The following is a 41,236-nucleotide window of genomic DNA, read 5'->3' as shown; positions in this document are numbered from 1 at the left end:
CGATCTTCGGTGGCGGGCCGCTCTTGTCGGGGTTCTCCAGGTGATGAGTGTGTTCGTGGCTCATGTCAGCTAGACCGGACACCCGGCTGATTTGTGACACGCAGGTGCTCGCGTGCCTCCAGCTCCTGGTCCGAGACCGGGGTGAGCACCGGCTGGTCCGGCTCGCGTTCGTGGGACACGGGACACCCCTGCGACCCGGCCCACCAACGGCCCTGCGCTGTGTGCTGTACCGCAGACTTTGAAGCCTGGCCCTGGGGCGGGGTTTCTGACGCCGGCGTCAGACACGGCGCCGCAGGCAGGGCGACGTGGCGGCGTTGTTAGTACATCGCAGCTGCACCTGAAGCGGCTGGGGGCTGGGACATCACTGCCCAGCCCTCTGCCTGGGTACGCGGCGCTTCGTCCTGCGAACTCGGCCGGGCAACCATCCCTTTCGGACTGTCCACAGCGGTGTCGCGCACGGCGTCGCTCCGTGAGATCCGTGCCGTGACGCCCCGGACGGGGAAGGCATAACTGATCAATCTATCGTCGGCCCATCAGGGCGAGGGCAAATGAGTCATACTAATACGGCCAAGTCGGCCAACGGTGGGTCATCCGTTGGCCGCTACGGCGCGGTCGGCGGCACGTCGTGGAAGCGGTCGAGAAGCTCGTCGCAGTCTCGGCAAGACGTTCGAAGGCAACCGTCGCGGTAAAGCATCCGATGTTCGGCTGATTGGACCTTGTCCTTGTTGCTAGGGGACTAGTCCAACTCATCCAAGCTTCATGTACTACCTATTGACCGTGTTTGCGGCTGGTCCTACCGTAGGAGTGTCGTACTAATCGGGTTCTGGCGGGTCAACCAGGCAATCAGGTCGGTCGTGCGTGTCGGCGCGCTTCCCGCGTTCGATTCAAGGAGTACCTGTGACAACGCTGTCTCATACTCTCTTCAGACCATCGTGTTCGACGCGGTGGCGCTCGCGTCCTCCAGGCACACCGGGTCCGAGAACCAATGGGAGTGAGGATCGGGTATGGCGCGAGTGCTGATGCTGGCGGGGGACGCCGCGGAGGAGCTCGACTCGATGTACCCGTTGTTCCGGCTGAGGGAGGACGACCACGAGGTGGTCGTGGCCGCGCCCACGACACGTCCGGTGCAGCTGGTGGTGCACGACTTCGAACCGGGGTGTGACGCCTACACGGAGAAGCCAGGTCGTCGGTTGCCCGTGGACCTGGCGTTCGCGGATGTGCGTCCGGAGGAGTACGACGCGCTGGTGATTCCGGGTGGCCGGGCACCGGAGTACATCCGCACGGACCCGGACGTTGCCCGCATCGTCGCGCACTTCTTCGCGAACGAACTTCCGGTCGGCACGATCTGCCACGGCCCGCAGGTCCCGGCCGCACTGGGGCTCCTGCGCGGTCGTACAACGGCCGCGTACCCGCCGCTGAAGGTCGACGTGGAGCAGGCCGGTGCCACCTTCACCGACGGGCCGGACGTCGTGGACGGCGCGATGGTGTCCTGCCGCGGCTGGCCCGACCTGCCCCAGTGGTCGCGTGCGTTCCTCCGAGTGCTGGCGAAGTCGGGTGTCCCGACCGGCTGATCATCCACAATGGATGGTCGCCGACACCCGTCGCGAGGTGCTGCGTCGACCACTGGTCAAGGGAAACATTGGCCGATATGTGACACCGTCTCGACCTTGACCGTGCGAAAAGCGGCTCATTGGTCTGACCGGGCGGAAAGCCGAATTCTCTGCTCTCGCAGCAATTCTCGGGGCTCGGAGGACTCAATGGTGAGCTCGCCCAGGCGTGACCGCGCCCTGGTTCGCCCGTGGACGGGAGTGATCGGATGACGGTCGCGTCGACTCCACTGCTGGCAGTCAGAGGGTTGGTGAAACGCCTCCCCGGCGTGATGGCGTTGCCGGGCCTGGACTTCGAGGTTCGCGCGGGTGAGGTGCGCTGTCCGCTCGGCCAGAACGGGGCGGGCAAGGCGACGCTGATCAAGGTGCTGTCCGGGGCACACCGGCCTGACGAAGGTGAGATCCGCTGGCAGGGTGAGATCGCGGAGTTCGGCACTCCGACCGCCGCGATGCGCAGTGGTGTGGCCGTCATGTACCAGGAACGGGATCTCGTGGCGGGCCTGTCGGTGGCCGACAACGTGTTCCGCGGTCACGAACTGTCCACAACGGGCTTCGCCCGGCGGTCAGAGGCGCGGCGCAGGACCCGTGCGCTGCTCGACCGGCTGGGGCACCCGGACATTCCGCCGGATCGCGATGTGGGCCGGTTTTCCGTGGCTCACCAGCAGGTGGTCGGCATGGCGCGGGCGCTGTCGCCGGACGGGCAGCTGCTGATCATGGACGAGCCGTCGGCCGTGCTGGACGCGGACGAGGTGCGAGCCCTGTTCGGTGTCATCCGGGAGCTGACCGCCCAGGGCGTCGCCGTGGTCTACATCTCGCACCGGATGGCGGAGATCCGCGAGATCGGTGACCGGGTGCCCGGGCGTGCGCTGGAGAACGTGTTCCCACCGCGGGTACCGGAGGCGCCGGAGGTGCTGGTGGTGCGCGGACTGGCCGAAGGCGACCGCTTCAGCGGCGTGAACCTCACCGTCCGCCGGGGTGAGGTGATCGGGCTCGCAGGGCTCGCCGGGGCGGGCCGCTCGGAGATCCTCGAGACCGTGCACGGCGCGCGCAAACCGACGGACGGCACCGTCGAGATCGACAGCGAGCAGTTGCGACGGAGGAGTGTCGGGACGCTTTTGACGCGCTGTCGGCCTCGTTCGACGCGGCGTTCAGTTCTGGTGGCTGATGGACCGGCCAGGGTCGGCTGACGAGAGGAGATGGTCGTGACCGAACGAGTCGGCTTGTGGTTGAACGGGGCCAGGGGATCGGTGGCGACCACCGCCGTGAGCGGGCTGCTCGCGTTGCGCGCGGGTTTCGTGCCGCCTGTCGGCTGCGTCACCGAGCTGCTGGACGCGCGTCTGGCGCCATGGGACGCGTTCGTGGTCGGCGGGCACGACATCGTGACCACGCCGCTGGCGAAGCGGGTCGAGTCGCTGCTGCGCGACGGCGTGCTGCCGTACGACGTGACGGGGTGCATCGCGAGCGGCCTGGACGCCGCGGACGCGGAGATCCGGCCCGGTTACGACCCCGCGGCGTCGTCCGGAAGTCAGGCCGACGCCGCCCGGCGGCTGGCCGAGGACATCGCCGACTTCCGCGCCCGGCACGACCTGGCCCGCGTCGTGGTGGTGAACGTGGCGTCGACCGAGCCACCAGTGCGGGTCGAGCACGACTCGCTCGCCGCGCTGGAGGAGGCGCTCGCCGTGCCGGGAAACGCCGTGCTGCCGCCGAGCTCTCTCGTCGCTTACGCCGCTTTCCAGGCGGGGTGCGCCTTCGTGGACTTCACGCCGTCCACCGGGGTCGCGGTGCCCGCACTGGACGAGCTGGCGGTGTGGAAGGGACTGCCCTACGCGGGAAGGGACGGCAAGACGGGGGAGACGCTAGTGCGGGCGGCGCTCGCACCGATGTTCACCTCGCGGGCGCTGCGCGTGCTGTCCTGGACGGGCACGAACCTGCTCGGCGGTGGTGACGGGGCCACGCTGGAGGACCCGGCGCACGCGGACAGCAAGCTGGCGTCCAAGGCCAGGGGGCTGGCGGCGTTGCTCGGCGAGGACGTGACCGCGCCCCTGCACATCGACCACGTACCCGATCTCGGCGAACGCAAGACCGCGTGGGATCACGTGTCGTTCGAAGGGTTTCTCGGCGCGCGGATGTCACTGCAACTGACCTGGAGCGGCCTGGACTCGTCCCTGGCCGCCCCGCTGGTGCTCGACCTCGCCCGCCTGATGGCCGCCGCCCACGCGGCCGGCCGGACCGGTGCCCAGGGTGCGCTCGCGTTCTTCTTCAAGGACCCGTTGGGCAGCGACGAGCACCGGCTCGCGGAACAGGCCCGCGAACTCCACGACTGGGCCCGAAGCCTCGGCACCCGCTGACCGATCTTTTCGACCCGGTTGGACTCCGCTGCGCAACCCTTTCCCTGCAAAGGAGCAGGCGTGAACACCACCACGAGGAAACGGCGCGGCCGCAGCCGAGCGGTCCTGCCGCTGCTCACGGCCCTGTTGTCCGTCATCGCCTTCGCCGTGCCGGCGCGGGCGGCGGACGAGTCCATCGCCGTCGACTTCTCCACGGGCGCCGGTGCTCCGACCTACCGCGCGTCGGGCTGGATCTACGGCATGACCGAGAACGCGTCCGGGCCCGCGGACAACTTCTACCGCGACGTGAAGTTCCGGTACATGCGCGCGGGCGGCGCCCAGCTGGACAGTCCTGGCGGCTGGGTGTCCGGGAAGTACGACCGCCGCTGGAACTCGACCCGTGCCCAGCTGCTGCGGACCCGTGCGCTGGGTGGCGAGTTCGTGTTGCTGCCGCACGACCTGTGGGGTGCCGACGGGTTCGGGATCTCCCGTTTTCCGGGTGACAACGGCAACTGGACCGACTACGACAACTTCCTCACCCGCCTGATCAGCGGCGCGGACGGCCTGCGCGCCAACTGGGCCAGCGGCGGTAACCTGCACAACGACCTCGGCAACCTGCTCGTCCACAACTCGGCGGGACAGCACCAGCCGAAGGGGGAGTGGTGGGTCTACCGCTTCTACGGCTCGCAGACCGGCCAGACAGCCACGGTCACGCCGAGCCAGAACTACGACGGGTTCGCGACGAAAGCACCGGGTGAAGCCAAGATCCTGGTCGGCGGCGGCCGCACGACGGGCAACATCGCGGTCAACCTGCGACGCCTGGACACCACCGAGGGCGTGGTGAGGAACAACCAGGTGCGGGTGCTCGCCGAGCGCATCCCGTACAACAACGGCGGAGCCGTCTCGGGCCCGGTGACCGCCATGGACACCGTCGTGACGCTGAACAACAACGGCACCACGGTGAACCTGCCGCACTCGAACGCCGACGAGTCCTTCACCATCACGGTCCTGCCGCCCTCGGGCACTCCTGGCGGGGCCTTCCAGTCCACCGCGGTCGCCCAGCACTCGCAGCACTGCCTGACCAACCCGGGCCGCAGCACCGCCGACGGCACCCGGCAGCAGCAGGTCACCTGCGGCACCGCTGACGAGCAGCGGTGGAACTTCCGCCCGGTGACCGGCATGGCCGACACCTTCACGGTCACCAACCAGCAGTCGGGCAAGTGCCTGGACGTCAACGGAGTGTCCACAGCGGACGGTGCCGCGGTCATCCAGTGGAACTGCAACGGCGGAGCCAACCAGCAGTTCACCCTGCGCAAGGTCAGCTACGCGGGCAGCGCTCCCACCGACTTCCAGCTCGTCGCCCGGCACAGCGGCAAGTGCGTCGCGGTCGTGGGCGCCTCCACCGCGTCGGGTGCCCTGCTCGACCAGCGGACCTGCAACCCCGTGAACCAGGGCAGCCCGCTCAACCAGACCTGGCGCCTGCCCGGCCGCCAGAGCACCTAGCACCAACTCGGCCCGCGTTCCCGGCAACGGGAGGCGGGCCGAATTCCGGCCCCTTCTGGGAGCGCTCCCGGAAAGGGTCTGGATCGGCAGAGACCTTCAACGAAGAAGGACGATCATGGCCTCGTACCTGCATCCCCCGGCGCCACCGCAGGGTTTTCGCGCGTTCCGCGGTCTTCTGGCTCGTCTCGGCCGACGCCGTGACGCTCGCACCGAGCCTGCCGCTGACGGGTCCGCTCACCAGGACCGGCTCGACGCCCAGGCCGTCCACAGCGAACCCGCACCAGCGCGCCAACGAGACCGAAGGTATGACCTGCCATGAGAAAACGACTCACCGCGGTGCTCTCCGCCGCGCTCCTGACCGTGGCCACCGCCGTGGCCGTCTCCGCCGTCACCGCACCGCCCGCCGCCGCGCACGTGGTCAACCCCGCCGACTTCCAGCAGGTCGAACTGGCCAAGGGCGTCGCCGAGATGGGCGAGCCGATGTCGATGGCGGTGCTGCCGGACCGCTCGGTGCTGCACACGTCCCGCAACGGCACGCTGCGCCGCACCACGGCGGCCGGTGCCACGAGCGTGATCGCCAACATCCCCGTCTACACCCATGACGAGGAGGGTCTGCAGGGCATCGCAGTGGATCCCGGCTTCGCGACCAACCGGCACATCTATCTCTACTACTCGCCGCCGTTGTCGACACCTGCCGGTGACGCGCCGTCCAGCGGGACGAACTTCTCCCAGTGGAACGGCGTGAACCGCCTGTCCCGGTTCACCCTCAACGCCGACTTCACGCTCAACACGGCGAGCCAGGTGACCATGCTGGACGTGCCGACGAGCCGGGGGATCTGCTGCCACGTCGGCGGTGACATCGACTTCGACGCGGCGGGCAACCTGTACCTGTCAACCGGCGACGACACCAACCCGTTCGACTCCGGCGGTTACACGCCGATCGACGAGCGCTCGGGACGCAACCCCGCGTATGACGCGCAACGCAGCGCGGGCAACACCAACGACCTGCGCGGCAAGGTGTTGCGGATCAAGGTGAACGCCGACGGGACCTACACGATCCCGGCGGGCAACCTGTTCCCGCCCGGCACGGCCAGGACGCGGCCGGAGATCTACGCGATGGGCCTGCGCAACCCGTTCCGGTTCAACGTGGACCCGGCCACCGGCACGATCTACCTCGGTGACTACGGACCGGACGCCGGCTCGACCACCTCCAGCCGCGGACCGGCCGGGCAGGTGGAGTTCAACCGGATCACCTCGGCGGGCAACTACGGCTGGCCGTACTGCACGGGCACGAACACCACCGATGAGAACTACGTGGACTACACGTTCCCGTCGGGACCGTCGGGCAGCCGGTTCAACTGCGCCGCACCGGTCAACAACTCGCCGAACAACACCGGCCTGACGAACCTGCCCGCCGCGCGACCGGCGTGGATCAAGTACGACAACTGCTCCTTCGCCGCGTTCGGCTGCGGGTCGGAGTCCCCGATGAGTGCGCCCGTGTACCGCTACGACGCGAACAACCCGTCGACGGTCAAGTTCCCCGCCTCGCTGGACGGGCACGTGTTCGCCACCGAGTTCGGCCGGCGCTGGATCAAGACCATCGACGTCAACCCCGACGGCTCCGCCGGGCAGGTCGGTGACTTCCCCTGGCGCGGCACCCAGGTCATGGACGCGAGCTTCGGTCCGGACGGCGCTCTCTACGTGCTGGACTACGGCACCGGCTGGGGCAGCGGTGACGCGAGCTCCGCGCTCTACCGCATCGAGTACATCGGTCCGGCGGGCAACCGCGCGCCGGTGGCACGCGCGTCCGCCAACCGCCTGTCCGGCACCGCGCCGCTGACCGTGGACTTCTCGTCGGCCGGATCCTCCGACCCGGAGAACGGCGCGCTGACCTACGCGTGGAACTTCGGCGACGGCAGCACGTCCACGGCGGCCAACCCCAGCCACACCTTCACCGCCAACGGCCAGTACACCGTCACGCTCACGGTGAAGGACCCGGCCGGGCTCACCGGCAGCACCAACGTGATCATCACCGTCGGCAACACCGCACCCGTGGTCACGTTGAACACCCCGGTCAACGGAAGCCTGTTCAGCTTCGGCGACAGCATCCCTTACACGATCACGGTTTCCGACGTGGAGGACGGGACGATCGACTGCACGCAGGTGACGTTGTCCTACCTCCTCGGCCACGACAGTCACTCCCACAAGATCACCTCGCGCAACGGCTGTTCGGGCACCATCGAGATCCCGGTGGACGGTGAGCACGACACGGGGGCGAACATCTACGCCGTCTTCGACGCCGAGTACACCGACAAGGGCGCGAACGGCGTGCCGCCCGCGACCACCCACGCCCAGAACGTGCTCCAGCCCCGGCACCGGCAGGCCGAGCACTACACGACGCAGTCGGGCACCGGCCTGTTCGACAAGACGCCGGCCGAGGGCGGCCGCACCGTCGGCGACATCCACAACGGCGACTGGATCGCGTTCGACAACTACAACCTCACCGGCGCGAACCGGTTCACCGCGCGCGTGTCCTCCGCGGGAGCGGGCGGCACGATCACGGTGCGCAGCGGTTCGCAGACCGGTCCGGCACTGGCCACGCTGACCGTGCCGGTGACCGGCGGGTGGGACACGTTCCGGGAGGTCTCCACCGCGCTGACGAACGTGCCCACGACCACCGGCAGGCTGTACCTGACGTTCGCGGGCAGCGGCACCGGTTACCTGTTCGACGTGGACGCCTTCACGTTCGACACGTCCACCGGCGGCGGACGCACCGGGCCGATCACCGGGGCGGCGTCCGGCAAGTGCGCCGACGTCACCGGTGGCAACAGCGCGGACGGCACGCGGATTCAGCTGTACACCTGCAACGGCGGCGCGAGCCAGCAGTGGACGGTCAACGGGACCACGTTGCGGGCGCTGGGCAAGTGCATGGACGTCGCGAACGGTGGCACCGCCAACGGCGGCGCCGTGCAGCTGGGGACCTGCAACGGTGCCACGAGCCAGAACTGGAGCGCCGGTGCCAACGGATCCGTGGTCAACACGAAGTCCGGCAAGTGCCTCGACGCCAACGGCGCCGGCACCGCCAACGGCACGGTGCTGATCATCTGGACCTGCCACGGCGGCACCAACCAGCGCTGGACGCTGCCATGACGACTCCGCCGCGTGCTTCGACACCAAGGAGGATGAGATGACCTACCAGGCTTGGCGACGGGTGCTCGGTGTTGCCACCGCGGCACTCGTCGTGGGCGGGGTCGCTTCCGCACCACCGGCGGCGGCCGCTGACACACCTTACGACGTGCTGGTGTTCTCCAAGACCGCGGGCTTCCGGCACGACTCGATCCCCACCGGCATCCAGCTGATCCGCGACCTGGGCGGTGCCAACAGCTTCACGGTGACCGCCACCGAGGACGCGGCGCAGTTCACGAGCGCCAACCTCGCGAAGTACGAGGCCGTGGTGTTCCTCAACACCACGGGGGACGTGCTGAACGCCACCCAGCAGAGCGCCTTCGAGTCCTACGTCCGCGGCGGCGGCGGTTACGTGGGTATCCACTCGGCGGCCGACACCGAGTACGACTGGCCGTTCTACGGCGAGCTGGTGGGTGCGTACTTCGCGTCGCACCCGGCCATCCAGCAGGCGACGATCCGGACGGAGAACCGTGCGCACGCCGCCACCGCGCACCTCTCCCCGGCCTGGGTGCGCACCGACGAGTGGTACAACTACCGCACCAACCCGCGCAGCGGCGCCCGTGTTCTGTCTACTTTGGACGAGTCGACCTACTCCGGCGGGTCGATGGGTGCCGACCACCCGATCACGTGGTGCAAGCCCATGGCGAGTGGACGCTCCTTCTACACCGGCACCGGCCACACGAGGGAGAGCTATGCCGATCCGGCTTTCCGCACGATGATCCTCGGCGGCATCCGGTACGCGGCGAACAGGACGAAGGCGGACTGCCGCCCCGAGACCGGCTACACCACCCTCTACAACGGGTCGACGACCGGGTGGACTCAGGCGGGCCCCGGCGGTTTCACCAACAGCGACGCCACGCTCACCTCGTCCGGCGGTATGGGCATGCTGTGGTACAGCGCCAAGGAGTTCCGGTCCTACTCGCTCAAGCTCGACTGGCGGATGCCGGGGGACGACAACTCCGGTGTGGTGCTCGGGTTCCCGGCGGGCAGCACCCCGGACTCGGCTCTCTCCAACGGGTATGAGGTCCAGATCGACGCGACCGACACCGCGGACAAGACCACGGGGGCGATCTACGGGGTCAAGGCCCCCGACACCGCCGCCAGGGACGCCGCGCTGAACCCGCCCGGCGAGTGGAACACCTACGAACTGCTCGTCGAGGGCGAACGCCTCCAGGTGTTCCTGAACGGCGTGAAGATCAACGACTTCACCAACACCGACCCGGCTAGGTCGCTCACCTCTGGCCACATCGCGCTGCAGAACCACGGGTCCGGTGACGACGTGTCGTTCCGCAACGTCCGGATCAAGGAGCTCGGCGGGACCGTGCCGCGCACCGGGCGGATCACCGGCGGCTCCGGCAAGTGCGTCGACGTCGCCGGCGGCAGCAGCGCGGACGGCACGAAGATCCAGCTGTGGACCTGCAACACCAACGCGAGTCAACAGTGGACGGTCAGCGGGAACACGTTGCGCGCCCTCAACAAGTGCATGGGCGTCGCCGGTGGCAGCACCGCCAACGGCGCGCTGGTGCAGCTGATGACGTGCAACGGCAGCGGCTCGCAGAACTGGACGGCCGGGGCGAACGGCTCACTGGTCAACCAGCAGGCGAACAGGTGCCTGGACGCCAACGGCGCCAGTTCGGCGGACGGCACCCAGCTCATCCTCTGGACCTGTCACGGCGGCACGAACCAGCGCTGGACCCTGCCATGAGCGGACAGACCTTCCCAGGAGGTGCGGAATGAGACTCTCAGCAGTCTCTCCGGCGGCGCGGACCCGGATCGCCTTGGCGGTGACCGTGTTGGCCGCGGCCACGTTGACGTGGTCCACACCGGCACCTGCGGCGGCGGCGACCACCGGACCGTGTGACATCTACGCCAGCGGCGGCACGCCCTGCATCGCGGCGCACAGCACGACGCGGGCGCTTTACGGTTCGTACAACGGAAATCTCTACCAAGTCAGGAGGGCGTCGGACAACACCAGCAAGGACATCGGCCTGCTCGCCGCGGGCGGCAACGCCAACGCGGCGACGCAGGACACGTTCTGCGCCGGCACCTCGTGCGTCATCACGGTGGTCTACGACCAGTCCGGTCGCGGGAACGACCTGTGGTACCAGGGATCGAGCGTGGTCCCCGGCTCGCCGCAGAGCCGGCCCGCGAACGCGACCTCCGAGTCGCTGGTGATGGGTGCTGACAAGAGCAAGGCGTACTCGCTCTACATCAACCCCGGCAACAGCTACTGGCGTGACGGCAGCCGGACCGGCGTCCCGACGGGCGCCGCGCCGGAGGGCATGTACATGGTGACCAGCGGTACGCACGTCAACGGCGGCTGCTGCTTCGACTACGGCAACAGCGAGACGACCCGCAAAGCCGACGCGGCCGGAGCGATGGACGCGATCAACTTCAGCACGCAGTGCTGGTTCGGCGGGTGCGTCGGCCGCGGTCCGTGGGTCCAGGCGGATCTCGAATGGGGCCTGTTCCCGGGCGGAAGCCAGCAGTGGAACCCGAACCAGCGGGCTTTCACGGACAAGTTCGTCACGGCGATCCTGAAGAACAACGGGACCACGCGGTTCGCGCTCAAGGGCGGCAACGCCCAGGCGGGTGATCTGACCACGTTGTACGACGGTTCGCTCCCGCCCGGCTACAGCCCGATGAAGAAACAGGGCGCCATCGTCCTGGGCAGTGGTGGTGACTGCTGCAAGCCCGACGGTGGTGCGAACCTCAGCGCGGGCACCTTCTACGAGGGAGCGATGGTCGCGGGCTACCCGTCCGACGCGACCGAGAACGCCGTGCAGGCCAACATCATCGCTGCCGGGTACGGCGGTGGCGGCGGCAATCCGCCCGTGCCCGGCGGCGCTGTGCGTGCGGTGGGCGCGGGCAAGTGCCTGGAGACACCGAACGGCACCGCGGGCACGCAGACCCGGATCTGGGACTGCTCGGGCAGCGCGGGCCAGAAGTGGGCCCGGTCGGCGTCGGGTCAGCTCACCGTGTTCGACGGCACGACCCAGCGGTGTCTCGACGCGTACGGCCAAGGGACCACCGCGGGCACCAGGGTGGCGATCTGGACGTGCAACGGTCAGACCAACCAGCGGTGGAACGTCAACGCCAACGGCACGATCACCGGCGTGCAGTCCGGTCTGTGTCTGGACGTGTCCGGCGCATCCACGGCCAACGGCGCGCTCGTCCAGCTGTGGACGTGCCACGGCCAGTCCAACCAGCAGTGGAGCTTGACCTGATCAGCGGTCGTGCGTGCTGTCCTCCGCTCCGGCGGCGAACAGCACGCACGGCCATTCCCATCACTGACAAAGGAGTCGAGTGATGCGCATGTCAGAGCCGACGATGTACGACACCAGCCCGGCCGCGTGCTGGACGGACGGCTTCCGCACCGCCAACGGCGAATGCGGTGCGGTGCTGTACGGCGAGCCCGCGATGGAGAAAGTGGTCTTCGAGGCCGGCCGGTCCTGCCACCCGGCGTACGAGTTCCGGATCTCCAGTCCCGGCATGGCCGCCGTCGGCGGCTACGGCCGGATCACCGACTCCCGCACCGGCGAGGTCATCTCGACCTGGACCGACGGGCACGGCACCTGGGCCCGCCGGGCCTTCGCGTCCAGAGCCGACCAGGTGATCGCACACGAGCTGCTGCCGGCACCTGGCCGGACGGTCGACACCACGCTGAGCGTCGACACCGCGCTCGACGGGCTGCTCGGCAGCACGCGTTTCACGACGAGAGCCACTGTCAGCAACGGCTCGGGCTACCTCACCTTGCGACGCGTCGGCCTGTCGGGTTGCGGTGCCTTCGGCTACGAGGGCATCACCAGGGTGGTGGCCTTCGGCGGCAGCATCCTCGCCAGCGGGACCACCCTCGTCGTCATCGGGGCGGCCAGGCTGCTCCTGCTCACCAAACTCGACCGGTACGAGCCGTCCTCGACCGGCTGGTTCTTCCCCGCGCTGCGCACGGCACTCGCCGGGCTCGACAACGACTATGCCACCCTGTTCGCGCGGCACGCGGCCGCCACACCCGCTTGACCCGGCCACCGGCATCGAGAGTTCGGGCGACGATCACACGCAAGCGTGACGTTGCGCCGGGTCCTTTCGTTGCCGGTGTGACAATTACCCGATGGAGAGCACCCAGGGCATTGAGTCCGGTTCGCCAGCCGCAGTGCTGCGCATGCTGATGGACGGCAGGCCGCGCACCCGAGCGGAGGTCGTGGCCGCGACCGGCCTCTCCCGCTCCACCGTGCGGGCGAGGCTCGACCTGCTCCTGGCCGCCGGTCTGGTGACCGGCGGCGGTACCGGGGAGTCCACCGGCGGACGGCCGGCGAGCCGGTTCGTGTTCAACCCCGGCGCGCGCCTCGTGCTGGTGGCCGAAGTGGGCGCCACCCATGCGACGGTCGCCGTGACCGACCTCGGGTGCCGGTTGATCGCGGTCGAACAGGTCGGCCTCGATGTCGCGGACGGACCGGAGGTGATCCTCCAGCTCCTGGTCACGACCTGGCGCGAGCTGCTGCGCGACGTGGACCACCCGGAGACCGGGCCGGAGATCGCTGGAGTGGGCATCGGGCTGCCGGGGCCGGTCGAGCACTCCACCGGCCGGCCGAACAACCCGCCGATCATGCCGGGCTGGGACGGGTTCGACGTGCCGGCGGCGATCGCGGCGGAGTTCGGCGTGCCGGTGCTGGTCGACAACGAGGTCAACCTGATGGCGCTGGGCGAGCACACGGCCTCGCACCCGGACGTGCGGCACATGATCGTGGTGAAGGCGGCGACCGGCATCGGCGCCGGGCTGATCAGCAACGGTGTGCTGCACCGCGGCGCGGCGGGCGCGGCGGGGGACCTGGGGCACATCAGGGTGCCCGCCGGCGAGGAGGCGCTGTGCCGCTGCGGCAACACCGGGTGCCTTGAGGCGGTCGCCGGTGGTCCGGCGCTGGCGGCGAAGCTGAGAGAGCTGGGGCTCCCCGCGCACTCGACGGCCGACGTGGTGCACATGGTCCGGTCCGGCAACCTCGAGGCCGGCCGGGTCGTGCGGCAGGCGGGCAGGGACATCGGCGAGGTGCTCGCGGGCGGCGTGAGCATGTTCAACCCGTCGCTCGTGGTCATCGGCGGGCTGCTGGCGGACGCGGGGGAGATGCTGCTGGCGGGCGTGCGCGAGTCGATCTACCGACGCTCGCTCCCGCTGGCCACGGAGGACCTGAGGATCGTCGCGTCGACGGCGGGTGCGACCGCCGGTGTGCTGGGCGCCGCGGCGATGGTCGTGCAGCACGTGCTGTCGCCGGAGGTGCTGGACGCGCGGCTCGGCGCGGTCGTCTCCGCGATCTCCGCCGGGGAGGCCTGAGCTACTTTGGCAGAAAGTAGCCATAACTTAGTCCGGTTCTACCGGACTTTTGCATTGACCTTGCCATATGGTCGGGTTTACGTTCACCTGCATGTGGGACATCGGCGTCAACACATGGGTTTGGACGTCACCGCTCACCGATGACGGATTGGCCGCGCTCGCGCCGAAGGTTCGCGAGTGGGGGTTCGACGTCATCGAACTGCCTGTGGAGCAGCCGGGTGACTGGGACCCGCGCCGCGCCGCCGATCTGCTGGCCGAGTTGAACCTCCGGGCCACCGTCTGTCTCGTCATGCCGTCGGGCCGTGAGCTGGTCGCGGCAGACACGGTCGCGGAGACCCAGGACTACCTGCGGCGGGTCGTGGACGTCGCGGCGATCGTCGGCAGCCCGGTCGCGGCGGGCCCCGCCTACAGCTCGGTCGGCCGCACCTGGCGCATCGACGACCGGCCGCAGGTGTACCGCGAGCTGCGCGCGAACCTCCACCCCGTCGTCGAGTACGCGGCGCAGCGCGGTGTCCGCATCGCCGTGGAGCCGCTGAACCGGTACGAGACGAGCCTGCTGAACACCGTGGACCAGGCGCTCGAGGCGCTGGACGGGCTCCCCGCCGAGGGGTGCGGCCTGGCGCTCGACACCTACCACCTCAACATCGAGGAAGCGGCGCCGGTGAAGGCGATTCTCGCCGCCGGCGCGCGCATCGCGCACGTTCAGGTGTGCGCCAACGACCGCGGTACGCCGGGTCGCGATCACCAGGACTGGCCCGCGTTGCTGGGCGCCTTGGGCGATGCCGGCTACCGCGGTCCGTTGTGCATCGAGTCGTTCACGCCGGACAACGCCGCGATCGCGACCGCTGCCTCGATCTGGCGGCCGCTGGCCGACTCACCGGACGCCCTCGCCGTCGAAGGCCTGGCCTTCCTGCGCGCTGCCGCCGCCGCTCTCACACGTTAGCCGACCGCGTCACCACCCCGGAGGAGTGGCAATGCAACGCAGACTCAAGCGATTACTGTCGGTGTTGGCCGGTGCTCTGGTGGTGATGGGGCTAGTCACGCCGACCACCCCGGCACAGGCTCATGGCCTGCACGTCCTGCTGTTCACCAAGACCGCTTCCGGCGCCTACCGGCACGACTCCATCCCGGCGGGCATCACGATGATGGAGCAGCTGGCCGCCCAGCGCGGCTGGGAGATGACCAAGACCGAGGACGCGTCGGTCTTCAACGACGCCACGCTCGCCACGTACAACGTGATCGTGATGCTGCAGACGTCGGGCATGGTGTGGGACACCGCCGCGCAGCGCACCGCGATGCAGAACTACGTGCGCAGGGGCGGCGGTGTGGTGGCGATCCACAACGCCACCGACATGAACATCGAGCAGCAGTTCCCGTGGTGGGACCAGATGCTCGGCATGACCATGACCCAGCACTCGTCGATCGTGTCCGGCACCGCCAAGGTCGCCGACCGCAAGCACCCGTCCGGGGCGGGTCTTCCGGACCGGTGGACGCGGACCGAGGAGTGGTACAACTTCAACCGCTCCGCGCGCGGCGACGTGCACGTGCTGGTCACCGCGGACGAGTCGACCTACGACGCGGGTCCGTCCAAGATGGGCTTCGACCACCCGATCTCGTGGTGCCGCAACTTCGAGGGCGGCCGGGTGTGGGCGACCGGCATGGGCCACCAGGCCTCGAGCTACTCCGAACCCCTGTTCCGCCAGCACATCACCGGTGGTGTGGAGTCGGCGGGCGGCATCGTGGGCGCGGACTGCGGTCCGACGGTGTGGAGCAGCTTCCAGAAGGTGCAGCTCGACAACTCCGTCATCGCGCCGAGCACGGTCGACGTCGCTCCCGACGGCCGGGTGTTCTTCAACGAGTACAACGGCAACCTGAAGATCTACAAGCCGGACACCAGGACGACGGTCGTCGCGGGCACGCTCAGCGTCTACGGCCAGGGACAGAACTCGGAGGACGGCCTGGTCGGCATGGCGCTCGACCCGGCGTTCGCGACCAACAAATGGGTCTACCTGAACTACTCCCCAGCGGGGACCCAGGAGATCGCCAGGATTTCGCGCTTCACCATGAACGGCGACAGATTGGACATGGCCAGCGAGAAGGTCCTGCTGACCCTGCCCGCGTCACGGCGTGAAGAGCCGGGGCACACCGGCGGCCAGCTGAACTTCGGGCCGAACGGCAACCTCTACATCAGCGTCGGCGACGACATCAACCCCAACGGCAACTCCGGCGGCTACGCGCCGATCGACGAACGCCCCGGCCGCGCGCTGTACGACGCGCAGGGCACCGCGGCCAACACCAACGACCTGCGCGGCAAGATCCTGCGCATCCACCCGGAGCCCGACGGCACCTACACCGTGCCCGCGGGCAACCTGTTCGCGCCCGGCACCGCCAGGACGCGGCCGGAGATCTACGCGATGGGCTTCCGCAACGCGTTCCGGTTCAGCGTGCACCCGACCACCGGCGTGATCTACGCGGCCGACTACGGCCCGGATGCGGGCAGCGACAACCCGAACCGCGGTCCGGCGGGACTCGTGGAGTGGAACGTGATCAAGTCGCCGGGCAACTACGGCTGGCCGTACTGCGTGGCGAACAACATCGCCTACAACGACTGGAACTTCGCCAGCAACACGTCCGGACCGAAGTTCAACTGCGCGTCGCCGGTCAACAACTCGCCCAACAACACCGGTCTGACGACGCTGCCCGCGGCGCGGGGAGCGGACCTCTGGTACGGCAACGGTGCGAACGGCAACGCCTTCCCGGAGATGGGGCCGAGCAGCGGCGGCGAGGCGCCGATGGCGTTCCCCGCCTACCAGTACAACGCGAGCAACCCGTCGACGACGAAGTTCCCCGCCTACTTCGACCAGACGCCGTTCTTCGGAGAGTGGTCCCGCAACCGCATGTGGGAGTTCCGGATGGACTCCTCCGGGAACCTGCTGAAGGTCAACAACTTCCTGTCGAACATGTCGTTCGCCTCCCCGATGGACGCGAAGTTCGGCCCCGACGGATCGATGTACCTGCTGACCTGGGGCACGGGCTGGGACGACAACAAACCGTTGCCCGGCGCCGGATTGTGGCGCATCGACTACACGACCACCGGTGAACGGCTTCCGGTGGCGCAGGCGTCCGGCACTCCGCTGACCGGTCCGTCGCCGCTGACGGTGCGCTTCTCCAGCGCAGGTTCCAACGACCCCGGTGGTCTTCCGCTGACCTACCGGTGGACCTTCGGCGACGGCGCCACGTCCACGGAGCCGAACCCCACGCACACCTACACCACGAGCGGGAAGTTCACCGCCCAGCTCACCGTCACCAACTCGGCCGGCAAGATCGGTACCGCGAACGTGACCATCAGCGTGGGCAACACCGAGCCGGTCGTGCGGTTCACCGGTCCCGTCGACGGCGGCATGATCAACTTCGGTGACCCCGTCCCGTACACGTTGTCCGTGACCGATCAGGAGGACGGCACGATCGACTGCGGCAGGGTGAACGTCCAGTCGAACATGGGCCACGACTCGCACAAGCACCCGATCGGCTCGCCCACGACCGGCTGCTCGGGGGCGCTTCAGACGGGCATCGACTCCGGGCACCAAGGGCTCAACGTGCACGTGATCGGCTCTGCCGAGTACACGGACAAGGGCGCGAACGGAGTGCCGCCTCTGACCGGCAGCGCGCAGGTCGTGCTGCAGCCCAAGCAGAAGCAGGCCGAGTTCTTCAACGGCTCGTCCGGCGTGACCATCGTGTCGCAGGCGGGCGCCGAGTCGGGCGCCAAGGTCGGCGACATCGGCAACAACGACTGGATCTCGTTCAAACCGGTCAACTTCACCGGGATCAACCAGGTGTCGTTCCGGGTGTCCGCGCCTTCCGGTGGCGGGGGCACGATCGAACTGCGCGCCGGTTCGCCGACGGGCCAGCTCATCGCGTCGTCGCCGGTCACCAGCACCGGTAGCGCGGACACCTACGCCAGCACGCCCGCGGTGAACGTGACCGCGCCGTCCGGCACCGTCGAGCTGTTCGCGGTGTTCAAGACGTCGTCGTCGGCCAGTTTCGACCTCGACTCGATCACCTACGTCGGACCGGGCGCCGGCGGGCCCGGTGGTGGCACCGCGAAGGAGATCGTCGGCGCGAGCGGCAAGTGCGTCGACGTCAACGGTGCCAGCTCGACCGACGGCGCGAAGGTGCAGCTGTGGACCTGCAACGGCGGCGCCAACCAGAAGTGGACGCAGAACGGCACCACGCTGCGGTCGCTGGACAAGTGCCTCGACGTCACCGGCAACAGCCAGGCCGACGGCGCGATCGTCCGGTTGTGGTCGTGCAACGGCTCGTCCGGGCAGAACTGGACCGCGCAGTCCGACGGCTCGATCCGCAACGGCACGAAGTGCCTGGACGCGAACGGCGCCAGTTCGGCGGACGGCACCCAGCTCATCATCTGGACCTGCCACGGCGGGACCAACCAGAGGTGGACCTTCCGGTAGTCCAGGAGCCGGTCAGCGGCCTTTTCCGGCCGCTGACCGGTTTCCCCGTCGAGGAGGAACGATGAGCAGGACCGTTCGGTCGCGGGCGACCAAGGCCGCAGCCTGGGCCACCCCGCCGCCCAGGGCGAAAGGACGGGTGTGGGCCGGTTTCCTCACCGCCTTCCTGCTCGGGCTGGCGGTCGCGTTCCTGATCACCTCGGGGAACGGGCCGGACGCGACCCAGCGGCGGATCGCGGAACTGGAGCGAGAGGACGCCGCACGCGACGCCGCGCAGCTCGGCCCGTTGACCGACCAGGCCAAGGGCACCAGAGACAGCCTGGCTCCGGTGCTCGCGGCCATGGCGCAGGCGGCTCCCGTCGACGGGTCGGCACCGAAGTCGCCGCTCACGTCCGACGCGGTGACCGGGTGGCGGGACGTCGTTGCCGCAGCGGAGAAGTCGTACGAGCAGTCGCCGTCCGCGGGCAACGGGATCAACGTGGCGCGCGCTGGCCTGCGCACGGCCGTGCAACAGCTCGCCGCGGCGGTCAGGGGGTTCGAGACGGCACTCGGTGTGGCCGAGCCGGTCAGGAGCACTCTCGTGGCGCTGGCGGGTGAGCAGCGCACGCTGGCACTGCGCACGTGGTCGGTGGCCGCGGTCCAGCTCGACGTGATCAACATCGAGGCGGGGAGGGGGCACGTGCACGTCCAGCTCTCCACAGGCGGCGACGCCGGCGTGATCGCACCCGACGGCGCGCCGGAGGGACGGTGATGGCTGGTCATGGCGTTCGGCCGGCGACCGATGCCGTCCGCCTCCTGGTCGACGCGCGCACAGTGATCGAGCCCGTGCACCGCGCCACGATCGACGAACTCGGTCCGGCGCTGCGTCGCGTCGCCGGCTACCACATCGGGTGGTGGGACGCGGACGGCAGACCCGCACCGTCGGGCGGCAAGGCGCTGCGGCCCGCTCTCACCCTCGCCTGTGCCCGCGCGCTCGCCGACGGGCCTGTGCCGCCGGACGTGATCGCGGCTGCGACGGCGGTGGAGCTGATCCACGACTTCTCGCTCCTGCACGACGACGTCATGGACGGCGACGAAACGCGGCGGCACCGTCCCTCGGCGTGGGCGGCGTTCGGGACCACGGCGGCGATCCTCGCCGGGGACGTCCTGGTGGGACTCGCGCTGCGCCGGGTGCCGCCGTCCCTGACGGGTGTACTCGCCGACGTGCTCGTCGACCTGTGCGAAGGGCAGTCGGCCGACGTGGCGGCCGAGACCGCGACGTCGGTGGACGTCGAGCAGTGCCTCGCCACCGCGGCGAGGAAGACCGGTGCCCTGCTGGGGGCAGCCTGCCGCCTTGGTGCTCTCGCGGCCGGAGCCGACCCTGCCGCCGCTGACCACTACCGGTGGTTCGGGGTGCACCTCGGCGTCGCCTTCCAGCTGGTCGACGACATCCTCGGCATCTGGGGCGACCCGGCGCGGACCGGCAAACCGGCCCACTCCGACATCAGGGCCCGCAGAAGAACCCTGCCGGTCGTGGCGGCACTCGCCTCGGACACGTCGGCGGGGCGCCGGCTCGGACGGATCTACCTCGAGGACCGCGGTGAGGACGAGACCGTGCCGTGCATCGCGGAGCTCGTCGCGGAGGCGGGTGGCCGGGCGTGGGCGGAGGCCGAGGCGGACCGCCGCGTGCGGCTGGCGTTCGACTGCCTGGACCGAGCGGATCCGCGTCCGTCCGCCGCCCTGGATCTGCGCGATCTGGCCCGGCTGGTCACGAGCAGGGACCGCTGAACCCGCTCGCGCCGAACGCGGCCTCAGGGGGACCTTCAGCCCAGTTGCTGGTCCACGACGCTGGGTGACAGGACGTGGTGGACCACCATGGCCGCCGCCCCGAGCACGCCTGCCACCTCGCCCGCACGGGACGGCACGATGCGGAGGTTCTCCGTGGCCAGCGGCAGTGAACGGCAGTAGACCGCCTCCCGCACTCCGGCCAGCAGCATCTCACCCGCTGCGGCGAGGTCGCCGCCGACCACGATCAGCGAGGGGTTGACCATGCTGACACAGGCGGCGAGCACCTCGCCGATGGTGCGGCCCGCATGCCGGATCGCCTGACCGGCTTCGACGTTGCCCGCGCGGACCAGGGCGACGACGTCGGCGCTCGAGTGGGCCTCCACCCCCTTTGCTCGCAACCGGGCCACTATCGCGGAGCCGCTGGCGACGGCCTCCAGGCACCCGGTGTTGCCACAGCCGCAGGGAGCGTCGTCGCTGCCAGGCGCCTGGATGTGGCCGAGATCCCCCGCCGCGCCGACCGCGCCGCGGTGCAGGACGCCGTTGCTGATGAAACCCGAGCCGATCCCGGTCGCCACCTTCACGACGATCATGTGGTCGGTGCCGGGGAAAGAGTGCGCGTGCTCGCCCAGTGCCATCAGGTTGACCTCGTTGTCCACCAGCACCGGCACGCCGAACTCGGCGCGGACGTGCGCCGGCACGTCGAAGCCGTCCCAGGCGGGCATGATCGGCGGGTGGTTGGGCTTGCCCGACGAGTGTTCGACCGGGCCGGGCAGGCCGATGCCGACACCGGCCGGCGAGACGGATACGCCGGCGTCCCTGACCAGTTCCCTCCAGGTCTCGGCCAGGCGCGCCAGCACCGGCTCCGGCCCGTCGGCGATGTCCAGGCTGAGCCGGCGCATGGCCAGCGGGCCGCCGGCGAGGTCGGTCACGGCGACGGTCGCGTGCGTGGCGCCGACGTCGGCGGCGAGGACGGAGCGGGCGGCCGCGTTGAACGCCAGCCGGCCGGCGGGCCTGCCGCCGGTGGACACCCTGATGCCGTGGTCGGTGAGGAACCCCGCGTCCCGCAGTGCGTCGAGCCTGGTTCGGACCGCGGCGCGGGTCAGGCCTGTCTGGCTCGCCAGTTCGGCACGCGTGCGCGGCACTCCGTCGAGCAGCAGCCGCAGCAGCTGCCCCAGGAGAAGCCGCAGGAGCCCAAGGTACGTCCGGCACACGCCCAGTGAACCAGGGAACGCCGAGTAATGGTGGTGTTCATCCGTAAGACGTGTGCACTTTGGCAGTGATGTGCCAACTTATGATTGACAGTCGTCAATAGTGGCCCCTACCTTCGCCTCATGGCTGTGACCCACGGAACATCGGGGGCGGATGACCCCGTTGCCGTCGTACGGCTGGAGGGCATCGAGAAGAGCTTCTTCGGCGTACCGGTGCTGCGCGGCGTCGATCTCCTGCTGCACGCGGGTGAGGTGCATGCGCTGGTGGGGGAGAACGGTGCGGGCAAGTCGACGCTGCTGAAGGTGCTGGCCGGTGTCCACCGGCCCGACTCGGGACGGATCGTGGTGCGGGACGAGGAGGTCTCGTTCGCCGCGCCGCGCGACGCGCAGGTGGCGGGGATCGCGATCATCCACCAGGAGTTCACCCTCCTCGAGCACCGCACGGTGGCCGAGAACGTGTTCCTGGGCCGGGAACCGGTGCGGCGCGGTCAGGTGGACCGGCGCGCGATGGAGACCCAGACCCGGCAGCTGCTCGACTGGCTGGGAGAGGACGGCATCGAGCCCGGCACCGAGGTGGCCCGGTTGTCCGTGGCCCGCAAACAGGTGGTGGAGATCGTCAAGGCGCTGTCGGCGGACGCCAAGGTCCTCGCGATGGACGAGCCCACCGCGGCGTTGGCGGACAACGAGGTCGAGCTGCTGTACGGCCTGGTGCGCAGACTTCGGGATCGTGGGATCGCGATTCTCTACGTGTCGCACCGGATGCGTGAAGTGTTCGACCTCAGCTCACGGATCACGGTGTTGAAGGACGGTGCGTTCGTCACCTGTGTGCCGACCGCCGATCTGGACACCGATCAGGTCGTGCGGCACATGGTCGGCCGTCCGCTGGAAGCGCTGTATCCCGAACGCACGAGCGTCCCCGGTGCGGTGCGGATCGCGTTGCGGGGAGCGGGAAACGAGCGGGTGCGGAACCTGACGTTCGACGTGCGGGCCGGGGAGATCGTGGGCCTCGCCGGGTTGCAGGGCTCCGGTCGTTCCGCGATCGCGCGGGCGATCTGGGGCGTCGAGCCGTTCACGACCGGCACCGTGGAACTCGATGGCGTGCCGACTCGCGTCACCGGTCCGCGGACGGCCGTCCGCAAGGGCATCGGGTACGTCACCGAGGATCGCAAGGGCGAAGGACTGGCGCTGCGGCAGTCGGTGCGGGACAACACCTTGCTGGTCCGTCGCGCGGCGTGCCGCGGTGCGGCGGCTCGTCAGGCCGCGGATCTGACACGGCTGCTCGGCGCGGTCGGTGTCGTCGCGCGCGGGCCGCATCAGGAAGTGCGCTACCTCTCCGGTGGCAACCAGCAGAAAGTGGTGCTGGGAAAGTGGCTCGCCGTGCGGCCACGCGTGCTGATCGTGGACGAGCCGACCCGCGGCGTCGACGTCGGCGCGAAACAGACCCTGTACCGGTTGCTGCGCGACCTGGCGGACGACGGCATGGCGATCCTCATGATCTCGTCGGAGTTGCCGGAGCTGATCGGCATGAGCGACCGGATCCTCGTCATGCACGAGGGCGCGCTGGCAGGTGTTCTGCCCGCCGGTGCCGACGAGGAAGCCGTGATGGGACTGGCCACCGGGCACCAGCCGGGGGCGGTGGCGTGAGCGCCGTGCGCGAGCGGGCCCGCGGGCGCAGCGACGTGCCGCCGCGGACGAGGACGTTCGTGATCACCCCGGTCCTGGTCGTGTACCTCGCGCTGGCGGTGCTGCTGGTGGTCGGCAGTGTGCTGGTGGGCGTCCACGGAGGTGTGCTCCTCGATCACGGCGGCATTCTCAACATCCTGACGCGCGGCACGGTGCTCGGACTGGTCGCGATCGGGCAGACCCTGGTGATCGTCACCGGTTCCCTCGACCTGTCGGTGGCCTACCTGGTCGGCCTGTGCTCGCTGGTGGCCGCCGAGACGATGGCGGGCAGCCCGGCGATGATCGTGCCCGGTGTGCTGGCGGCGCTGGTGGTCGCGGCGGTGGTGGGGCTGGTCAACGGACTGGTGATCACCGTGCTGAAGGCCAACGCGTTCATCGCCACGCTGGGCGTCGCGCTGGTGCTGCGCGGCTACCTGGAGCACAACTACACAGGGCCGGCGGGCAGTGTGCCGCGCGCGTTCCAGCACATCGGCTACGACCGGATCGGACCGGTTCCGGTGGCGGCGCTGCTGATGTTGCTGCTCGCGGCGGCGGCGTGGTGGTACCTGCGGCGCACCCGCACGGGCTACCACATGTACGCAGTCGGCGGGGACGTCGACGTGGCCCGGCTGTCCGGCGTGCGCACCGGACGGACGATCGTCACCGCGCACGTGCTGTGCGCGGTCATGGCCGGGCTCGCCGGGGTGTTCCTGGCCGGTCGGCTGGGTTCGGGCGCCCCGTACGTCGGTACCGACGCCGGGTACGACCTGGAGTCGATCGCCGCCGTCGTGCTCGGCGGCACGGCCCTCGCGGGCGGTCGCGGCGGTGTGGCCGGCACCATCGGCGGCGTGCTGATCCTGTCCACATTGGACACGATCTTCGACGACCTCGGGCTGGACTCCTTCTTCAAGGACGTCGTGCGCGGCGTCGTGCTCATCGTTGCGGTGGCGCTGTACGCCCGGCGCAGGGCTGCCAGGAGATCGACATGAGAGCGCGGCCACGCCTGGCGGACGGCACCGGGCCCGTACTGGTCGTGCTGCTGATCCTGTTGGTGGGACTGGCGTTCGCCGGTCCCGCGTACGCTGAGCCCGGCGGCTACCTCGCGCTGCTCAAACGTGCGGCGCCACTCGTGGTGCTGGCCGTCGGCCAGTACTTCGTGATCGTGTCCGGTGGCTTCGACCTCTCCGTCGGCTCGCTGGTCACCGCCGAGGTGGTCGTCGCCGCCCGGCTGGTCAACGGTGATGACGCGAACACCGGGTGGGTGATCGCGCTGCTGTTGGGCTGCGGAATCCTCGTCGGGCTGGTCAACGGGCTGATCACGACGAAACTGCTGGTGCCGTCGTTCATCGTGACCCTGGGGATGCTGCTGGTGCTCGACGGTGCGGTGTTCCTGTGGTCAGGCGGAGCACCGCGCGGCGCCCTGTCCCCGTCGTTCCGCCTCATCGGCCGGGGCAGTGTTGACGTTCCGGTCCTCGGCCAGCTGCCGTGGTCGGTGATAGTGCTGCTGGTCGTGGTCGCCGCGGCGGTGTGGTTCATGCGCAGCGGAACCGGACGCACGCTGCTTGCCGTGGGGGACAACGAGAACGTGGTCCGGCTCGCGGGCGGCCGGGTGGATCGGCTGCGCCTGCTCGCGTTCGTGCTGTCGGGGCTGCTCGCGTCGGTCGCCGCGATCCTGCTCGCCGGGTTCGCGGGCGTGTCGGCGCAGGTCGGTGAGGGCCTGGAGTTCCGTGCCATCACCGCCGTGGTGCTCGGCGGTGTCCTGCTCGGCGGTGGCCGCGGTTCCGTGGTCGCCGCGGCCGCGGGCGCGCTGTCGCTCGAAGCGCTCTTCTCCCTGTTGAACCTGCTGGGCGTCTCGGGCGCGCTCGAGTCCGCCGTGCAGGGCGTGATCATCATCGCGGCGGTGGCCTACGCCGCCCACGGGGCCGGGCTGTGGCGGGTGCTGCGGCCGCACCGGCCCGTTCCGGACACCGCCTGAACAACCCGCCTGAACCCCGTCGACGAAGCCGAGGAGCAGCACATGAACAGCAGATGGTCCGTCGTGGCCCTGGTGGGCGCGTTCGCGGTGGCCGGGTGTGCCAGCGACCTTCCCGCCACCCCTGGTCCCGGCGGCACGTCCGAGTCCGCCAAGGCGAAGTCGGAGTTCTTCGACCCGGCCGAGTTCGAGCGCCAGCTGCGGTTCCGCACCGCGAAGGCGACCGGGCTGGACTCCCAGGACGGTACCGCCAAGCCCTGGGAGCAGATGCTCGAACCGCAACTGGTCGACACGGCCAAGTACGCCAAGCCCGGCGGCGGCTACCACCTCTGCTTCTCCAACGCCTCGGTGGACAACCCGTGGCGGCAGGTCGGGTTCAAGACCATGAAGGAGGAGGTGAAGCTGCACCCGGAGATCACCAAGTTCACCGTGCTGGACGCGGAGGCCAAGGACGACAAGCAGATCAGCGACATCCAGTCGCTGGCCTCCCAGGGATGTCACGCGCTGATCGTCTCGCCGAACACGACCGCCACGCTCACCCCGGCTGTCGAGGCCGCCTGCGCGACCGGCGTGCCCGTGATCGTCTTCGACCGCGGCGTCAAGACCGGTTGCCCCGTGACGTTCATCCACCCGATCGGCGGGTTCGCGTTCGGCGCGGACGGCGCGGAGTTCCTCAAGGAGAAGGTGCAGCCGGGCGGCAAGGTCCTCGCGTTGCGCATCCTGCCCGGCGTCGACGTCCTGGAACAGCGCTGGGCGGCGGCCAACGAGATCTTCTCCGGCAGCCAGGTGAAGGTCGTGGGCGTCGAGTTCACCAACGGCGACGCGGCCAAGACCAAGAGCATCGTGAACGAGTACATCCAGCGCGAAGGCAAGATCGACGGCGTCTGGATGGACGCGGGCGCCACCGCGGTCGCGGCCGTGGAGGCGTTCCAGGACGCCGGCGCGGCGATCCCGCCGTTCGTGGGGGAGGACCAGCAGGACTTCCTGCGGATGTGGGCCGACGAGAAGATGACCGCGGTCGCCCCGACCTACCCGACCTACCAGTGGCGCACGCCGGTCATCGCCGCCCTGCGCGTCCTCGGCGGCAAGCAGGTGCCGAAGGAATGGGTGCTGCCGCAGCCGAAGGTCACCCAGGACACCCTCAAGGACTTCATCAAGCAGGACATGCCGCCGCTGCACTACGCCATGTGCGGCTGCGAGGGCATGCCCGGCTACCCGGCGCCCTGGAAGTAGCCGGGATGATGAAGGCGTACGTGGACCTGGTGCGGGCACCAGCGGCACTCACGGTGCTGGGTGACACGCTGGTCGGCGCAGGAAAACCGTTGCGGGGCAAGGGCTTGTTGCTACCGCTGGCGTCCGTCTCGTTGTACTGGGCGGGAATGGCGCTCAACGACTGGGCCGACCGCGACCTGGACGCGGTCGAACGACCGGAACGACCGATCCCGTCCGGCCGGATCAGCCCGGACGCGGCCCTGGCCACCGCAGCCGGACTGACCGCGCTCGGCGTCGGTCTCGCCGCGGCTGCCGGTCGCAACGCTCTGCCGCTCGCCGCGGCGGTGTGGGCTTACGACACCGTGCTGAAGGCCACTCCCGCCGGACCGTTCGCCATGGCAGCCTGCCGGGCGTTCGACGTCCTGCTGGGTGGCCGGGCCGTCCTGCCCGCCGGACTGATGGCCGCGCACACCCTTGGTGTGACGGTGTTGTCGCGGGGTGAGGTGCACGGCACGTCACCCCGTACGGCGAAAGCGGTCCTGTCGGGCACAGTGCTGACCGCCGCGCTGGCAGGCGCCTCCACCCGGCGGTTCACCGGATTCGCAGCGGCGCTGGGCTACGCGGTCACGGTAGGGCGTGCGCAGTGGCAGGTGGTCCGGCAGCCGTCGGGCGAGGCCGTCCGCGCCGCGACGAAGGAGGGCATCCACGGCATGGTGCTGCTCCAGTCCGCGCTGACCGAGCACGGCGCCGCGCTGCCGCTCGTGCTGCCGCTGGCCCGAGCGCTGAGCAGGAAGGTGAGCCCGACATGACGTTCCAGCTCGGCTACGGCACCAACGGGTTCGCCAACCACCGGCTCGACGACGCTCTCGCCGTGATCGCTGATCTCGGCTACACGGCGGTGGCGCTCACCCTCGACCACCACCACCTCGACCCGTTCGCCGGCGACGTCGTCAAGCAGACCGATCGGCTTGCCGCACGCCTGCACGATCTGGGGCTGCGCGTCGTCGTGGAGACCGGCGCGCGGTACCTGCTCGACCCGCGCCGCAAGCACCACCCGACCCTGGTCAGCTCGGACCAGGCGGTACGGGTCGACTTCCTGGTGCGCGCCAAGCAGATCGCGCTGGACCTCGGTGCGGACTGCGTGTCGTTCTGGTCCGGAGTGGGATCCGCGGACGACTGGGACCACCTGAGGTCGGGCGTCGCCGCGGTGCTGGAGAGCGGGCCGGGAGTCCCGATGGGACTGGAGCCGGAGCCGGGCATGGTCGTGCAGTGGCTCGACCAGGCACTGCGGCTGCGGACCGAGCTCGGGAACCCGGAGGAGCTGAGGATCACCCTCGACGTCGGGCACTGCGTCGCGGTCGAGCCGCAGGACGCGGCGGCGTGCATCAGGCAGGCGGGCGAGCTGCTCGTCAACGTGCAGCTCGACGACATGCTGCCGGGCGTGCACGAGCACCTGGAGTTCGGTGAGGGACGGCTGGACCTGCCCGCCACGCTCGCCGCGCTGACCGGCATCGGCTACACCGGCGTCGCCGCGGTGGAGCTGCCCCGGCACAGCCACGCCGCACCGGACGTGGCGGCGCGGGCACTGCGAGCGCTGCGCGCAGCGGAGTGGCTGGCCGAGGCGGAACGGGCGGTCCGCGCCGATCCCGGCGCGATCGACACCCTGTTCCCCGCGGCGGGAAGGGCGGTGGGAGCAGGACAGGACGCCGCACGGGTCCGCCTGCTCACCGCGTTCGCCGACGTGTCCGACGATCCGGTCGACGGCCTCACGAGGCTCTACCGGTACGGCACCTCCGCGGAACGGCGAGGTGTGCTGCGCGGGCTGGCCGAGCTGGGGGACCGGGCTCCGGCATCCGGGGTCGCGTTGGTCGAGGACGCCCTGCGCAGCAACGAGACCGACCTGGTCGCGGCGGCGCTCGGCCCATTCGCCACCCGGCACCTCGGCAGGCACGCGTGGCGGCACGGCGTGCTCAAGTGCCTGTTCATGGGCATTCCGCTGACCGTGGTCGACGGTCTCGACCGGCACTCGGACGCGGAGCTGCTGCGCATGGTCGCCGCGTTCGCCGACGAACGCCGCGCGGCCGGCCGTCCGGTGCCCGCCGACGCTCTCGCCCTGCTCGGAAAGGCTTCGTGATGCGCATCTTCGATCCGCACATCCACATGACGTCCCGCACCACCGACGACTACGAGGCCATGCGCGACGCCGGCGTGCGAGCGCTCGTCGAGCCCGCGTTCTGGCTGGGGCAGCCGCGGACGAGCGTCGGGTCGTTCGTCGACTACTTCGACAGCCTGCTCGGGTGGGAACGGTTCCGCGCCGCGCAGTTCGGCATCGCACACCACTGCGCGCTCGCCCTGAACCCCAAGGAGGCCAACGACCCCCGGTGCACCGAGGTGCTGGACGTGCTGCCGCGCTACCTGGCCAAGGACGGTGTGGTCGCGGTCGGCGAGGTCGGGTACGACTCGATGACGCAGGAGGAAGACGACGCGTTCGCACGCCAGCTGGAGCTGGCGCTCAGGCACGACCTGCCGGTCCTCGTGCACACACCGCACCGGGACAAGCAGGCGGGCACGAAGCGAACGCTGGACGTGGTCCGCGAGTCGGGCCTGGCGCCGCACCGCGTCCTGGTCGACCACCTCAACGAGACCACCGTCCGGATGGTGGCGGACGCGGGCTGCTGGATGGGGTTCTCCGTCTACCCGGACACCAAGATGGACGAGGCTCGGATGGTGGCGCTGCTCGCCGAGTACGGCACCGAGCGGATGCTGGTCAACTCCGCCGCCGACTGGGGCCGGTCCGATCCGCTGAAGACCCACAAGACCGGGTTGGCGATGCTGGACGCCGGGTTCGGCGAGTCCGAAGTGGACACGGTGTTGTGGCACAACCCGGTCGAGTTCTACGGCCAGAGCGGCAGGCTGGCGCTCGAACCGGTGGCGGCGGGTGCGGTCGACGCGGCCACCGGCAGCTCGGTGCTGCGGGGTGAACGGTGATCGCCTACTGCACCAACGTCCACCCGGCTCCCGACCTCGCGGGCATCCTGGCTCAGCTCGACCGGCATGCGGTCCGGGTGCGGGAGGCGCTGGAGGCGGACACGCTCCCCTTGGGACTGTGGCTGCCCGCGCCGGTCGCACGAGGACTCGCGGAGGACGGCACCGCACTGCAGCACTTCCGCGCCGAGCTTGCGAGCAGAGGACTGACGGTCTCCACGCTCAACGCGTTCCCGTACGGCGACTTCCACGACGAGGTGGTCAAGCACGCGGTGTACTTCCCGACGTGGACCGATTCGCGCCGCCTGCGGTACACAGTGGACTGTGCGGCCGTGCTGGCTGACCTGTTGCCCGATTCCGCGTCCTACGGCAGCATCTCGACCCTGCCACTGGCCTGGCGCGAGCCGTGGACGGGCCGCGACGACGACCGTGCCGCGGAGGCTCTCGCCGAGCTCACCCTGTCCCTGCGCGCCGAGACCCGCCGGCACGGCAGACCGATCAGGCTGGCCGTCGAGCCGGAGCCGGGTTGTGTGCTGGACACCGTCGCCGACGCGGTCGGCTGGCTGGCCGGCCGGGTCGATCCCGACCACATCGGGATCTGCCTGGACACCTGTCACCTCGCGGTGTCGTTCGCCGATCCGGCCGAGACGGTCGCGTCGATCCGCCGGGCAGGGCTGGAGGTGGTCAAGGTGCAGGCGTCGGCGGCACTGGAGGTGGCGGAACCCGGCACTGCGGCGGGCAGGCGGGCGGTCGCTGAGTACAGCGAACCCCGCTACCTGCACCAGGTCCGGGAGAACACCCCCGGCGGTGTCCTGGCGGCGGACGACCTGCCGGAGGCGTTCGAGACCCTGCCCGCCGAGCACCCGTGGCGCGTGCACTTCCACGTGCCGTTGCACGCTGTTCCGCCCGCACCGCTCACGTCGACCACAGACGTGCTCGTGGCCGCTGTAGCGGCGGTGGACCCCGGCACGCACGTCGAGGTGGAGACCTACACCTGGACCGTGCTGCCGGGTGCGGGCGACCTCGCTGACGGCATCGCGGCGGAACTGCGCTGGGCGGCGCAGCACCTGCGGACGGGAGTGGCGGTGTGAAACCGCTGGTGGTCCTCAACGTCGTCGGCATGACGCCGGCGCTCCTCGAACACATGCCCAATCTCTCGCGGCTGGGCTGGCAGGCCGAACTGGGCACGGTGCTGCCCGCCGTGACGTGCAGCGCGCAGGCCACGCTGCTCACCGGTCTCACCCCGGCGCAGCACGGGATAGTCGGCAACGGCTGGTACTTCCGCGACCTGGGCGAGATTCGCCTGTGGCGTCAGCACAACCGCCTCGTCGGAGGGGAGAAGCTCTGGGAGACCGCGCGTCGCGCTCATCCCGGCTACACCGCCGCCAACATCTGCTGGTGGTACGCGATGGGCGCCTCGACCGACATCACCGTGACCCCTCGGCCGATCTACCACGCGGACGGGCGCAAGTCGCCGGACTGCTACGTCCGCCCACCCGGCCTGCACGACGAACTCGTCGGAGCTCTGGGCGAGTTCCCGCTCTTTCAGTACTGGGGCCCCACGGCGGCACTGGCGTCGAGCGAGTGGATCATCGGCGCCGCGCGGAAAGTCCTCGCCGAAAGGCGGCCTGACCTGTTGCTGGTCTACGTGCCACATCTGGACTACGACCTGCAGCGGTTCGGACCGTCCTCACCGCAGGCGGTCAAGGCGGCGGCGGACGTGGATCGGGCGCTGGCGCCTCTGCTGGCCGACGCGTCGGACGCCACCATCGTGGCGTTGTCGGAGTACGGCATCACCGACGCACGCCGCCCGGTCGACATCAATCGGGCGTTGCGAGCAGCAAACCTGCTCGAGGTCTACTCGCAGTCCGGGATGGAGTACCTGGATCCGTGGACGTCGCGGGCGTTCGCGGTGGCCGACCACCAGATCGCGCACGTGTACGTCGCCGATCCGGCCGATCTCCCGAGGACGAGAGCGGTCCTCGCGGACCTTCCGGGTGTCGACGTGCTGTACGGCCGGGACGCGCAGGCGTCCGTCGGGCTGGATCACGAGCGGTCCGGTGAACTGGTGGCGGTGGCCGAGCCGGACGCATGGTTCACCTACTACTACTGGACCGATGACCACCGCGCACCGGACTTCGCCCGTGGTGTGGACATCCACCGCAAACCCGGCTACGACCCCGCCGAACTGTTCTTCGACCCGGCCGACCCGCTCGTCAAGGCCAGAGCTGGGTTGAACCTGGCCCGCAAGAAGCTCGGGCTGAGATACACGATGAACGTCGTGCCGCTGGACCCGTCGTGCGTGCGCGGCACGCACGGCAGGCTGCCCGACCGGGCGGCGGATGGGCCGGTGCTCTTGTGCTCGGGTCCGGTGGCACCGCGGTCGGTCGAGCGCACCGGCCGGATCACCGCAACCGAAGTCCGCACTCTCCTGCTCGAACTGCAGGGGATTCCCGCGGAGGAGCTCAGCCGATGATCAGCCCCTTGACCGAGGTCACCATGGCGCACCCGAATTGCGATTACTCGGTGGTCGTGGGCAAGGAACCCACGGCGGCAACCCAGCGCCTGCTGAGGCTCATGCAAACGGGCGCGACCGACCGCGCGATCGCCCGCGAACTCAGTGTCAGCCTGCGCACCCTGCACCGGCGCATCGCCCGGCTGCAGTCGTTGCTCGGCGTTCAGTCGCGGTTCCAGCTCGGCGTGCTCGCCGCCGAGCTGGAGTGGCTCCGTCCGGGTGAACGAGACGCGACCGAACGTGTGCCGCTCGAAAGTCGTCACCGCAGTGTGACAGCGCATCTCTTCCAGGCTGGGAGCATGCTCGGATGATCGTGTCTCTGCTGTACAAGGTGACTTGGAAGATGCTGTCCGCCGCGTAGGTGCTGCTCCGCGGTGAAGCGGAGAAGGATGCGGAGCTGCTTGTGCTGCGGCACGAGAACACCGTGCTTCGTCGGCAGTTGGCCTGTGGGGTGCCAGAACTCTGCGCTCGCCCGCTGAGCTGCAGTGATCGGGTTCTGGTGTTCCGGCGGCATGATCGTGGGCGTGGCGCTGCGACTGCTCTATCTCGTCTTTGTTCAGCTAGGTGGTTGGTTGGTTCTGCTCGGCCGGTCGTCGGCGGCGAAGGATGTGGAGTTGCCGGTGCTGCGGCACGAGGTCGCGGTGTTGCGCCGGACTCACGGCCGTCCGCGTCTGAATCGGGCTGATCGTGCGGTGCTGGTCGCATTGGTGCGGCGGTTGCCTGTCTGGTTGAGGGAGCACCGATTGGTGACTTCAGGCACGGTGTTGCGGTGGCATCGGCGCTTCGTCGCAAAGAAGTGGACCTACCCGAACCGGACTGGGCGGCCGCAGGTCGATGAGACCCTCGGCACCACCACCAACCCTGACGGGCGCTGGACCACCCAGTAGGCTCGCAACCTCTTGATAAACCTCGGCGATACGGCCAGTGACTTCCGATTCATGGTTCGTGACAGGGCCGGCCAGTTCACGGCGTCGTTCGATTCCGTTCTCGCTGACGCCGGGATCGACGTCGTGAAGATCCCGCCAGGGTGTCCGCGGCCAACTGCCACGCGGAACGGTTTGTCGGCACCGTCAGACGCGAGCTCACCGACCGACTGCTCATCAACGAGCATCACCTCAAGTCAGTGCTGAACCGCTACGTGTCCCACTACAACCACCGGCGGCCACATGAAGCGCGACACCACACCCCACTGCGACCCGATCGCCCGATCGCAGTGCCCGGCCGTAGGTCCGTACGTCGCCGCCAAGTACTCGGCGGCTTGATCAACGAGTATGAACCTGCGGCAGCCTAATAGACCAGGTCAGACGCACCGGACCGTGTTCTGGTACCCCGCAGGGCTCGGCTGGAACCGCTGATCCCGGTATGCCTGGGCGGTACGACCTGGACACCATCGCCGCCGACAACGCCGTGCGGAGGAACACCGGCAACGTCACCACAGACTCGCTGTGGGGCGCGGTGTCGGCCCCTGGAGGGTTCCGCCTCGACAACAGCCGCTCCGACCGCGACTACATGTACGCGACCTCGGTCGGCGAGGCGAAGCGGAACACCGGATCCCCCGACGGCAGCGCAATATGGGTGTTCGAACGAAAGTAGCCGTTCTCTCGCGACATGAGCGACACTGGCACGCTCGTATTGGTGTACCTGGTCGTTGCCAGGCACCTGGCGCGGAAGCGGCCTAGCTGCCGGCGGGTGGCCGGGCACGCAGTGCGTCCGGCCACCCGAGAACAGGACTCGTCAGCCCTTCATCACGATGCCGGGCATCGCCTTCTCAGCCAACCGGATGTCGGTGAACACGTCCATGCAGTCACCGTCGTTGAAGTTGCCGCCAGCGCTGAGGATGCCCTTCGCGACGATCTTCCCGCCGCTGACCGTGTAGGCCGGGCCGCCGGAGTCGCCACGCGCGGTGCAGGTGCCGCCCTTCTTGCCCAGGGTCACGTTGCGCGCCATCTCGCCGTCGACGTACCGGATGTTGGTCTTGGCGTCCCAGACCTTCCAGCCGCACAACTCGCCCTTGGTGGTTCCGCCCGTGCAGTACTTGTCGCCCTTATTCGGCGCCCTGCTGGCGACTCCCTTGACCTTCCGGTAGGAGCTCGAGTTCGGCCCGCCGACGTACATCTTGCCCGCGGTCTTCCGGCTGCCGTTCATCTTCACCAGCGCGAGGTCACCGCTGTAGTACGACACACCGCTCATCTTGGTCGAGCCGGTGGTGTTGTTCCAGTTGTCCTTGACGACCTTGCCCACCTTCTGCGTGCCGTAGCGCGGCATCCGCACGTCGCTGTTGGCACTCGTGCAGTGCCCGGCGGTGAGGAAGTAGCTCTCGCCCTCGTGCGTCCAGGAGAACCCGACCGTGCAGGTGCCCGCGTTGGTGTTGGTGGTGGAACCGCCGAAGAACGGGTTGGCGTCGTTGTCCCGGCTGACCTGCTTCTGCACGAAGGTGTTCGGAGCGAGGTGCACCGCGACCTTGTCGGCGCCGTACTTGCTCGCCAGCGCCGTACGGGTCTCCTCGGTGAGCGCCGAGGCACGCACCACCACGCGGTTGCGCTCGGCGTCCACGGACGCGGCGTACAGGTTCTGCACACCGGGCACGTCGGACTCCAGCACCGTGTCCTTCACGGCGTCGAGGTCGGCCAGGCTGTACTTGGCCTTCGGCGTGCTCGGGTAGAAGATCTTCGGGATGACGACAGCCTGCGCGGCCTCCGGCTCGGCCGCCGCGGTCTCGGACGCCGGTTCCTCGGTCTTGCCGGTCTCGAGGCCGTCCTGGTTCGCGTCGTCGTTCCCGTTGTCCACAGTGGACGGATCGACGCCGATGCTGCCTGCCGCGTAGGCGGTCTTCGTCGAGTCGGCGCCGGTGCGCACGCCCGCGACGATCCGGCCGGTGGTCCGGTCGACGTAAGGAGGCGCGAGGTCCGCCGGGTCCGCCTCGGCACGCGCCTCCGCCGCCTCCAGGGCCTGCGCCACGTCGTCGGCGAGCTGGTCCGGCAGCGCGGGCGCCGCGGTGAACACCTCGACCGCCGTGGCGGTGGCCGGCCGGTCGCCGGTCACGTCGGTGCTCGCCACAGCCGACTGCCCAGCAGTGAGCACCGCCGCCGCCAGGGAAGCGACGGCGATCACGCGGGTCAGGATTCGACGCTTGTGTCTGTTCAAAGAAAACCCCCATGCAACGAACGACCACGGCGGACGGCCGTGGCCTACAGGGGAGGAAACGCGAACGAGGCGAGACCGGGTTGTCACGTCTGGCCAGCCAGACACTGTGCTGATGATCACAGCCGAGGACGTGGAACAGCTTGCGCGCTGCGGCGCGACCGATAGCCGTCTTGGGTAGGGGCACACCGTCTCCGGCAGCCACAGCCATCAGGGCTTCGTGGAGCCGCTGAAGGGGCTGCCAGCGCCGAACCTGACGTCTGAAGCGGAGGTTCAGGCTGCTGTGGACTCGTTGCCAGATGTGACGGCGGTCATCAAGGAAGGCGATCCGGAGAAGCTGTCGAGGCTCTACGGAGAACTCGGGATCGAGTTGAAGTACGACAAAGCAAAAGAGGCCGTCTATGCGACGACCTCTCCGCGTGTACTTAGCGATTGTGTCCGAGGGGAGATTTGAGTTCCCATACGTAGCAAGCTTGCGCAGTTCGCGCGTTCATGCACTATTGGATAGCTCGAAACCATTATAGAGGGCCAGTCGGCGTATTTCAATCTTTGGTCATTTGCGATGTCGGCTATCTGTGGAACACTGCTGACCAACGAAGGTGACCCTCGGCTTCAGCGCACTCCACCACAGCCCGGTGGCCCGCTCACAGAATCAGGCTGTAGCGTCGCTCATCGTTGGCGAGTAATCGGCGGCTTGATCAACGAGTACGAATCTGCGGCGGCCTGAGGCGCAGGTCAGACCACCAGGCATAGTTTGGCCCCACACGTCCGCATACTCGGGCAACGTCTGGTGACGGGCGCGAACTCGGTGACTTCGGCGATGTACTCACGGCGGAGCTGCCGCGCGTTGGGATCAAGATGTACATACGCGCCTGGGACACTGGCCCCCCGACCACCCGCGAGACCAGGAGTGCACCGTGCAGCAAGGAACCGTCCGCTGGTACGACCTCGAGCGCGGCTTCGGCTTCCTCGCCCCGGATGACGGCAGCGCCGACATCTTCGTGCACGTCTCGCAGGTGCAGGGCGAGGGCGCGGCCCAGGCGCTGTGCGAGGGCCAGACGGTGGAGTTCGAGACCGGTGAGGGACCCCGCGGTCTGCAGGCACTGCACGTCGCCGTCACCGGGGACGCCGCGCCTGACGCGGCCCTGGGCGTGCTCGCCACCGTCTCCTGGTACGAGCCGGCCAAGGGCTACGGGTTCGCCGCGCCGGACGGCGGGGGTGCGGAGGTGTTCGTGCACTCCTCCGCCATCGTCACCGGGGGCGTCCTCGCGGCCGGGCAGCGGGTGGCCTTCGTCGTCACCGCGGGGGAGAAGGGGCCGCAGGCCCAGCACCTGGTGCCGCTGAGCTTCGACGCCGGTGTCCGCCGAGCCCCTCTTGTCGCGCCCGGCGACGGCGCCGACGGCTCCGTCCTGTGGTTCGACGAGGAGAAGTCGTTCGGCTTCGTGGCCGCCGACGACGGGGCGGGTGACGTCTTCCTGCACGTGCGCGCCCTGGCCGACGAGGTGTACCTGCCGGCCGAGGGCGACCGGGTCGCGTTCACCACGGTCACCGTGGACCAGGGGCGTCAGGCGCGCGAGGTGCGGTTCGTGGCCAGCGGCGAGCCGGTGGAGGCCGCCGCGGCCCCCAGCCAGGCCCGTACGGTCACCCGGCCCGCAGCCCGCGCCGGCGACGGCACGGTGGCCCGCTACGACGCCGACCGCGGCTTCGGTTTCATCACCCCCGACGCCGGTGGGCCCGACCTCTTCGTGCACGTCTCGGTGGTCTCCGGCGAGCCCCTGGTGGCCGGCGAGCGGGTGCGCTTCCGCATCCGGCAGAGCGACCGGGGCCCGCAGGCCGACGCCGTCGAGCACGCCTGACCGTCTAGGACGGTCCTACGACGCCTCGAAGCGGGCGACGTAGCGGCGCTGCCACGGCGTCTCGACCGCCCGGTGGTCGTAGCGCGCCCGCGTACGTGACCGCCTCGGCGGCCTGCACCCCGTTCACGACGGCCAGGCACGCCAGCGCGGTGCCGGTGCGACCGTGACCCCACCGCAGGCGAGCTCGACCCGCTCGTCGCGCGCGGCTCCACGCCTCCCACAGCGCGTCCGCGGCGGGTCGGTTCATGAGCCAGTCTGCTGGGGGCTTGCCGGGTGTAGGAGCTGCCGACCTTGTTCCTGGTGGATTCCCAGGCAGTGCCGGTCCAGGTGATGGACGCGGGTCAGCGGCCGGGGCGTCCGCTCCGTGAGGCCTGCTTTCCGGGCCGTGATGGTGGCCAAGCGCTCCTGGCCTAGCATCACGGCCAGATCTGGCATCGTTGCGTCGCCTCAGCGTCGAGCGCGACACCGCGGCGGGACGCCACCACCGTGGCAGCTAGGGCGACCAGTCTGCGCGGGGACTCGAGGAACAGGCTGGAGTCCGGCGCATCGTCCACAACGGACAGTGACTGGCTGGCGTTGTAGCATTCGGGCGATGTTCATCTGAACGGCTGACGTGGCTCCGTGCTCGATGGTAAAGACAGTCGATCATGAGCGCGGGTGAGCTGGAGGAAGCCGTCGTCGACGGGCCGTCGTGGTCCGAGAGAGGACTCGGCCTGAAGTCTGGCCGGTATCCGCTGGCGGTCGAGGCGCCCATCCTGTCGGTGGTCGACGCTGGTGCCCGGTGTATCGACGCTGACCACGTTCGCCCGCTACTACTCCCTGTACTGGTCGATCGCGGCACTGGCCGAGAACAGGGGCTCGGCCGTGACGACTGCAGGCGAGTCGTCCGCAGGGCCGAGGCCGCGATGGCGGTGTTGTCGCTGGCCAACGACGGTGCTCAGTGGCGGGCCCACGGCGGTGACCGGGTGCTCGGGGTGTGCGACCTCAGCGACTTCGAGGAGGTCGTCCAGGAGTACTCGCCACGCTCATGGGGCCTCTGGCCGCAGTACAACGGCCAGAGCATCTCCATCGGAACCACCGCATTCGACGCCGGAACCCTGCGGTCTGGCAGGCGTGCCTGCCCTGCACGGGTGCGCGAGATGTTCGGGCCCTTGCACGACATCGCCGGCAAGGACTCGGTCTCGATCCACGCGGTCGAGGAGTTGAGGCAGCTGGCCATGCACGAGGAGGACACACCGGACGTCGCACCCTTGCGGGAGCTGTTCGCCGCCGCGCCCGCTCTTCGGGATCCGGACGTGCGGACGAGTGACGACCGCACCCGGCGAGCGACCCTGCGGCTCGTCGCCCGAGCGGCCCAACTGCACCCCGACATCAGCCGGCACTCCTACGCCGACGCCTTCCAACAGGCCATCGCCTACGGTGCCGGGATCGAGCAGGATCGGGTGCTCGCCGAGATCGAACAGGCTCCGGCCTGGCGGGGTGTGTTGCTGCGCAACCATTCCGTGGGTGCGTGGCGGCGGTGGTGGGCAGATCTCGTCGCCCACGTCCGGGACCGTCAGCTCGCCACCCGTGAACCTCCCGAGGTTGTTCAGTCAGGCAGCTTGGGCTGCCAGTGGGGTGACCGTGGTGGTGTTCGGTCTCGTACTGACGGTTCAACTCGTTTGGCGCAAAGACGCCCAGTACGCGGGAAACTGGGTCAACGCTATCGCCGCCCTCGGAGCGATACTGAACGTACTGCTGACGCTCTACATTCTTCGTGCCGCGCTCGGACAGCTGGAACACTTGCGCGAAGATCTCCATGCCCGCGAGAAAGCTCATGAGCTACAAGCACAGCAAGCGCGCGTTGACCTTGAGCGCACGATGCGCCAACTGGACACGCAGACTGAAGCTCTAGCGCTCGCGCGATCCGACGCCCAGCAGGCGCAACGTGAAACCGCCATGGCTCGTCTGGATGTGGCTGCTCCACGCTGCTCGCTTCAGCTCTATCCCCACACCGAAGTCACGATCTATGGCGCTGGGGAGCCTGAGGGGCGAACTTTCAACTTCCCGCCCAATGCGCCTTGAAGATCACCAATACATCCTTAAGGTCGAGTTGGCATTCGTCCTCCATAACTGGGGTGACGAGCCGATTTCGTACTCCACTGGATACCCGTTCGAGAAGCCCGTATCCGGCGCCGTCCTCGGCCCCGGTCAAGAAGTGATCTTGCGATGCGATGTGCAAGGGAACCCACACCAGTGGATACGGATTGCTCGGAACGAGACGAGTGTTCCGAGCTATGCGGAACGTGACGCCAACCCTTGGTGGATGCGCGTCGCCGTCGTCGTCGAAAGCATGGGGGGTCGATGTAGTTGACACACTCATCTGGAGCGGGGAAGTACGGCCGGTCGAGGTCAATGGCGACTCGTTGAGGGTCCTCGAAGGCGAGATCATCAACGGACGTCATGCGGCAGTCCGCCATCGCGACTATGTCGCACTACGGAAAGCCGCAGAGGGTGCCGAGCCGACGGAGCAGTAAGCCTCTTGAAGCGTCGTTCGGCGACGTTACGGCCGCGCGGTGACGACATCCCGCTATGGCGGCTGCTGAGTCAAATGATCCACGATGCTGCCCCGCGGCCCTGTTGCCCGTGACTTGTTGGTGAGCGAGCAGTAACGAGTGTTCGTGCGGGCGCGATCAGGTGGCCGTGGTTGACATCAGCGTGGACTTCGGTCTGTACGGCGAGGATAGCGACGGCATCCGCCGAACGAGGCGGTACCGCAAGCGCTACGAGGTCAAGCCTAGGGTGCTCGCCGTGCGTGCGTTGCGCAGCCTTGGGTTCGGCGACGTGTGTGTGAATGAGCCGCACGACTGGATCAACCAAGGGCGGATGGTCAGCGGCGGGCTATGGGTGTCGGCCGTGTTGGGGTTGGGTGTGCTTGCCGTCGCGGAGCTGGGCTTCTCCGTGCTTGCGGCGGTCGGGGCGGTGCTAGCGGTCGTGTTCGCACCGCTCGTGCTGCTCATGCTCAACGTGATCACACCGAGGGCGAACCGCTACATCGTCGTGTGCGCCTGGTGGGTCACTTTGGGGTGGCTGTTGTTCACCAACAGCGCGTTGATCATGCTGACGCATCTGCTCCCATTGGCGTTGGCGGTGTTGGGGCGGTGGGTGCTGCGCGCTGGGTTGCTGGCCCGGCGGATGCCGCTGTTCTTGCCCGCCGCGCTGGTGATCGTGCTGGCGCCGATGTTCACCGAGGATCCGTGGAAGTTCGTTGCGTCGGCGGGCTGGCGGCTCGCGGCGCTTGCAGTGCTCGCGGTCGGGCCGTTGCTCTTCCTGGTGCTGCGCCGGCTGCGGAACGTGCGGTTGGAGCAGGTGATGGAGCAGGCCGGTTCGGCAGTGAGTGGCGATGTCGACAAGTCGGTCCGGATGGGAGCGACGATGCTGCGCAACAGGTGCATCGCTCGTGAGCATTGGCCAAGGCCAAAGGAGCTGAACCGTTTCCTCAAGCTTGCACACCAGAAGCCCGACGTCAGCAGGTTGTGCGAGCTGGCTGCGAGAGAGTTCCCGCGCCGGGTGAGAGTCAGGCTGATCAGCCTGCTCATCGGTACGTCGGCGGCGACCTACGCCGTGATCTACCTGCTGACCGTCGTTGCCATGCCGTCGAGTCTGGCCGAGGCATGGTCGGGCACACCCACAACGTATGTGGATCTTGACGTCGTATGGCGTGGGCTCGACGTGATGTTGCCGGTGTGGCCGTATGCCGGCGTGGCTTCGTTGTTCTCGATCATCGCCGCGGCTGGGCTCCTGGCGGCAGCGCTGACCGACGACGTCTACACCAATGCCGTTGTCGATGTCGTGTACGGCCACCTGGCGCGACTGCTGATCGTGGTGGGGGCGCCATTCCTCGCTGACATCCCCGATCGGAAGTGACCAGTTCGACACCTGTCACATTGAGCCATTTTCATCCTGGTCTGGATGCGTTGGCAGGTAAGGGTTTGCGGTCGTGACAGGTTGGCGCGCTCTCGGCGTGTAGACCCCCAGGCATGGCGAAGCCCCTGGTAGCAGAGCTATCGACCAAGATCGTTCCGCGTCACCCAGGGGCTTCATGTGTTCTTCTATCGTGCCGCGCTGCCGTTGTCACATCGCACCCTGAGGTTCGTGTCCGGCTTGATCCGCACGCACCGCCGGGGAGCTGGGATCGAGGTGGCGCAGGCTCGATGCCGGGCAGCAAGCCCCGCTGGTGCTGGTCCACCTGCGTAATGGAGAGCCGTTCGCCGAGATCGGTGCCGGGTTTGGGGTCTCGGCCACCACCTGCTGGCGGTATGTCAACGAGACCGTCGAGCTCCTCGCCCTGCGTCACCGAAGCTGCGGCAGGCGCTGCGGACAGCGAAACGCCGGGGCTGGAGCCTGTCACGATTTTTGTGTAAGCCAGAGGTGATTTGCTTACATTTGTAGGTTATCAGAAAAGTATGCGACCGGGGAAGAGGTTGATCAGTGTGTTCAATGCCACCTTCCAGCCGTGCGTTCCCG

General features: G+C 69.0%; 34 protein-coding genes and 2 pseudogenes. 32 read left to right on the top strand and 4 right to left on the bottom strand.

Annotated features, from left to right (window positions below):
* Positions 1-1,004 precede the first annotated feature (1,004 nt).
* The 13 genes from ABFX45_RS42365 to ABFX45_RS42305 all read left to right on the top strand — a co-directional run bounded on the left by ABFX45_RS42365 (position 1,005) and on the right by ABFX45_RS42305 (position 20,179).
* A complete protein-coding gene (locus tag ABFX45_RS42365) occupies positions 1,005-1,571 on the top strand; it encodes a DJ-1/PfpI family protein (protein WP_346136661.1) in 567 nt (188 codons plus the stop codon).
* A gap of 245 nt (positions 1,572-1,816) precedes the next feature.
* Positions 1,817-2,794 carry an ATP-binding cassette domain-containing protein gene (locus tag ABFX45_RS42360; protein WP_346136659.1) on the top strand — a complete coding sequence of 326 codons (978 nt, stop codon included), beginning with the start codon at positions 1,817-1,819 and terminating at the stop codon, positions 2,792-2,794.
* Between the two features lie 9 nt (positions 2,795-2,803).
* The gene (locus ABFX45_RS42355; RefSeq protein ID WP_109642735.1) at positions 2,804-3,955 is read left to right on the top strand and encodes an inositol-3-phosphate synthase; all 1,152 of its coding nucleotides are present in this window, start codon (positions 2,804-2,806) and stop codon (positions 3,953-3,955) included.
* Between the two features lie 60 nt (positions 3,956-4,015).
* Complete coding sequence (locus tag ABFX45_RS42350) at positions 4,016-5,437, top strand: RICIN domain-containing protein (protein WP_346136656.1); 1,422 nt, start codon at positions 4,016-4,018, stop codon at positions 5,435-5,437.
* Between the two features lie 315 nt (positions 5,438-5,752).
* Positions 5,753-8,587 carry a PQQ-dependent sugar dehydrogenase gene (locus tag ABFX45_RS42345; protein ID WP_346136654.1) on the top strand — a complete coding sequence of 945 codons (2,835 nt, stop codon included), beginning with the start codon at positions 5,753-5,755 and terminating at the stop codon, positions 8,585-8,587.
* Between the two features lie 37 nt (positions 8,588-8,624).
* Complete coding sequence (locus tag ABFX45_RS42340; RefSeq protein ID WP_109642731.1) at positions 8,625-10,328, top strand: ThuA domain-containing protein; 1,704 nt, start codon at positions 8,625-8,627, stop codon at positions 10,326-10,328.
* Positions 10,329-10,356: 28 nt separating this feature from the next.
* A complete protein-coding gene (locus tag ABFX45_RS42335) occupies positions 10,357-11,850 on the top strand; it encodes an arabinofuranosidase catalytic domain-containing protein (RefSeq protein ID WP_112227620.1) in 1,494 nt (497 codons plus the stop codon).
* Positions 11,851-11,932: 82 nt separating this feature from the next.
* Positions 11,933-12,640, top strand: coding sequence for a glycoside hydrolase N-terminal domain-containing protein (locus ABFX45_RS42330; protein WP_112227621.1), 708 nt, complete (start codon positions 11,933-11,935; stop codon positions 12,638-12,640).
* 91 nt (positions 12,641-12,731) lie between these two features.
* Entirely contained in the window at positions 12,732-13,946 is a 1,215-nt protein-coding gene (locus ABFX45_RS42325; RefSeq protein ID WP_346136650.1) for an ROK family protein, read from the top strand.
* Between the two features lie 91 nt (positions 13,947-14,037).
* A complete protein-coding gene (locus ABFX45_RS42320; RefSeq protein ID WP_346136648.1) occupies positions 14,038-14,889 on the top strand; it encodes a sugar phosphate isomerase/epimerase family protein in 852 nt (283 codons plus the stop codon).
* A gap of 31 nt (positions 14,890-14,920) precedes the next feature.
* Positions 14,921-18,415 (top strand): ThuA domain-containing protein, encoded by a 3,495-nt coding sequence (locus tag ABFX45_RS42315; RefSeq protein ID WP_346136647.1) that lies wholly within the window; start codon positions 14,921-14,923, stop codon positions 18,413-18,415.
* 61 nt (positions 18,416-18,476) lie between these two features.
* Entirely contained in the window at positions 18,477-19,163 is a 687-nt protein-coding gene (locus tag ABFX45_RS42310) for a hypothetical protein (RefSeq protein WP_109642718.1), read from the top strand.
* Positions 19,163-20,179: a polyprenyl synthetase family protein gene (locus ABFX45_RS42305; RefSeq protein WP_112227625.1), complete on the top strand. Its 1,017-nt coding sequence runs from the start codon at positions 19,163-19,165 to the stop codon at positions 20,177-20,179. The genes ABFX45_RS42310 and ABFX45_RS42305 overlap by 1 nt, the downstream gene beginning before the upstream one ends.
* A gap of 35 nt (positions 20,180-20,214) precedes the next feature.
* Here ABFX45_RS42305 and ABFX45_RS42300 read toward each other — a convergent pair whose 3' ends face one another.
* On the bottom strand, positions 20,215-21,390 hold the full coding sequence (locus ABFX45_RS42300; protein ID WP_346136644.1) for an ROK family transcriptional regulator: 1,176 nt from the start codon (positions 21,388-21,390) through the stop codon (positions 20,215-20,217).
* A gap of 120 nt (positions 21,391-21,510) precedes the next feature.
* Here ABFX45_RS42300 and ABFX45_RS42295 point away from each other — a divergent pair, with 120 nt between their 5' ends.
* From ABFX45_RS42295 to ABFX45_RS42235, 13 genes are all read left to right on the top strand, one after another.
* Positions 21,511-23,031 (top strand): sugar ABC transporter ATP-binding protein, encoded by a 1,521-nt coding sequence (locus tag ABFX45_RS42295; RefSeq protein WP_346136642.1) that lies wholly within the window; start codon positions 21,511-21,513, stop codon positions 23,029-23,031.
* 35 nt (positions 23,032-23,066) lie between these two features.
* Positions 23,067-24,038, top strand: a complete 972-nt coding sequence (locus ABFX45_RS42290; protein ID WP_233442191.1) for an ABC transporter permease — start codon at positions 23,067-23,069, stop codon at positions 24,036-24,038.
* Complete coding sequence (locus ABFX45_RS42285; RefSeq protein WP_112227628.1) at positions 24,035-25,024, top strand: ABC transporter permease; 990 nt, start codon at positions 24,035-24,037, stop codon at positions 25,022-25,024. The genes ABFX45_RS42290 and ABFX45_RS42285 overlap by 4 nt, the downstream gene beginning before the upstream one ends.
* A 42-nt stretch (positions 25,025-25,066) precedes the next feature.
* Entirely contained in the window at positions 25,067-26,254 is a 1,188-nt protein-coding gene (locus tag ABFX45_RS42280) for a substrate-binding domain-containing protein (protein WP_112227629.1), read from the top strand.
* Positions 26,255-26,262: 8 nt separating this feature from the next.
* Positions 26,263-27,042 (top strand): SCO3242 family prenyltransferase, encoded by a 780-nt coding sequence (locus ABFX45_RS42275; protein WP_346136665.1) that lies wholly within the window; start codon positions 26,263-26,265, stop codon positions 27,040-27,042.
* Positions 27,039-28,367, top strand: coding sequence for an EboA domain-containing protein (locus tag ABFX45_RS42270; RefSeq protein ID WP_346136639.1), 1,329 nt, complete (start codon positions 27,039-27,041; stop codon positions 28,365-28,367). Before ABFX45_RS42275 ends, ABFX45_RS42270 begins: the two co-directional genes overlap by 4 nt.
* Positions 28,367-29,221, top strand: coding sequence for a TatD family hydrolase (locus ABFX45_RS42265; RefSeq protein ID WP_109642749.1), 855 nt, complete (start codon positions 28,367-28,369; stop codon positions 29,219-29,221). The genes ABFX45_RS42270 and ABFX45_RS42265 overlap by 1 nt, the downstream gene beginning before the upstream one ends.
* Positions 29,218-30,309 carry a metabolite traffic protein EboE gene (gene eboE / locus ABFX45_RS42260; RefSeq protein WP_346136637.1) on the top strand — a complete coding sequence of 364 codons (1,092 nt, stop codon included), beginning with the start codon at positions 29,218-29,220 and terminating at the stop codon, positions 30,307-30,309. Before ABFX45_RS42265 ends, eboE begins: the two co-directional genes overlap by 4 nt.
* Positions 30,306-31,694 carry an alkaline phosphatase family protein gene (locus tag ABFX45_RS42255; protein WP_346136635.1) on the top strand — a complete coding sequence of 463 codons (1,389 nt, stop codon included), beginning with the start codon at positions 30,306-30,308 and terminating at the stop codon, positions 31,692-31,694. Before eboE ends, ABFX45_RS42255 begins: the two co-directional genes overlap by 4 nt.
* Before the next feature lie 8 nt (positions 31,695-31,702).
* Positions 31,703-32,044 carry a helix-turn-helix domain-containing protein gene (locus ABFX45_RS42250; protein WP_346136633.1) on the top strand — a complete coding sequence of 114 codons (342 nt, stop codon included), beginning with the start codon at positions 31,703-31,705 and terminating at the stop codon, positions 32,042-32,044.
* Positions 32,045-32,218: 174 nt separating this feature from the next.
* Positions 32,219-32,620 (top strand): integrase, encoded by a 402-nt coding sequence (locus ABFX45_RS42245; protein ID WP_346136631.1) that lies wholly within the window; start codon positions 32,219-32,221, stop codon positions 32,618-32,620.
* Positions 32,621-32,760: 140 nt separating this feature from the next.
* Complete coding sequence (locus ABFX45_RS42240; RefSeq protein ID WP_346136629.1) at positions 32,761-33,024, top strand: integrase core domain-containing protein; 264 nt, start codon at positions 32,761-32,763, stop codon at positions 33,022-33,024.
* A gap of 71 nt (positions 33,025-33,095) precedes the next feature.
* Positions 33,096-33,326 (top strand): hypothetical protein, encoded by a 231-nt coding sequence (locus ABFX45_RS42235; protein WP_346136627.1) that lies wholly within the window; start codon positions 33,096-33,098, stop codon positions 33,324-33,326.
* A gap of 141 nt (positions 33,327-33,467) precedes the next feature.
* Here the strand turns inward: ABFX45_RS42235 and ABFX45_RS42230 are convergent, their stop codons facing one another.
* Complete coding sequence (locus ABFX45_RS42230; protein WP_346136626.1) at positions 33,468-34,844, bottom strand: S1 family peptidase; 1,377 nt, start codon at positions 34,842-34,844, stop codon at positions 33,468-33,470.
* 250 nt (positions 34,845-35,094) lie between these two features.
* On the opposite strand from ABFX45_RS42230, the gene ABFX45_RS42225 reads away from it, so the two are divergent.
* From ABFX45_RS42225 to ABFX45_RS42215, 3 genes and pseudogenes are all read left to right on the top strand, one after another.
* The gene (locus ABFX45_RS42225; protein ID WP_346136624.1) at positions 35,095-35,328 is read left to right on the top strand and encodes a hypothetical protein; all 234 of its coding nucleotides are present in this window, start codon (positions 35,095-35,097) and stop codon (positions 35,326-35,328) included.
* 463 nt (positions 35,329-35,791) lie between these two features.
* Positions 35,792-35,995 (top strand): annotated as a pseudogene (locus ABFX45_RS42220) (cold-shock protein); the annotation flags it as partial.
* A 30-nt stretch (positions 35,996-36,025) separates the two neighbouring features.
* Positions 36,026-36,730, top strand: a complete 705-nt coding sequence (locus ABFX45_RS42215; RefSeq protein ID WP_346136663.1) for a cold shock domain-containing protein — start codon at positions 36,026-36,028, stop codon at positions 36,728-36,730.
* A 4-nt stretch (positions 36,731-36,734) separates the two neighbouring features.
* Here the strand turns inward: ABFX45_RS42215 and ABFX45_RS42210 are convergent, their stop codons facing one another.
* Together ABFX45_RS42210 and ABFX45_RS42205 are read right to left on the bottom strand one after the other, a co-directional pair.
* The gene (locus ABFX45_RS42210) at positions 36,735-36,977 is read right to left on the bottom strand and encodes a hypothetical protein (protein WP_346136622.1); all 243 of its coding nucleotides are present in this window, start codon (positions 36,975-36,977) and stop codon (positions 36,735-36,737) included.
* A gap of 690 nt (positions 36,978-37,667) precedes the next feature.
* Positions 37,668-38,102 carry a hypothetical protein gene (locus ABFX45_RS42205; protein ID WP_346136620.1) on the bottom strand — a complete coding sequence of 145 codons (435 nt, stop codon included), beginning with the start codon at positions 38,100-38,102 and terminating at the stop codon, positions 37,668-37,670.
* Between the two features lie 245 nt (positions 38,103-38,347).
* Between ABFX45_RS42205 and ABFX45_RS42200 the strand changes: the two genes are divergently transcribed.
* The 3 genes and pseudogenes from ABFX45_RS42200 to ABFX45_RS42190 all read left to right on the top strand — a co-directional run.
* Entirely contained in the window at positions 38,348-38,794 is a 447-nt protein-coding gene (locus ABFX45_RS42200; protein ID WP_346136618.1) for a hypothetical protein, read from the top strand.
* A 633-nt stretch (positions 38,795-39,427) separates the two neighbouring features.
* On the top strand, positions 39,428-40,636 hold the full coding sequence (locus ABFX45_RS42195) for a hypothetical protein (RefSeq protein WP_346136616.1): 1,209 nt from the start codon (positions 39,428-39,430) through the stop codon (positions 40,634-40,636).
* Positions 40,637-40,813: 177 nt separating this feature from the next.
* Positions 40,814-41,107: pseudogene (locus ABFX45_RS42190) on the top strand (helix-turn-helix domain-containing protein); the annotation flags it as partial.
* Positions 41,108-41,236: the final 129 nt, after the last annotated feature.

The sequence above is a fragment of the Lentzea roselyniae genome, assembly GCF_039537795.1.
Taxonomy (GTDB): Bacteria; Actinomycetota; Actinomycetes; order Mycobacteriales; family Pseudonocardiaceae; genus Lentzea; species Lentzea atacamensis.
The sequence above is the reverse complement of the archived record's forward strand: the minus strand, read 5'-3'. Positions and strand labels throughout refer to the sequence as shown.

Coding starts and splice junctions, on each gene's coding strand:
- ABFX45_RS42365 (WP_346136661.1), top strand. CDS start 1,005: ATGGCGCGAGTGCTGATGCTGGCGGGGGACGCCGCGGAGGAGCTCGAC.
- ABFX45_RS42360 (WP_346136659.1), top strand. CDS start 1,817: ATGACGGTCGCGTCGACTCCACTGCTGGCAGTCAGAGGGTTGGTGAAA.
- ABFX45_RS42355 (WP_109642735.1), top strand. CDS start 2,804: ATGGTCGTGACCGAACGAGTCGGCTTGTGGTTGAACGGGGCCAGGGGA.
- ABFX45_RS42345 (WP_346136654.1), top strand. CDS start 5,753: ATGAGAAAACGACTCACCGCGGTGCTCTCCGCCGCGCTCCTGACCGTG.
- ABFX45_RS42340 (WP_109642731.1), top strand. CDS start 8,625: ATGACCTACCAGGCTTGGCGACGGGTGCTCGGTGTTGCCACCGCGGCA.
- ABFX45_RS42335 (WP_112227620.1), top strand. CDS start 10,357: ATGAGACTCTCAGCAGTCTCTCCGGCGGCGCGGACCCGGATCGCCTTG.
- ABFX45_RS42330 (WP_112227621.1), top strand. CDS start 11,933: ATGCGCATGTCAGAGCCGACGATGTACGACACCAGCCCGGCCGCGTGC.
- ABFX45_RS42325 (WP_346136650.1), top strand. CDS start 12,732: ATGGAGAGCACCCAGGGCATTGAGTCCGGTTCGCCAGCCGCAGTGCTG.
- ABFX45_RS42320 (WP_346136648.1), top strand. CDS start 14,038: ATGTGGGACATCGGCGTCAACACATGGGTTTGGACGTCACCGCTCACC.
- ABFX45_RS42315 (WP_346136647.1), top strand. CDS start 14,921: ATGCAACGCAGACTCAAGCGATTACTGTCGGTGTTGGCCGGTGCTCTG.
- ABFX45_RS42310 (WP_109642718.1), top strand. CDS start 18,477: ATGAGCAGGACCGTTCGGTCGCGGGCGACCAAGGCCGCAGCCTGGGCC.
- ABFX45_RS42305 (WP_112227625.1), top strand. CDS start 19,163: ATGGCTGGTCATGGCGTTCGGCCGGCGACCGATGCCGTCCGCCTCCTG.
- ABFX45_RS42295 (WP_346136642.1), top strand. CDS start 21,511: ATGGCTGTGACCCACGGAACATCGGGGGCGGATGACCCCGTTGCCGTC.
- ABFX45_RS42285 (WP_112227628.1), top strand. CDS start 24,035: ATGAGAGCGCGGCCACGCCTGGCGGACGGCACCGGGCCCGTACTGGTC.
- ABFX45_RS42280 (WP_112227629.1), top strand. CDS start 25,067: ATGAACAGCAGATGGTCCGTCGTGGCCCTGGTGGGCGCGTTCGCGGTG.
- ABFX45_RS42275 (WP_346136665.1), top strand. CDS start 26,263: ATGAAGGCGTACGTGGACCTGGTGCGGGCACCAGCGGCACTCACGGTG.
- ABFX45_RS42270 (WP_346136639.1), top strand. CDS start 27,039: ATGACGTTCCAGCTCGGCTACGGCACCAACGGGTTCGCCAACCACCGG.
- ABFX45_RS42265 (WP_109642749.1), top strand. CDS start 28,367: ATGCGCATCTTCGATCCGCACATCCACATGACGTCCCGCACCACCGAC.
- ABFX45_RS42235 (WP_346136627.1), top strand. CDS start 33,096: ATGCCTGGGCGGTACGACCTGGACACCATCGCCGCCGACAACGCCGTG.
- ABFX45_RS42210 (WP_346136622.1), bottom strand. CDS start 36,977: ATGAACCGACCCGCCGCGGACGCGCTGTGGGAGGCGTGGAGCCGCGCG.
- ABFX45_RS42205 (WP_346136620.1), bottom strand. CDS start 38,102: ATGTCGGGGTGCAGTTGGGCCGCTCGGGCGACGAGCCGCAGGGTCGCT.